Annotated in this window: 52 protein-coding genes (1 of these 52 running past the window's edge); 15 read left to right on the top strand and 37 right to left on the bottom strand. The window is 40.9% G+C overall.

Features of this window, described 5'->3' with window-relative positions; all coding sequences use genetic code 11:
* The 3 genes from C900_RS12290 to C900_RS12280 form a co-directional block, all read right to left on the bottom strand.
* Positions 1 to 637, bottom strand: the 5' portion of a protein-coding gene (locus tag C900_RS12290; protein ID WP_040496657.1) for a M48 family metalloprotease. 803 nt of this gene lie to the left of the window's left edge; only the first 637 of its 1,440 coding nucleotides appear in the window; it begins with the start codon at positions 635 to 637; its stop codon lies off the left edge, out of view.
* Between the two features lie 204 nt (positions 638 to 841).
* Positions 842 to 1,201 carry a response regulator gene (locus tag C900_RS12285; RefSeq protein ID WP_009580220.1) on the bottom strand — a complete coding sequence of 120 codons (360 nt, stop codon included), beginning with the start codon at positions 1,199 to 1,201 and terminating at the stop codon, positions 842 to 844.
* Positions 1,198 to 4,809 carry a chemotaxis protein CheB gene (locus tag C900_RS12280; protein WP_009580219.1) on the bottom strand — a complete coding sequence of 1,204 codons (3,612 nt, stop codon included), beginning with the start codon at positions 4,807 to 4,809 and terminating at the stop codon, positions 1,198 to 1,200. Before C900_RS12280 ends, C900_RS12285 begins: the two co-directional genes overlap by 4 nt.
* Before the next feature lie 425 nt (positions 4,810 to 5,234).
* On the opposite strand from C900_RS12280, the gene C900_RS12270 reads away from it, so the two are divergent.
* The 5 genes from C900_RS12270 (at position 5,235) to C900_RS12250 (ending at position 8,414) form a co-directional block, all read left to right on the top strand.
* Positions 5,235 to 5,552 (top strand): hypothetical protein, encoded by a 318-nt coding sequence (locus C900_RS12270; protein ID WP_009580218.1) that lies wholly within the window; start codon positions 5,235 to 5,237, stop codon positions 5,550 to 5,552.
* Between the two features lie 447 nt (positions 5,553 to 5,999).
* Positions 6,000 to 6,554 (top strand): carboxymuconolactone decarboxylase family protein, encoded by a 555-nt coding sequence (locus C900_RS12265; RefSeq protein ID WP_009580216.1) that lies wholly within the window; start codon positions 6,000 to 6,002, stop codon positions 6,552 to 6,554.
* 30 nt (positions 6,555 to 6,584) lie between these two features.
* Positions 6,585 to 7,034, top strand: a complete 450-nt coding sequence (locus C900_RS12260; RefSeq protein WP_040496679.1) for a YHS domain-containing (seleno)protein — start codon at positions 6,585 to 6,587, stop codon at positions 7,032 to 7,034.
* A gap of 87 nt (positions 7,035 to 7,121) precedes the next feature.
* The gene (locus tag C900_RS12255) at positions 7,122 to 7,538 is read left to right on the top strand and encodes a nuclear transport factor 2 family protein (RefSeq protein WP_040496654.1); all 417 of its coding nucleotides are present in this window, start codon (positions 7,122 to 7,124) and stop codon (positions 7,536 to 7,538) included.
* A 3-nt stretch (positions 7,539 to 7,541) separates the two neighbouring features.
* Positions 7,542 to 8,414: a helix-turn-helix domain-containing protein gene (locus C900_RS12250; protein WP_009580213.1), complete on the top strand. Its 873-nt coding sequence runs from the start codon at positions 7,542 to 7,544 to the stop codon at positions 8,412 to 8,414.
* Between the two features lie 240 nt (positions 8,415 to 8,654).
* On the opposite strand, the gene floA is transcribed toward C900_RS12250, so the two are convergent.
* The 3 genes from floA to C900_RS12235 are packed head-to-tail and all read right to left on the bottom strand — an operon-like array spanning position 8,655 to position 12,309.
* Positions 8,655 to 9,653 (bottom strand): flotillin-like protein FloA, encoded by a 999-nt coding sequence (floA, locus tag C900_RS12245; RefSeq protein WP_009580211.1) that lies wholly within the window; start codon positions 9,651 to 9,653, stop codon positions 8,655 to 8,657.
* A gap of 2 nt (positions 9,654 to 9,655) precedes the next feature.
* Positions 9,656 to 10,126 carry an NfeD family protein gene (locus C900_RS12240; RefSeq protein WP_009580210.1) on the bottom strand — a complete coding sequence of 157 codons (471 nt, stop codon included), beginning with the start codon at positions 10,124 to 10,126 and terminating at the stop codon, positions 9,656 to 9,658.
* Positions 10,127 to 10,164: 38 nt separating this feature from the next.
* A complete protein-coding gene (locus C900_RS12235; RefSeq protein ID WP_009580209.1) occupies positions 10,165 to 12,309 on the bottom strand; it encodes a WG repeat-containing protein in 2,145 nt (714 codons plus the stop codon).
* A 116-nt stretch (positions 12,310 to 12,425) separates the two neighbouring features.
* Here C900_RS12235 and C900_RS12230 point away from each other — a divergent pair, with 116 nt between their 5' ends.
* Positions 12,426 to 13,802, top strand: a complete 1,377-nt coding sequence (locus tag C900_RS12230; protein ID WP_009580208.1) for an MBL fold metallo-hydrolase — start codon at positions 12,426 to 12,428, stop codon at positions 13,800 to 13,802.
* Between the two features lie 551 nt (positions 13,803 to 14,353).
* Here the strand turns inward: C900_RS12230 and C900_RS12225 are convergent.
* From C900_RS12225 to C900_RS12145, 17 genes are all read right to left on the bottom strand, one after another.
* Complete coding sequence (locus C900_RS12225) at positions 14,354 to 15,049, bottom strand: potassium channel family protein (protein WP_040496652.1); 696 nt, start codon at positions 15,047 to 15,049, stop codon at positions 14,354 to 14,356.
* A 14-nt stretch (positions 15,050 to 15,063) separates the two neighbouring features.
* Positions 15,064 to 16,827: a TrkH family potassium uptake protein gene (locus C900_RS12220; RefSeq protein ID WP_083867486.1), complete on the bottom strand. Its 1,764-nt coding sequence runs from the start codon at positions 16,825 to 16,827 to the stop codon at positions 15,064 to 15,066.
* 105 nt (positions 16,828 to 16,932) lie between these two features.
* A complete protein-coding gene (panB, locus tag C900_RS12215; protein ID WP_009580205.1) occupies positions 16,933 to 17,751 on the bottom strand; it encodes a 3-methyl-2-oxobutanoate hydroxymethyltransferase in 819 nt (272 codons plus the stop codon).
* Between the two features lie 167 nt (positions 17,752 to 17,918).
* Positions 17,919 to 19,442, bottom strand: a complete 1,524-nt coding sequence (locus tag C900_RS12210) for a PAS domain-containing sensor histidine kinase (RefSeq protein WP_009580204.1) — start codon at positions 19,440 to 19,442, stop codon at positions 17,919 to 17,921.
* 60 nt (positions 19,443 to 19,502) lie between these two features.
* Positions 19,503 to 20,006, bottom strand: a complete 504-nt coding sequence (locus tag C900_RS12205; RefSeq protein WP_009580203.1) for a phosphoribosyltransferase family protein — start codon at positions 20,004 to 20,006, stop codon at positions 19,503 to 19,505.
* A 6-nt stretch (positions 20,007 to 20,012) separates the two neighbouring features.
* The gene (locus C900_RS12200) at positions 20,013 to 20,489 is read right to left on the bottom strand and encodes an Lrp/AsnC family transcriptional regulator (RefSeq protein ID WP_009580202.1); all 477 of its coding nucleotides are present in this window, start codon (positions 20,487 to 20,489) and stop codon (positions 20,013 to 20,015) included.
* A gap of 638 nt (positions 20,490 to 21,127) precedes the next feature.
* Positions 21,128 to 24,670, bottom strand: a complete 3,543-nt coding sequence (locus tag C900_RS12195; protein ID WP_009580201.1) for a PKD domain-containing protein — start codon at positions 24,668 to 24,670, stop codon at positions 21,128 to 21,130.
* Positions 24,671 to 24,745: 75 nt separating this feature from the next.
* Positions 24,746 to 25,861 (bottom strand): glycosyltransferase family 4 protein, encoded by a 1,116-nt coding sequence (locus tag C900_RS12190; RefSeq protein ID WP_009580200.1) that lies wholly within the window; start codon positions 25,859 to 25,861, stop codon positions 24,746 to 24,748.
* Complete coding sequence (gene asnB / locus C900_RS12185; protein ID WP_009580199.1) at positions 25,854 to 27,716, bottom strand: asparagine synthase (glutamine-hydrolyzing); 1,863 nt, start codon at positions 27,714 to 27,716, stop codon at positions 25,854 to 25,856. Before asnB ends, C900_RS12190 begins: the two co-directional genes overlap by 8 nt.
* 7 nt (positions 27,717 to 27,723) lie before the next feature.
* Complete coding sequence (locus C900_RS28400; protein WP_051052835.1) at positions 27,724 to 28,551, bottom strand: hypothetical protein; 828 nt, start codon at positions 28,549 to 28,551, stop codon at positions 27,724 to 27,726.
* A 1-nt stretch (position 28,552) separates the two neighbouring features.
* Positions 28,553 to 29,287: an FkbM family methyltransferase gene (locus tag C900_RS12175; RefSeq protein WP_009580197.1), complete on the bottom strand. Its 735-nt coding sequence runs from the start codon at positions 29,285 to 29,287 to the stop codon at positions 28,553 to 28,555.
* A gap of 69 nt (positions 29,288 to 29,356) precedes the next feature.
* Positions 29,357 to 30,187: a class I SAM-dependent methyltransferase gene (locus C900_RS12170; protein WP_009580196.1), complete on the bottom strand. Its 831-nt coding sequence runs from the start codon at positions 30,185 to 30,187 to the stop codon at positions 29,357 to 29,359.
* Positions 30,188 to 30,191: 4 nt separating this feature from the next.
* Positions 30,192 to 31,421 (bottom strand): glycosyltransferase, encoded by a 1,230-nt coding sequence (locus C900_RS12165; protein ID WP_009580195.1) that lies wholly within the window; start codon positions 31,419 to 31,421, stop codon positions 30,192 to 30,194.
* Positions 31,418 to 32,638, bottom strand: coding sequence for a glycosyltransferase family 4 protein (locus C900_RS12160; protein WP_009580194.1), 1,221 nt, complete (start codon positions 32,636 to 32,638; stop codon positions 31,418 to 31,420). Before C900_RS12160 ends, C900_RS12165 begins: the two co-directional genes overlap by 4 nt.
* Positions 32,635 to 33,666, bottom strand: a complete 1,032-nt coding sequence (locus C900_RS28395; protein WP_009580193.1) for a glycosyltransferase family 2 protein — start codon at positions 33,664 to 33,666, stop codon at positions 32,635 to 32,637. Before C900_RS28395 ends, C900_RS12160 begins: the two co-directional genes overlap by 4 nt.
* 9 nt (positions 33,667 to 33,675) lie before the next feature.
* Positions 33,676 to 34,707, bottom strand: a complete 1,032-nt coding sequence (locus tag C900_RS12150) for a glycosyltransferase family protein (protein WP_009580192.1) — start codon at positions 34,705 to 34,707, stop codon at positions 33,676 to 33,678.
* A 19-nt stretch (positions 34,708 to 34,726) separates the two neighbouring features.
* On the bottom strand, positions 34,727 to 36,013 hold the full coding sequence (locus C900_RS12145; protein WP_009580191.1) for an oligosaccharide flippase family protein: 1,287 nt from the start codon (positions 36,011 to 36,013) through the stop codon (positions 34,727 to 34,729).
* A gap of 285 nt (positions 36,014 to 36,298) precedes the next feature.
* Here C900_RS12145 and C900_RS12140 point away from each other — a divergent pair, with 285 nt between their 5' ends.
* The gene (locus C900_RS12140) at positions 36,299 to 37,054 is read left to right on the top strand and encodes an FkbM family methyltransferase (RefSeq protein ID WP_009580190.1); all 756 of its coding nucleotides are present in this window, start codon (positions 36,299 to 36,301) and stop codon (positions 37,052 to 37,054) included.
* Here the strand turns inward: C900_RS12140 and C900_RS12135 are convergent.
* The 4 genes from C900_RS12135 to C900_RS12120 form a co-directional block, all read right to left on the bottom strand.
* Complete coding sequence (locus C900_RS12135; protein WP_009580189.1) at positions 37,044 to 37,808, bottom strand: hypothetical protein; 765 nt, start codon at positions 37,806 to 37,808, stop codon at positions 37,044 to 37,046. The two genes, C900_RS12140 and C900_RS12135, sit on opposite strands and share 11 nt — an antisense overlap.
* Positions 37,805 to 38,470: a haloacid dehalogenase-like hydrolase gene (locus tag C900_RS12130; protein WP_009580188.1), complete on the bottom strand. Its 666-nt coding sequence runs from the start codon at positions 38,468 to 38,470 to the stop codon at positions 37,805 to 37,807. The genes C900_RS12135 and C900_RS12130 overlap by 4 nt, the downstream gene beginning before the upstream one ends.
* Positions 38,454 to 39,794 (bottom strand): hypothetical protein, encoded by a 1,341-nt coding sequence (locus tag C900_RS12125; protein ID WP_009580187.1) that lies wholly within the window; start codon positions 39,792 to 39,794, stop codon positions 38,454 to 38,456. The genes C900_RS12130 and C900_RS12125 overlap by 17 nt, the downstream gene beginning before the upstream one ends.
* A 116-nt stretch (positions 39,795 to 39,910) precedes the next feature.
* Positions 39,911 to 41,098, bottom strand: a complete 1,188-nt coding sequence (locus C900_RS12120; RefSeq protein ID WP_009580186.1) for a tetratricopeptide repeat protein — start codon at positions 41,096 to 41,098, stop codon at positions 39,911 to 39,913.
* Between the two features lie 242 nt (positions 41,099 to 41,340).
* Between C900_RS12120 and C900_RS12115 the strand changes: the two genes are divergently transcribed.
* The 3 genes from C900_RS12115 (at position 41,341) to C900_RS12105 (ending at position 46,417) form a co-directional block, all read left to right on the top strand.
* Positions 41,341 to 41,967 (top strand): hypothetical protein, encoded by a 627-nt coding sequence (locus tag C900_RS12115; protein WP_009580185.1) that lies wholly within the window; start codon positions 41,341 to 41,343, stop codon positions 41,965 to 41,967.
* 223 nt (positions 41,968 to 42,190) lie between these two features.
* Positions 42,191 to 45,148: a glycosyltransferase family 117 protein gene (locus C900_RS12110; RefSeq protein WP_009580184.1), complete on the top strand. Its 2,958-nt coding sequence runs from the start codon at positions 42,191 to 42,193 to the stop codon at positions 45,146 to 45,148.
* A 195-nt stretch (positions 45,149 to 45,343) separates the two neighbouring features.
* Entirely contained in the window at positions 45,344 to 46,417 is a 1,074-nt protein-coding gene (locus C900_RS12105; RefSeq protein ID WP_009580183.1) for a sensor histidine kinase, read from the top strand.
* 316 nt (positions 46,418 to 46,733) lie between these two features.
* Here the strand turns inward: C900_RS12105 and C900_RS12100 are convergent, their stop codons facing one another.
* Positions 46,734 to 47,516 (bottom strand): class I SAM-dependent methyltransferase, encoded by a 783-nt coding sequence (locus tag C900_RS12100; RefSeq protein ID WP_009580181.1) that lies wholly within the window; start codon positions 47,514 to 47,516, stop codon positions 46,734 to 46,736.
* 108 nt (positions 47,517 to 47,624) lie between these two features.
* On the opposite strand from C900_RS12100, the gene C900_RS28390 reads away from it, so the two are divergent.
* Positions 47,625 to 48,803: a GWxTD domain-containing protein gene (locus tag C900_RS28390; protein ID WP_009580180.1), complete on the top strand. Its 1,179-nt coding sequence runs from the start codon at positions 47,625 to 47,627 to the stop codon at positions 48,801 to 48,803.
* 16 nt (positions 48,804 to 48,819) lie between these two features.
* The gene (gene rlmB, locus C900_RS12090) at positions 48,820 to 49,563 is read left to right on the top strand and encodes a 23S rRNA (guanosine(2251)-2'-O)-methyltransferase RlmB (RefSeq protein ID WP_009580179.1); all 744 of its coding nucleotides are present in this window, start codon (positions 48,820 to 48,822) and stop codon (positions 49,561 to 49,563) included.
* On the opposite strand, the gene C900_RS12085 is transcribed toward rlmB, so the two are convergent.
* Entirely contained in the window at positions 49,564 to 50,409 is an 846-nt protein-coding gene (locus tag C900_RS12085; RefSeq protein ID WP_040496649.1) for a lysophospholipid acyltransferase family protein, read from the bottom strand.
* Between the two features lie 172 nt (positions 50,410 to 50,581).
* Here C900_RS12085 and C900_RS12080 point away from each other — a divergent pair, with 172 nt between their 5' ends.
* Entirely contained in the window at positions 50,582 to 51,388 is an 807-nt protein-coding gene (locus tag C900_RS12080; protein ID WP_009580176.1) for an SDR family oxidoreductase, read from the top strand.
* A gap of 58 nt (positions 51,389 to 51,446) precedes the next feature.
* Here the strand turns inward: C900_RS12080 and bla are convergent, their stop codons facing one another.
* On the bottom strand, positions 51,447 to 52,160 hold the full coding sequence (gene bla, locus C900_RS12075; RefSeq protein ID WP_009580174.1) for a subclass B1 metallo-beta-lactamase: 714 nt from the start codon (positions 52,158 to 52,160) through the stop codon (positions 51,447 to 51,449).
* 285 nt (positions 52,161 to 52,445) lie between these two features.
* On the opposite strand from bla, the gene C900_RS12070 reads away from it, so the two are divergent.
* Positions 52,446 to 52,949: a hypothetical protein gene (locus C900_RS12070; RefSeq protein ID WP_009580173.1), complete on the top strand. Its 504-nt coding sequence runs from the start codon at positions 52,446 to 52,448 to the stop codon at positions 52,947 to 52,949.
* Positions 52,950 to 53,069: 120 nt separating this feature from the next.
* Here the strand turns inward: C900_RS12070 and C900_RS12065 are convergent, their stop codons facing one another.
* The 5 genes from C900_RS12065 to C900_RS12045 all read right to left on the bottom strand — a co-directional run bounded on the left by C900_RS12065 (position 53,070) and on the right by C900_RS12045 (position 55,402).
* A complete protein-coding gene (locus C900_RS12065) occupies positions 53,070 to 53,345 on the bottom strand; it encodes an acylphosphatase (protein WP_040496648.1) in 276 nt (91 codons plus the stop codon).
* The gene (deoC, locus tag C900_RS12060; RefSeq protein ID WP_009580169.1) at positions 53,342 to 54,001 is read right to left on the bottom strand and encodes a deoxyribose-phosphate aldolase; all 660 of its coding nucleotides are present in this window, start codon (positions 53,999 to 54,001) and stop codon (positions 53,342 to 53,344) included. The genes C900_RS12065 and deoC overlap by 4 nt, the downstream gene beginning before the upstream one ends.
* A 50-nt stretch (positions 54,002 to 54,051) precedes the next feature.
* Positions 54,052 to 54,447 carry a hypothetical protein gene (locus C900_RS12055; protein WP_009580167.1) on the bottom strand — a complete coding sequence of 132 codons (396 nt, stop codon included), beginning with the start codon at positions 54,445 to 54,447 and terminating at the stop codon, positions 54,052 to 54,054.
* 139 nt (positions 54,448 to 54,586) lie between these two features.
* The gene (locus C900_RS12050; RefSeq protein WP_009580165.1) at positions 54,587 to 55,069 is read right to left on the bottom strand and encodes a thermonuclease family protein; all 483 of its coding nucleotides are present in this window, start codon (positions 55,067 to 55,069) and stop codon (positions 54,587 to 54,589) included.
* Between the two features lie 27 nt (positions 55,070 to 55,096).
* Entirely contained in the window at positions 55,097 to 55,402 is a 306-nt protein-coding gene (locus C900_RS12045; RefSeq protein ID WP_009580164.1) for a hypothetical protein, read from the bottom strand.
* A 340-nt stretch (positions 55,403 to 55,742) separates the two neighbouring features.
* Here C900_RS12045 and C900_RS30840 point away from each other — a divergent pair, with 340 nt between their 5' ends.
* Positions 55,743 to 55,874 carry a hypothetical protein gene (locus tag C900_RS30840; protein ID WP_009580163.1) on the top strand — a complete coding sequence of 44 codons (132 nt, stop codon included), beginning with the start codon at positions 55,743 to 55,745 and terminating at the stop codon, positions 55,872 to 55,874.
* Positions 55,875 to 55,977: 103 nt separating this feature from the next.
* Here the strand turns inward: C900_RS30840 and C900_RS12035 are convergent, their stop codons facing one another.
* Positions 55,978 to 56,403: a DUF3997 domain-containing protein gene (locus C900_RS12035; protein WP_040496645.1), complete on the bottom strand. Its 426-nt coding sequence runs from the start codon at positions 56,401 to 56,403 to the stop codon at positions 55,978 to 55,980.
* On the bottom strand, positions 56,400 to 57,671 hold a 1,272-nt coding region (locus C900_RS12030; RefSeq protein ID WP_040496644.1), incomplete at its 5' end, for an RHS repeat-associated core domain-containing protein. The genes C900_RS12035 and C900_RS12030, both read right to left, overlap by 4 nt.

Below are 57,671 nucleotides of genomic sequence, written 5' to 3'. Positions count from 1 at the left end.
GTAAAGTATTGAAGAAGCCAGCCATTTCGTGTGCGTCATAACCTATTTTGGTAGAATACTCCACGCCAAGCTTATCGGATTGCCGTTCAGCATCCCTGCCAAACTTCAGGAATAATAGTCCGACCCCTGTTTGTGCAACATCGGCAAACTGTCGAAATTTTTCAGAAGCTATAGATCCCACTGCCAGTCCCAGTTGGGCAGCCATCGCTTTGCTATATTGTTTTGCAGAATGGCGAGCAGCTATGTGCCCGATCTCATGACCCAATACCCCCGCAAACTCTGCTTCATTGTTGAAATGAGCCATGATGCCTCTTGTAAAATAAACATATCCACCCGGTACAGCAAAGGCATTGATAACGGGTGAGTCAACTATCTTAAATTCATATTCCAGCTCATTTCTATGCGATATTTTCACCATCTCCTGGCCTTTCTGATCAATAAACCGTTGAAGCTGTGGTGACTCATAAAGTCCAAAAAACTGTACAATATCGGGATCTGCCTCTCTGCCCATTGCTATCTCCTGCTGTGTAGAAAGTAGCATAAAGTCCTTTTTACCTGTAACAGGATTGGTAGCGCAAGACTTCAGCAGCAATAATACGAGTACTAAAAGCGGATAAGTTATATAGCGCAAATTCATGGTACATCATTTAATTTACAAGATCGCATGACCTTGTGCGTTGTGGGTTGATAAAACATGAACACGTAGATCATGCCTTATAAAGTGACCCTTCAAATGATATACCATATTGATTAAGAGACAAATAGCGGGTTTTATCAGGAATCAAAGCTTCCATTAGTACACATAATGCGCAATTATTTCAACATCAGCAGATACAAGGTTTTAAGATCCAATTTTTTCGCTGATATAACTCTTGAGGTATTGAACAGAAAAGGGCTTTTTGATATAGCCGTCTGCATTGAGGTCTGAAGCTATGGTTTTGATTTTTTCATTGGCTGAAAATAAAATTATAGGTATTGAAGCCGTATCTGGGCTTTTTTTTAGCTCTGACAGGGCCGCTTCACCTCCTATCTTTGGTATCCACAGATCCATAAGCACCAGATCGGGCTGTTGTTCAGCTATCAAATGTCTGGCGCTGCTAATCTCAGGAGCGGTTTTTATATGATAATTCTTTATCAGAATGAAAGTACAAAGTTCGAGTATGTCCTTATCATCATCACAAATCAAGATTGTCTTCTTCATTTCAAAATAGGTAATTTTACATAAAACTTACTCCCGGGATTTTCATGGTCTGTGACCCCTATTTCGCCCTTGTGTTGGCTGATTATTTGCTTCGAGATATATAACCCAATTCCCAAACCGGAAGTATAGTCGTGGCTTTGGTTTAAGCGATAAAAACGTTCAAATATTTTGGAGCGATATTGTGGCTGAATACCTGGTCCAAAGTCAACAACTTCAAAAACAGCATGTCCGTTTTCCCTGTAAGTGTTGATCAGCACCTTATCTGCACCGTTCGAATATTTGATAGCATTCCCGATCAGATTAACCATCACCTGCTCCAGCCGATTTGCATCTCCTTCAATTTGTGCATTTGCTTTTCCTTCAAAGATTATTTCGTGATTATTGGTCAGCGGGCGGGCATTATCGACCGCCTGTGCCACAAGCTTATCAAAATCGAGTTTCGAGATACTGAATTTAAGCTTGCCGGTTTGTATCCTGGTTACGTCCAGGAGGTCTGAAACAAGGGAGTTGATCCTTTGCAAGCCTGCGGAAGCCTTCTGAGTATACAGCCTGGCCGTTTCGACATCGCTTTCTTTTAATACTTCCTCCAAAAGTTCAATGTATGCCTTTACTGTGGTGAGAGGAGTTTTAAGTTCATGACTTGCAATACTCATAAACTCATCTTTTTTCTCTTCAATCGTCTTCTGCTCGTGAATGTCTGTCGCAGTGCATATCCACACTACGAGATCTCCTTTTTCGTTAATCAGTGGCGAATTCCTTATCAGGTGCCAGCGATAAACACCCTGACTATCACGCAACCTGTATTGCTTACGGTGTTCTTCTTTTGCATTCAGGGCCTCGATCCCACCCACAGCATCAGATTGGATATCATCTTCATGAACATACTCCGAAAGCTCCAGATCTTTAACTTCGCCCTCATAACAAAGGTATGATCTCATCGTCTGGTTGATATAGGAAATAAAGCCTTCAGGATCAACAGTCCATATCTTCTGGGCCATAGACTCCGCCAGAGTGCTGAAAAATTGCGCACTGTTCTCGGCTTTTTTTCTATCCCTGACATGTTCAGTAACGTCAACAGCGTAAATAATTATGTCCGGATCATCTTCGTCTGAATACTTCAAAGGAGCATATGTAAAATTAAAATACCGGGTTTTTTCATTTCCGCTACCATCATAATCCATGGTGACAGTTGCCTCTGTCTCATGAAAAGGTTTACCGCTACTCCGCACTTCGCTGAGCAGGTCAATAAAACCCTGGGCGGCAAGCTCCGGCATAACACTGGTCACCGAATGGCCTTCCAGCTCACGTTTAGGAAATAATGCCTGATATGCCGGATTGACAAATTCAAATATAAAATCCTCTCCCCTCAAAACTGCAATATGATCTGGTGATGTAACAGAGAGCTTTTCCCACATCTGCTTTTGCCTCGAAAGCTTTTGGGTGGTGAGCCTCAGATCAACATATGCATTTTCTAATTCCTCATTGGTAGCCTGAAGCTCTTCATTGGAAGTTTCAAGTTCTTCATTGGATGCCTGGAGTTCTTCATTGGATGATTGCAGCTCCTCGTTAAGCGCCTGAAGCTCTTCGTTTGTAGTTTCCAACTCCTCCACCAATGTATTCATGTGTTGCTTATTGCTGATGAGCTCATATTCCAGTTCCTGGTTACGCTGAGACTCGATCAAAGTCTTGTTATCCGCATCATTTCCAATAAAAAATGGTTCCACAGCATCTAAAGATTCGAATATAACCATAAAATAGGGATGACCCGGTTTTGCATAGATCAATGGTTTTACCATTATCCTTACCAAATGGCTCTCCCCCTTGTCTTCATATCGTCTTATCCCCCCCTGCTCAATTTTCATGGATTTTATTGCCTGCATTACCAGTGCCCGAACCTCAATTTGCAGGTCTTCCACTATTAACCTCAGCAGGTTCATATTTGCCAGGCCTGATTTAATCTTCAGAAAACTATTTGTATCGCCTGAAACTTCCACAATATCAAGGTTCTCGTCTATTACTACATATGGATATTCAAATGTATTGTAGAGTGTTTCCTTGACCATCTCATGGATGGATAGCGACTCATTCTTTAGGTTAAGTTTGGAAGGCACCTTCTTATCCATTACCAATGGCTTGGTAGCCGGAAGTCTCAAAGGTTTTAAAGGGCCTCTGTCTTTCCTGGAGAAGATGCGATACTTGGCATTTAAAGTGCTGAAAATATTCTTATAGTGACCAACGGTTTCTGATTTTCCCAGAAATAAAATACCGCCGGGTAACAGGGAATATTGAAAAATGGGAAAAATATGATTTTGAAGCCGTTGATTAAAATAAATAAAGAGATTGCGACAACTGATCATATCCAGTCGTAAAAAGGGCGGATTGCTGGTTAGGTCATGCTTGGTATAAAGGATCGTTTGCTTCAGGTCACGAGATACCTCGTATTCCTTATCATTCTTATCGAAATATTTTTGTACCAGTTCTTTTGGGATTACCTCGACCTTATCCTTACTATAAATGCCCATTCGCGCCACTTTTAAAGCCCTGATATTAATGTCAGTGGCAAATATCTGTGCCTTAATATCGTAGCGGCCGGTCTCTGCGATTAGCTCATTGATCAGTATAGCAATGCTCACACTTTCTTCACCTGTAGCGCATCCGGGCACCCACACCCTTAGTTTGGAACGCCCCGGCTTCTGTTTAATAAGCTCCTTAAGCTCTAATTTTAGTGCATCAAATGCTTCGGTATCTCTAAAAAAGGATGTGACGCCTATAAGAAGGTATTTAAAGAACTCTTCAAGTTCATCGTCATTATTTCTGATATACTTAAGATATGCCTCAACTGAGTTGAATTTTTTATCGTGCAGCCGTTTTTCCAACCTCCGTATGATGGTAGACTCTTTATAATTGGAAAAGTCTGTGCCCATTTTTGCCTCAAGGAGGTCCAGAATGGTATTGATATCATCGCTGGATCCATAATGTTCTTCATTGTCGTGCACTTTTTCTTCGCTAGAGATAATATCAGCCCGGTTGTAAATCATCGAAACCAAATTTTCACCGATCTCGCGGGGCGATAAAACCAGATCTACCATACCAGTGCTAATGGCAGCATGAGGCATTCCTGTATATTTGCAACTCTCAAGATCCTGGCATAAAGTCAGGCCTCCGGCCTTTCGCAGTTCTATGATACCCTTACTTCCGTCTTTCCCTGTTCCTGACAGAACAACTCCTACGGCCCTTTTACCATATTCCCGGGCCATGGATTTAAAGAGCCTGTCTATATTAGGACGCGGTCCGCCAGCAGACGACTCCATAATTTCGAGGTGCCGCCCTTTCACGATGGCATCACAATTCGGTGGCGTTACATAAATGTGGTTGGGTTCCAGCTCCACCCCATCGGTGATGGCGGTAGCCGGAAGCAGGGTCTTACGGCTGATAATTTCAGCCAGCATACTCTTATATTCAGGGCTAAGATGTTGTGCAACAATTATAGCCGTATTGTCAATATTTTCAGGCAATGAGTCCACCAACTCTTGTAGCGGAGTCAATCCTCCTGCTGAAGCACCGATAGCCACGATGTATTCAACAGAGTTCACTTTACTCAACTTCATCACAATTTTTGTTCTTCTTCTAAACCGTAAACCAAGGGGAATTGTTAGCGAAATATTTAATTAGTGTCTCTAAGAAAACGCCAATGTCTGCGTTGCGCTTGCCCCAAAAATGCTCTCGTACCCCAGTACGCTCCGCTTTTTGGCACTTCGCAAGCCTTGACCTTGACGTTTTCTTAAAGCCACCTAGAGTTTTCTTACAATCACTAATTATCAGTAATAAAGGGAGCAGCAAATGCCTTCATGCGGTCTTTTCAGGTAGACAAAATGATAGCCTCAGGGTGGCTTCAAGCTGCAGAAAACCGTCCCTAACCAACCCGGCAGTGGATACACAACTGACTTTTGACTTCGATCTTCGAGCTATTCTCAATACTCAATACTAAATATAATCTGTATATTTAACGGAAGAAACCAACAATTGACGACCTATGGGAAAAATAGTAGTTGTAGCCTACAGGGCAAAGGAGGGGAAAGAGCAGGCGCTCAAAGAAGTTATTAAAGACCACATTCCCGTGCTGGCAAAAGAAGATCTGATAACCGATCGCGAGCCTATCGTAATGCAAGCCGCTGACGGATCAGTCATTGAGGTGTTTGAGTGGAAATCGGCAGAAGCTATTGAACAGGCCCATGGCAATCCGGCTGTGCAGAAATTATGGGAGCGATTCTATGAGGTTTGTGAGTTTGAAAAACCGGTAAACATTGATGAGTTCCATGAGCTTTTCTCTGAATTTGAGGCAATAAATTGAGCTGTACATGAATGTATGGCCACCGGATGGCCCTGAATCCAACCGATGACCTGAAGAAGTTAAAACCTTCTTCCTAAACCAACTCTTTGATCTTAGCGCGACCCATAACCAGCCTGAGTGAGGTTATTAAGACCTCAACTTATCGCATTGCTTACCTCCTGGGCAAGACCTGGATATTTACCATTGGTTATGTTTAGTGACCGGAATTGATCCAAGGTTACCAATACCAGCTTAATAAAAGATGCTAACCCATTGAGATATGATTTCCTCAATGCGCTTTTTTTTCATATCGCTTCTGTTGCAGAACGGAAAAATCAATTGCTATTCGAGCGAACCAAGGCGAAAAAATCGTCCATCCATTGTCCATAATCATCCATTTCATAGACAGTACAGTAGCCGCAGCTTTGTAAAGTCGATTTTGACATAAAATTTAAATTATTAAAGATCATGCAAAGAATAGCAGCGCTTAACCCTGATACTACCTCAGGAAAATCAAAAGAACTTTTTAATGCTGTAGAGGCAAAACTGGGCATTGTGCCTAATATGATGCGTACCATGGGAAATTCTCCCGCGGTATTGAATGGATACCTTTCCTTCAGTGGAGCGCTGGGAAGCAGCGCCATCGGAGCAAAATTGGGAGAACTGATTGCGCTTACAGTAGCCAACACAAATGGCTGCGAGTATTGTAATGCTGCACACAGCTACATTGGCGAAAAATTAATCAAACTGGACAGCGAATCAATAGCCGCGGCAAGAGAGGGTAAAGCCAGTGATCCTAAAACAGAGGCAGCACTGAAATTTTCAAGAACACTGATTGAAAAGAAGGGAAAGGTAAGCTACGATGATATTCTTGTGGTAAAAGATGCCGGTTTCAGCGATGCCGAAGTAACGGAGATCATTGCTCATACGGCATTGAATATCTTCACTAACTATTTCAATAATGCAACCGGAGTAGTGGTGGATTTTCCTCAGGTTGCCCTGGTAGAAGCTGCTGAAGTTTAAATTTTCGTATGACTACAAAATTCAATGAACATGAAAAAAATAACAATGCATGTTGTGGCTTTACTGATCACACAGATAAGCCTGGCACAGGTAGCCCCGGTAGATGAGAATAATCTGGCTGTTGGCGGATATGATGTAGTAGCTTATTTTTCCGGTAAGGCTACTAAAGGAAAAGCGGCCGTAAGCGTTGTCCATAAAGGCGCCACCTATCACTTTTCATCGAAAGAAAACAAAGCTGCTTTTCGTAAAAATCCGGAAGCCTATTTGCCACAATATGGTGGCTATTGCGCCTGGGGCGTAGCAGAAAAAAGCAGCAAATTCCCAGTAGATCCGGAGACTTTTAAAGTGCTGGATGGAAAACTGTATCTGTTTTTCAATGGCCCGTTTAACGGCAGCACTTTTAACTCACTGGAGCCATGGAATGCCAACGAGGCTGAGCTGTTAACTAAGGCTGACAACAACTGGCCCAAGATACGATGATACAAATCAAACTTGTAAGTACCCGGAAGCACATGTCCGGGTACTTGCAATTTCAAACAAATCATTTAACTAAACTTGCATTACAAAATGAACGAAATAAAATATCCCGTTCCACCATTCACGATTGAAACTGCCAGGCAAAAAGTACAGGCAGCCGAAGATGCATGGAACACAAAAGACGCTGAAAGAGTCAGCCTGGCCTACACAATAGATACGGAATGGCGGAATCGATCCGAATTTCTGAATGGAAGAGAAGAAGTAAGGCAATTTCTGAAAAGGAAATGGGAAAAGGAACTCAATTATAAGTTAAAAAAAGAACTTTGGAGTTTTACGGAAGACCGCATAGCTGTGCGGTTTGAATATGAATGGCGCAGTGAAAAAAATCAATGGTTTCGCAGCTATGGAAATGAAATGTGGGAATTTGACCAATACGGACTAATGAAGAAGCGATACGCTAGCATCAATGATGTATCTATTGAAGACAAAGATCGTAAGTTCAAATAAAATATGGCGTCACCATCAGTACATACACTCATCAATCCGCAAAGTGGCCATCTAGCTTTCAAGATCTTCACATTTGAAGGCGATAGTCAGTATGATCATATTCAACGGTTGAACTACTTTTCCATGATCATAATCACCAGGGGAAGCGCCAAATTGAAGGCAGACTTTACAGATTACAGTGTCAACGCCCCTGCGCTTTTGAGCTTTTCTCCGTATCAGCCCTTTATGCTTACGCAGGAGGAGCCATTAACCGGCATTACCATTAATTTTCACCCCGATTTCTTCTGCATTCACAAGCATCATAAGGAAGTATCATGCAGTGGCGTATTGTTTAATAATATTTATGACCCTCCTTTTATTCAATTGGCGGTCGGTGAGCAGCAAAATCTACTTTCACTGGTCGAACAAATGTGCATTGAAATGCAGCAGGCAGCACTGGCACAGTATGAATTACTTGTATCGTACCTGAAAATATTCCTCATCACCGCTTCTCGACTGAAAGTGTTGCAACATCCGGAAGCACAAACGGCAATAGAAGGGACAGAGCCTTTCATTCTCCAAAACCTGAAAGATGCCATTGAGGAACACTACCGCACCAAGCACTCAGCAAGTGACTACGCCAATCTGTTAAACATATCAGCCAATGCTCTCGCCAAGATTACCAAATCCTACTTTAATAAAACACTGACTGCATTGATCGCGGAACGTATTGTAATAGAGGCCAAAAGAGAACTCTATCTTACCTCAAAGGCGGTAAAACAGATAGCATACGAACTGGGCTTTAACGATGAATACTACTTCAGCCGTTTTTTTAAGAATAATGCCAACGTATCTCCCCAGGTATACCGCGAAACTGTTGGTTTTGCCAAGGGGTAGAAGGGTACTGAGTTCTTCGTATTTCAGGAGATCAGATCATTTTTCTGAAGGCCGCCTAAAATGAAGAAAAGTTGGCAACCGGCAGAAGCAGTAGGCAAGTAACAGACATAAACTTCAGGCTTCCGAATTTGAACTGAAGCATTCATGTCTCACATCTCACATCTCACATCTCACATCTATTACAAAAAAAGGCCATGCCTCGCGGCACAGCCTTTAATTATTACTAAACAAGGGACTCTTTTATTTCTTATCTCCTTTATCCTTACCGGAACTTCTTCCAGAGCTAGGTTTGGAGATAGATTCTCTCATCTCAGTATCTGCTTTTATATTTTCCATTTTGTAGTAGTCCATGATACCAAGATTACCACTTCTAAAAGCCTCCGCCATAGCTTTTGGTACTTCAGCTTCAGCCTCTATCACTTTAGCACGAGCTTCCTGTGCCTTAGCTTTCATCTCCTGCTCATGGGCAACCGCCATGGCTCTTCTTTCTTCTGCTTTTGCCTCAGCGACTTTCAGGTCGGCAGATGCCTGATCCGTTTGTAATTTCGCTCCGATGTTGGTCCCTACATCCACATCAGCAATATCAATGGACAGGATCTCGAAAGCAGTACCGGCATCGAGACCACGCTGCAGTACAAGTTTTGATATCTTATCAGGATTTTCCAATACATTCTTATGCGAATCTGCAGAACCAATGGAAGTAACAATACCTTCGCCAACCCTGGCAAGAATGGTATCTTCACCGGCGCCACCGACAAGCTGTTGGATATTAGCGCGAACTGTCACCCTGGCGATGGCAATCAACTGAATACCGTCAGCGGCCACAGCAGCTACTTTAGGTGTTGTGATCACCTTGGGATTTACCGATATCTGTACAGCTTCAAAAACATCCCTTCCGGCAAGGTCAATGGCGGTAGCCTGTTTAAATGAAAGATTGATGTTGGCTTTATCAGCAGAAATCAGGGCTTTAATTACTGATGGCACATGTCCACCGGCCAGGTAGTGGGTTTCGAGTTCCTTGGTAGTTACTGTAAGACCTGCTTTGGTCGCGGTGATCAGCGAGTTTACAATTACTCCGGGAGGCACTTTTCTTATCCTCATAAACATCAGTTCAAAAAGACCTACTTTTACATTGGAAAAGCGCGCTGTAATCCAAAGCCCGACAGGGATGAAATACAGAAAAATAAAGAACGCTACGATTCCCAGCAAAATAATTAATACGAGACCTATTCCTTCCATGGTTAATTTATTGGTTCTACAAAAATACTGTTATTACTGATTTTAATGATTTTCACTTTCGTGCCGCTGTCGATATAGTTGCCAATCGACCTTACTTCAAATTCTCCCTGTTCAAACTCCGCTTTACCAAATGGCCTCAGGGTAGACATAGCTATTCCTTCATCACCGATCTGCAGCATACTGTTACGGCCTTCATTCACTTTGCTCTGTATGGTATCCTTTAAAGAAAACCTGTCCCAGGCATTTTTTCTAAAGCTATAGTACAGCGCCACCCCAAACAAAATAGCAGTGCCGGCGGCCATCCACCAGCCAACCTCGCTGCCAAAATACACAAAGCTTAAGTATATTCCGAAAATAGTGGCAATTAATCCCAGTATACCGACTATTGTAGTGCCGGGAACAAAAATGATCTCTATCACGATCAGAGCAAGTCCTGCGACAATAAGTATTATCGCGGTAAACCATTCACCCATTATAATTGGAAATACTTAAAGGATAAAACTAATAAAAATTATGGCAGGCTCACGCTTTCCCATTGAGATTTTTTCATAGCCAGATAATTGCCGTTGTTTGGGTCGTAAATCAACTGATCATAGGCAATAGGAATAATGTCCACACCATTGAGGTCGACCAGACCATACTGACCAAAAAGCTTAACAATCGCATAGCCGTTGTTCAGGTCCTGCAGCTCTTCATATTTCACATTGATAATTATCCTCCCTGACTCATTGATCAGCCCTGTTTTATTGCCCTTTTTGGCTATAAAGCGACCATTATCCAGTCTCTCGATAGCATCAAAATCAAAGGGACACGCTGGTTTACCTTCAGGAGTGATCAGTCCGGAACCTTTATCATTAGACACCACCGCCAAGCCGTTCTTAAAAATTGCTTCTTTGTTGTAAAGTGGCTGTATCACCAGGCGCTCAAGTTTATCGATGAACCCCCACCGACCCATCAGCTTTACAGCCGCCAGCCCTTCGCTGAAAGAGCCTGCTTCATCATATCTATTAGCGATCCTCAGCCGGTTTTGAGCATCTATAAAACCATATTTACCATCAATCTTTGCTGCATAAAATCCTTCTGATGGCGCTCTTACCTCTTGATATCTGTCACTCGAAAAAGCCGGCTTCACCATCCTGCCCTGAAAGTCGATCTTCCAAATAGTTCCATCACTCAAGTGCTCCAATAAATAATTTTCCTTGATCTCCAAAGGATTTTCAGTAAAATAGATGGTCCCTTCGTCCAGGCTTTTCAAAGTAGTAAGTCTGCCATCATTGGTAACATAATATTGATCATTGATCACCCTAATCCGGGCTTTCTGCGGTAAAACTATCCAATCACCGGTTTTATCAACAATTCCAAATTCCCGATGGAAACCCACCGCGGACAACCCGTCAACAAATGGAGAGACTTCATCATAAACACAATGGATTACCTCCTCACCGGATCTGTCGATGAAGCCCCAATGCCCCTGGCGCTTCACGGGATAGAGATGACTGGTCCTTTTTCCTATCTCATCATAGTTATAGTGAGATTTCTTTACGCCCAATTCATCGTACATAGACCACATCAGCTTGCCATGGATCATTTCCCGGGTGTAGATCATGCCTTCACTTAAAAATACCGAATCAAACCGGGCAGGCATTAATACATTATATTGATCATCCATTACACCCCACCTTGAATCTATCCGGAAAGCAACAAAACCACTGTCAAACCCCTTGAGCTGATCATAATTTTTTGGGGTCAGGGCCTCAGCCTCAGTATTGATCAACCATGTTTTATCATTGGCTCTCACTTCAGTAAGACCCTTTCCATAAGGAAGCAACGCATCGTAGCGCATTCTTTTTAGCTCCTGGTTGTCGTTGCTGATCACATGCCATTGGTTAAAATCCAGGGCTTTTACACCGTCACCTGATACCTTGAAATCTTTGTATTTAACAGGCTGAAGTATAGCACCATCCAAATTGATCAACCCGCGAAGATGATTTTCATATGTAAGGGCATACCCATGCCTGAAATTACTGATGCTGTCTAATTCAAACCCTAATACCTGTTTCCCTTTATCATTAAAGATGGCAGTTTTGCCCTCACCATTCCTGACAGCAAACCGAAGGCTGCCCAGGAAAGAAATATCAGCGTATTGAGATGGGATAACCGTTTTGTTGTCGAAGTCCACTACTCCATACACATATTTACTCCCTTGCCTGGTAGAGACTATGGCACGCAGGTCTGTCAACCTTATTGAAGCATACTGAAAAGGAAGCACTTCTTTCCCTTCTATCGTTACGACCCCCATTAGATGACGATGGGAGGCCGGGTCTTTTATTCCGGCTATCAGCATATTTTTGGCTCCCGGGTAAAGCTGGCTAAAGCGATTAGCGATAATAATCTCATTTTGCAGGCTAATGACACCCCACTGACTGCCCTGCCTGTATCCTAACACATTATTGAATACTTCAAAGGGTCCTTTGCTCCATCCCAATTCATCGTAGCTGGCAGATATAAGTATATTCCCTTCATTATCTTTCAGCCCCTGCTTACCCTCCCGCTCAAATAATTGATAGTCTGCACTACCTGACGGGAAAGCTGTGAGGTCTGTAAAAAAAGAAGAAGAAAAAAATACAAAAATTAAAAGGTAAAAAATGTCTTTCATCCGCACGTTGGTCTTCAATCGCTAAAATAGCAATTTTTTAGGTGAATATTTAGTCATAATTTTTTTTCGGGCCACTATTGGTTATAAATTTGTCGTAGAAAAGATAATTCGAATCTATGCACATAGAGCAACTCTACACTAACTGCCTGGCCGAAGCCGCCTACTATATTGAATCGGAAGGTGAAGTCGCCATTATTGACCCGCTGCGAGAAACAAAACCTTATCTGCAAATAGCTGCTGAAAGAGGCGCAGAAATCAAATACATTTTCGAAACACATTTTCATGCTGATTTTGTTTCCGGTCACATAGATTTATCTCATCAAACCGGTGCAAAAATTATTTATGGCCCTAATGCCGATACCGACTATGAAATATACCAAGCCAAAGATGGTGAGGTTTTTCAGTTGGGAAAGATCACGCTACAGGCGCTGCATACCCCTGGACACACTCCGGAATCTACCTGCTACCTGCTAAAAGATGAGCAGGGCAAGGACTACGCCATTTTTACGGGAGACACGTTATTTGTGGGAGATGTAGGCAGGCCTGACCTGCTGGATGGTGTGATGACCAAGGAGGAGCTTGCGGGCATGATGTATGATTCGCTGAACAGCAAGATCAAACCGTTGGCTGACAACGTAATTGTATATCCCGCTCATGGACCCGGGTCTGCCTGTGGCAAGAATATAGGAAAAGAAACCTTTTCCACTATCGGAGTTCAAAAAAAGATGAACTATGCTCTTCAGGATATGAGCAAAGAGGAATTCATTGATAAGGTGACTGATGGCATGCTGCCTCCGCCCAAGTACTTTTTCGAGGATGCCCGCATCAACAAGTCGGGATATCAACCTATTGAGACGGTTATCAGCAAAAACAAATCAGCGCTGGATACGGATAAATTTAAGCAGTACCTCAATGACGGAGCCCTGATTTTGGACACCAGAATGCCTGGTGACTTTGAAAAAGGATTTATAAAAGGCTCCATCAATATCGGTCTTAATGGTCAATACGCTGTTTGGGTAGGTACGCTGATCAACATCAATGATCCACTAATACTGGTAACAGAGCCTGGAAAAGAGGAAGAAGCTGTGCTCAGGCTGGCGAGGATCGGCTACGAAAATGTTAAAGGCTTCCTCAAAGGAGGGATTGAGGCATGGGTTGAACCTCTGGAAAGGATACAATCCATCGAACCGGAGAAAGTAGCTTCCCGGATCAAAAAAGGTAGTGTCGTTCTGGATGTTCGCAAGCACGGTGAATTTAATACTGCACACATCAAGGATGCTCTCTTCATTACTTTGGCGGAAATGCCTGATAACCTGTCAGGTTTGGATAAAGAAAAAGACTATCTGGTACACTGCGCCGGTGGCTACCGCTCCATGATAGCGGCCTCGATCATGAAAAAAGAAGGCTTTAAAAATCCGATTAATGTATATGGTGGTTTTGGAGCTATCCAGCAAACTAATATAGGTATTGAAAGCGAAGTTGTCGATGTTTGATGTTTCCTGTTTGGTGTTTGATGTTTGATGTTTGGTGTTTCGAGTTTCCTGTTTGTACGTGAACAGTGAATGGTGAAGTGCCTATGCTTCGGACTTCGGTCTTCGGACTTCCGTCTTCCATACATTCATCGGATGAGACTTGCTTTGAGAAGACACTCATCCGATGATACTTCAAATCTCGGACTTTCAACATCCTGCAAAACCGTACCAGTTCCGGGGCCCCGCTGCGAAGAACAGAAGTAACCCGACAACCCAACTGATAGTATGGCGAAGAAAAAAATCCGCACTCTTTGGATTTCTATAGCTTATGGAACAGGTCTACTCTGGTTAGCTCCCCTTTCTCAGGGGCCCCGGAACGGAATCCGGGGACTAGCATAGGATTTTTTGTGTTGCGACTACTTCCGACTCTCATACCTACCTCTGTGTCTCCTCCCGGAAGGAGAACAGTCTCATCTGTTGAAAAATTGATTACCGATCAATGTTTACTGCACCTACTCAATACTCACGACTACTTACTCAGGGCTCTACTTGCCTGCTGTCGATTGATTTGCTCATACCATGGGTTCCTGGCTAAGGCACTTTTTGATGTCTTTGTTGTTGCCAAATAACACTATGATATCGCCTTCCTTGAAAACGGTTTGCGGGCTTACTACACCCATCACTTGTCTTTTGGAGGAAGATTGACCGATAATATTTTTGGTTTTTTCCATTCTAATAATGGTTAGAATATTAAGATTAAACTCCTGTCTGAGGTTTGCTTCTTCTACTGTTTTACCAAAATACCTTTCAGGGATTTCCGTTTCAACAATGTTATAATCCTCTGATATTTCAAACGAATCTACCACTCCTTTGAGTTGAAGTCTTTTTGCCAGGCGCGAGGCTGACTCTTCTTCCGGTCGAATAATCTCTTCCACACCAATAGCTTCTATGACAGTATGATGCAGGTCGGAAATAGCTCTTCCGATTATCTTTTTAGCTCCCAATTGCTTCAATACAGCAGTCGACAATACAGAAGCACCGAAATCCTCTCCGATTGCCACAATAACGGCATCACTATCTTTTAATGGCAATGTTTCCATTGCAGCTTTATCACCTGAGTCTAGACAGATGGTATGGGTGACCCTATCTTTAAATTCGTTAACTTTTTTCATATCACTGTCAACAGCAATAACTTCAAAACCCATTTCGGTTAGTGCCATGGAAAGAGTTGATCCGAAGTTTCCCAAGCCTATTACTATGTACTTCATTTTAAGCTTATTTTTTAGGTAATAAAAACGTTTTCGGAAGGATACCGATAGCTTTGAGTTCTTGCGCTAACAATTAACGCCACCAGCAACGTCAGGGTACCGACCCTTCCCAAAAACATGGTGACTATAATTACACCTTTGCTTGCCGCACTCAACACACCTGTAATGCCTAAAGAAAGGCCAACAGTGCTAAAAGCCGATACACATTCAAATATGATTGAAAGCAAGGGCAGTTCAGGATTAAACAGCGTTACCAGGAATACAGCTAAACCGATAACCAAAAAGGACAAGAGTATAACAGCAAATGCCTTTCGTACCGACTCGTTGGTTATTTCTCTTTTGAATATTTCAATACGCTCCTTCCTTTTTGAAATACTTAATACGTTTAATACTGCCACAGCAAATGTGCTGGTTTTCAACCCACCACCTGTTGATCCGGGGGAGGCTCCAATCCACATCAGAAAAAAGTAAACTAAAATGGTAGCCACTGACAGTGAGGTCATATCCACAGTGTTAAAACCGGCCGTTCTGGGTGTAACTGTCCCAAAAATAGCTCCTGCGAGCTTGCCATACCATGGTAGCCCTGCCAAAGTATTGTTGAATTCTGCTGCGAAGAAGAAAACAAAGCCTGTAACCAGCAATATTGCAGATGTAGCAAGCACAATTTTAGAGTGTACTGCCAGGTGCCGCCCTCTATGTACATACTGTTGTCCTTTTATCACTTGAAGGTATTTATTTACCACATAATACTTTATAGATTTATAGATATCAAATATTACCGGAAAGCCGATGCCACCAAAGAAAATCAACCCCGCCAGGATCATATGTAAATTGTAGGCCGAACGAATGACCGGCTCGTAAAGACCATTGCTGAGCGTTGAAAAACCTGCGTTGCAAAAGGCGGAAATAGTATGAAAAGCAGAAAACCATATGGCTTTTGATGAGGTTTCAAAAGTATCAGCGATGCTAAAGTATATAAAAACGCCCCCCACCAGCTCTATAAAAATGGTAAAAGCCACTACCTTAACAATAGTATGTAGTATTTGACTGATCTTATTCTCATTGACAAATTCCTGAATGAAAAGTGTGTTTTCATAGCTGGAAGAACTCTTAAAGAAAAATCCGAAAAAAGTAGTGAATGTCATGATACCCAACCCACCTATCTGGATGAGGATAAGGATGATCAATTGACCAAAGTGCGTAAAATGCGTAGCTGTATCTACTACGATAAGCCCAGTAACGCATACCGCACTTGTAGCAGTAAAAAAGGCATCCAGCAGAGACAGGTCTGATGTTGTAGCACGGGGGAGCATCAAAAGCACTGTCCCGATAAGTATTAGTAGTAAAAAACTGCCAATAAAAAGTAATGCCGGGTTAAGATCCAGACGCTGAAACTTTAATGAGGTTTTCGAAAGTTCAATGATGAAAAGAAGAATGATGCTGAACCTCAAAAAAACCACATCGGTAACGATGTTGATAAAAACGATTTTGCTCTCCTCATCTCCGGACATCAGAACGTTAAGTGTCAGGAGCACGATTAGTACGATGAACAAAAAATACTCGGAAATGAGAATTTTCCTTCGTTCAGTTTTTCTGATGAATTTCAGAATAATCCTAACAAAGATTACTGCTAAAAAAACTGTAACACAAAGAAAATACAGAATGTGAATGACTATGACTACATGAAATGGTAGCTCAAACCCCGCTTCAACGATCACTCCCAAAAATGCCAGCAGGCTGAAGATAAACAAGCCCGAACCTAACATCCACCGGATCATTCGATTCAACGGGTCAGTGATTTTATAAATATCAAACTTACTAAAATTTTGACTCAAAACTTCTGTGTGGGCTTATTTGTAGCATGTTAAACAAATGAAGATCTGTTAATATTTTTCCTCTTGATTAGGAAAATCTTTCGCCTTTACATCCTCAATATAGTGGCTGACGGCATCTGTCACCACAGTATACAGATCGGCATATCTGCGGAGAAACCGGGGTTTAAATTCTTTGGTGATCCCCAGCATATCCTGCATTACAAGCACCTGGCCGTCAACATCAGCACCAGCACCTATACCGATAATAGGGATGGATACAGCCTCAGCCACCTTCTTTGCAAGGTCAGCCGGAATTTTCTCCAGTACGATTGAAAAGCAACCACACTCTTCGAGCAATTTCGCATCTTCCAACAGCTTTTGAGCTTCTTCCTCTTCTCTAGCCCTGACTGTATATGTTCCAAATTTGTAGATAGACTGTGGTGTAAGGCCCAGATGCCCCATTACCGGCACACCAGCGCTCAGTATACGTATGACGGATTCTTTAATTTCGCTGCCACCCTCCATTTTTACTGCGTGAGCCCCTGACTCTTTCATTATTCTTATTGCAGACCTTAATGCTTCAGATGAATTACCCTGATAAGAGCCAAATGGTATGTCGACTACTACAAATGCCCGCTCCACCGCCTTCACTACCGAGCTGGCATGGTAAATCATCTGATCCAAAGTGATAGGCAAAGTTGTCTCATTTCCTGCCATTACATTTGAAGCTGAATCACCTACGAGTAGTACATCAATACCTGCACCATCCAGTATTCTGGCCATGGAGTAGTCGTATGCTGTGAGCATCGCAATTTTCTCACCACGGTTCTTCATTTCCTGCAACTGGTGCGTAGTAACCTTTTTTATATCAGATTTGTGAATAGACATGTTGTTTTATCTTTTTCAATGCTACTTAGTGTCTCTAAGAAAACGTCAATGTCTGCGTTACGCTCGCCCCAAAAATGCTCTCGTACCTCAGTACGCTCCGCTTTTTGGCACTTCGCAAGCCTTGACCTTAACGTTTCCTTAAAGCCACTTAGAGTTTGTTACAAACACTATTTAGTATTCGGTATCGTAATGGTGAACTCGGTACCCTCAAGCTCCTCGCTCTGCACATTTATTTCAGCATCGAGCTTTTCAGCGACTTTTCTCACAATATATAAGCCCAATCCTGAGCCTTCGCTTTTCTCAGTGGCTCTGTAAAACATGTCAAAGATATGAGGTAATTTGGATTCTGCTATCCCTTCGCCATTATCTTCAACTTTTAAGACAGCGCTTTCGGCATTTACCGTAGCTTCAATACGGATAAAAGCCCGGTCTTTGTGAAAGTTACGATATTTAATAGCATTGGAGATAAGATTATTCAGGATAATTCGCACCCGGGTTAAATCAGATTTAAATGGCACCGGTTGTAACACCTTAGTAATAACTTCCAGCCCCGTAGTATTGGTGGCATTATAGTAGCTGGAAATACTATTGTTTATTTCGACCATGAGGTTGATAGGTATGTGCGGATCATTTACACGGTCATTCCTGGAGATGCTTAGTAGTTCTACCACCAGATCATCCAGGCGGTTTACACTACCCTCTATTTTTTCTATGCACTCTTCTTTTATTTTAGTATCAGTTTCCAACCTATAGAGGTCTATCAATCCCAAAATTGATCTGAGTGGTGAACGAAGGTCATGAGAGGCATGGTAAACAAAGCTGTCAAGCTCAAAATTCACCTTTTGCAGCTCAAGCAGATTCTCTTTTGTCTGGGTGATATCCTTTAGAACACATTCTATTATCTTTTCATCTTCATAAAGCACTGCACTGAAAGAAACCCATATCAGTTCGTTGGTAAAGGTCCTTATCTGAAGCTCCAGGTTGTCAACCGCACCATGATCCTCCAAAATTTTCAACACTCTTCTTTTTTCCTTTTCTTCGGCAAAAATATCGAACCGGATCTTTCCCTTTTGTGCCCTTGGTACACCTAAAAGATCCCAGAATTTATCATTGGCTTCTACTACCTCTCCTGATAGGGCATGTGTCCGAAACATTGCTACCAGAGAGTTTTCAAAAAGATTCCGGTACTTTTCCTCACTTTTCTTTAACGCATCGGCCGCCTTTTTCTGCTCGGTAATATCAGTATGTGAGCCTGATATTCTTACCGGCTTACCTTTGGCATCATAGATCACTTTTGCTTTTGAGAGTATCCACCGGTAGGTGCCATCTGTATGTTTCAGTCGAAACTTTTCGCGGTAGGTATCAATTCGTCCCTCAATGTAATCCCTAAAAACATTGATAGCACTTTCCTTATCATCCGGATGAAGGAGATGCTCCCATGAAACCAATCCGTTGTGGTCGATAACTTCGTCTTCATCGATACCCAACATTGTTTTCCAGGGCCTGGATACAAATGCCACTTTATTTTCAAAATCCCAATCCCACAAGCCATCGTTGGCACCATTGGCCGCTGCCTCGTACTTGCTGAGCTTATCTCTTAGGGTAGCAATTTCAATTTCTTTTGTAGCAAGAAGTCCCTCTAACTTGTTGATATCCTCCTTCAGGTTGACAGTATTTTCAAATTCCGGCATGCGTTTGCAGAATAAACCTCCTAATATAATGGGATGATTTAACTAAAACAAATGAAATCCTTACTGAAGGTATACTGCTTTTCTGTCATTTTCCAACTGAACCTCAACGTGTTCTTTGATAGTGGTTGCCAACTCGTAGCCGGTATATTGTATTGAGATCGGGAACTGCGTATGGCTCCTATTCACTAATACAGCAGTCTCTATTTTCTTAACCTTTACGTTCAGAAATGGCTTTAAGCTATAAGCCATCGTGCGGCCGGTGTTCATCACATCATCGATAAGTATGATACACTTATTTTTAACTACTGATACGTCACAATCGAGGCTGATCTCGCTTTGCGTTGGGGCAAATTTGTCAAGGCGTACTCCGATCAGGGTCGTTTTAAAAGAGGCTATTTGCTGCAACTCCTCCAGCAGGAGCCTGGCCAATTCGTAACCTTGCTCCTGTATTCCGGCGAGTATGATATCTTTCTCCTGGAAATTATTCTCGTATATTTCGTACGCTATACGTTTAATTTTTTGCCTTACCTGTGCATCAGATAAAATCAGGCCTTTGTTTCCCATAAATTTTTAAGGTATTGGCATTATTTTACTATCCTTAAAGGTAGATAATATCACTAATGATTGCATACTATCCACCACCTCAATGTTGGTAACTTTCTCCAACATCAATTTTTGATATGAAGGTATATCCTGAGAAATTATCTTCAAAATAAAATCACCGGAACCTGTAATATGATGACATTCTATTATTTCTTCAATCTCAGCAATACTTTGAGTAAAAACTTCAATATTGGCTTTGTTGTGGCCCTTCAGGCTAACCATCACAAATGTACTTACACCAAGGCCTACTTTTTCATTATCCAGGGTAGCATGGTAGCTTTTAATAATGCCGGAGATTTCTAACTTTTTCACTCTTTCAAGCGTTGGTGCGGGAGAAAGTCCTATTTCCTGAGCCAGTTGAGCATTCGTTATCTTGGCATTGGCTTGTAATATTTCAAGTATTTTGCGATCTGTCTTATCCAGTTTTATCTTTGACTTCTTCATAGTTGCTCTTAAAATCGTTTTTATGGAATTGTTACGTATCCCATGTAGTTTGAGTTTTCTTCTTTATAACACGCCTTCATCCAATTAGACTTCTTATATCCAAACTTTTTGACAGCGGTAAACCATCAAGTGGCTCTTAATCAACACTTTTTAGTTAGTGTCTCTAAGAAAACGCCGATGTCTGCGTTACGCTTGTCCCAAAAATGCTCACGTACCTCAGTACACTCCGCTTTTTGGGATTCGTTTCTTAAAGCCACTTAGAGTTTTCTTACAAGCAATAGTTAATATAACGTGAGTTTAATATAAAAACGCTTAAAAATAAGAGGCCATTCTGACGGAAGAAGGATCTTCCTAAATTGTGAATAGTACCTCTTGAACTTAGTAAGATCCTTCATTCTTCCCCCGAGGCAAGTTCGGGGCTGGCAGAAGGACCTTTAAAAGAGTTTTTTCTGTTTTCTGATATACATGCCTTTAACCGGCTCTACTATATCGAACCCACATTAATATAAGAACTTTAATTATTAAAATCGGGTGCGAAGATAACTATTAAACACAAAGAAGGACGAAATAAAAATAAAGATATTGTTAATAAATTTGTATTTTCTTTGAACGGTATGATCGGCAGCATGATACGAGCGCTAGTTACCGATCATGACACGAAATACTTCAGATTTACCACCATATTCAATTTTCAGGAAATAGAGGCCATCCTTTACATCTGTGGCATCCAGAACAATATCATTATAGCCGGTGCCCAATTTCTGAAACGCTACATCTTTGACGAGATTACCCTTCGGGCTAAATAATCTGGCCGTGAGTGTTTCGGAAACATTAGAGACTATATTTATGTGGATTTCCCCAGTACCAGGGTTAGGATATGGTTTAAGAATGATGACATCGTCTTCGAAGTTTATACACCTGGAATTATTGGTAGCATCACTTTCTTCGACTCCTTCAATGAGCGCTTCGACAGTGACGCACACAAACTCAAGATCTTTGTTCACAAAAGACAATTGCAAAGGCACATTTACCTGTTCTCCAGGCATAATGGTGGCGCTTACCAGTTCTTTGGCAGCTAGCTGATCTCCAAGGTCGATGGTTACATTCAAATTCTCAATAACAATGGTTCCGTTGTTGATCAGCATCATGATCAACATATTGCTACCATTCTTTTCTGTAATGAACAACCTGCTTAGCTCAAGCTCCAGATCAGGAAAAACAACATTGATAGTACGTGAGGTAGTATCACTACAGCCTAAAGCATCGGTCGCCACCAACTGCACTGTATGTGTACCCTCTTCGGTAAAAGTGTGTACAGGCTGAGTCTCGTTTGAAATTGTTCCGTCATCAAAATCCCACATATAAGTTACTGCATTGGCAGAGTTATTAACAAATGCAACTTCTAAAGGTGGGGCGCCAAACATTATTGGGCTGGTAAAAGATGCCGTTGGAGCCTGCGTGACTTCTATGGACTGTGATGTAGCGTATTCACAACCATTTTGGGTAACAATGGACAGTCCAACTTCGTAAGTGCCAGCCTGGGGAAAGTGAAAATAGGTTGAAGAATCGCTCGCTGATGCCAGACCTGCAAGGTTCCAGCTTCTGGAGGCCACCTCGTCACCAAGGGGATCAGTAGTATCGTAAAGGTGCACTTCCGTGTTTTCGCAGGCATCCTCTATTTCAAAGACCACTTCCGGCACGGGAGTAATGGTAATAGTTTTATAGGTAGTTGCAGTACATAAATTTTCAGAGGTAACAGTTAATCCCACTCCGTAATTCTTGGCAAATTCAAAGGTAACTTCGGGGTTTTGCTCAGCGCTAAACACCCCACCTAAATCCCACGCCCAGGATGTTATGGTTTCACCTGCTACCGGCTGAGAAAGGTCCTGGAACTGCACTGCTTCATTGATACATAACCGGTCGTAGGTAAAATCCACTTCCGGGGCGGCTAATACATTTACAGCCTGAATTAAAGAATCACGGCACCCATTGGTTGACTCTACCACCAATTTCACATCGAAATTTCCTGACCCTGTAAATGTGTGCAAGGGGTTTGGTGCAGCAGAAGTATTGTCGTTAGAGGAGGGATCATCAAAGCTCCAGTTCCAGGCAGTGATGTTGGCATCACCGACAGTTGAAGAATCTGCAAACTGCGTAGGCGAACCTTCACAGGCCAGGTCGTTGGTGAATGAAACAATGGGTAACTCAAAAACGGTGACAAAATTGGTAGTGTCAGTGACGCACCCCGATGAGTTAGTGAGGGTGAGCGTTACATCGTAAGTGCCAGGCTCTGCATATTGAAAAGAAGGATTTGACAGATTGGAAGTAAAGCCATTACCAAAATCCCATTGATGGGATGCTACTTCTCCGGTAGATGTATTATTGAACTGGAAAGATTGCCCCAGGCAGTCGTCATTGACAGTGAAGGAGGGGTTGGCCCCCTCATCCACATTGGCAATATTCTGAATGGCCTCCACCGAGCAACCGGGAATTGTCGCTACCAGCTTAACCTCCTTAGCTCCCCCTGAGGGAAACTCATAATCCAGGTCCTCTGTAGTAGCCACCGACTCTCCGTTGATGAACCATTCGTAGGTGATGTTGCCATCGAAATCGCCAGGGGTGGTGTTTTCGAAGAGGTAGGTATCATTAGTACAAATATTACCCGTAGGAACAGTAAAAGAGGGCACTGGTTCATTATAAATTGTTACTGTTTTAGTCAGGTAATTTGAACACGTTCCATTAAAAATCCTAAGACTTACATCATAAGACCCGGTGGCAGCATAGGTATGGTTTACAATTTCCCCGGTTGCCGTAGCGCCATCGCCAAAATCCCATTCCCACGAGTTAACAGCCACGTCATTGCTCATTGCGGAAAGTTGAGTAGCAGTATTAAAGCAGATATTGTCGACTCCAAAATCTATGGATGGGGGCAAGGTATTACTTACCGTAATCTCTTTTGTAACAGAAGAAGTATTCCCACTAGTGTTTAAACCGGACAAACTAATTTTATAGGTACCTGCACTGGAGTATTGGATGTTCATTGGTTCCTCCTCTGTAGAATAGGGAATATTCGCAGAACAATCTTCTGGAAAAGTAATACGATAAATCCCTGCACCGGTATTGGCTTTAAATCCGTACCATATACTTCCTTCCTTAAAGAGCTCAACCTCCCAATCGCCACTTACACCCATAGGTAGAGTCGTTCCGCTCGGAGTATTCAGAAGACTACTGGAGAAATCAAGGCGATATGCGGGGCCATTTCTGGAGGTAATGAATGCGTGATACTCATCGCCCTCTTTGACGGTCTGAATACCTGCCGGATTGTTAAAAGTCAACCCAGAGCCAGCACCAATTTCCTGTATTGAAGGAGAGCTGGTAAGGTCATTTCCAAAATCTAATCTGAAAATTTTGCCATTGCCTCTCGAGGTCAGAAACCCATAATAGCTGTCACACTCCTCTATAAAGGAAATATTTACTGTTTCATTAAAATCTGTATGGTTTATTGTGGTTATTGTTGGTGTATTTGTGATACTATTGCCAAAATTTAAACGATGAACAGGGTATTGTCCACTCCTGTTATTCACAATAAAAGCCACTATATTTCCTCCTGAATTCTGTATGGTGGCATAGATGGGATATTGATAGCTTGCACTTCCAGTGATGTTTGTTACAGTTGGTGTATTTTGAATGGAGTTTCCAAAGCTAAGGAGAAAGACTTTATTCTGTATAAAGCCAGGCACCAGACCGAACCAATTGTTTCCTTCCTTATATAATTCTATAGAAATGGCGTCTGTCAATGCGCCTGATGGATTACCTAAATTATTATAGGTGGGAGTATTAGCCAAACTGGCACCAAAGTCCAATCTAATTATACCTTTAGTGTTACGGTCGATAACAAAGCCATACCAATATTCCCCGTCCCTGACAACTCGAACCCCAAAGCTTTGCCCAAAGCTTTGAGATGGCAGAAGCTTTGAGTAAGTGGGACTCCCCGTGAGATTATCTCCAACGCAAAAGTCCCATTCATGGCTAAGAAGTCCCGTAGAAGTGTTCTCTAATGGCAGAGGTTCATTGAGACAGATATTCGCTCTAATATCAAAATCAGCCTGGTCACACTGACCTATTGCTTGTGTAATAGCTATCGTCAAACTAATAAATAAAATGGCAACTCTTTGACTCATGATAGTAATTAAAACATTCTGATTAAGAATGTCTACTGTTATTAATGGTATTTTTCTTTAAAGTGTAACTGGCTTTTACAGCAGATCTTGATATAACCTATTTAATTGCATAATAGTTGTTTTGTAAGAAAACTTATTTTCCACTATCTGTTTGCCCCCACTAGCAAATTTTACCCTAAGACCCGGATTTGTAGTCAGTTTTATTATAGCCTCAGCCATTTTATCGATATCTCCAACCGGAACCAGCAAGCCACTGTGCTGATCCTGTATAATTTCAGCAGGACCTCCGCAGTTTGTTGCAATAACAGGAACTCCAAAATATTGTGCTTCCAGGCAAGTACGGGAAAAGGATTCCGACACTGAAAAATTTAAAAAAATATCAGCTTCTGCAAACAAAGATTCAATATCCGAAGAAAACGCTCTAAAAACCACCTTGTCTTTGATATGAAGTTCCTCTGCCAATTTTTCCAAATTACAAAGATATAATTCATTCTTTTTTAACCCCATACACCCCCCGGTAAAAATCAACTTCATTTTAGAGTTTGTCTGAAATGCTTTAGCAAACGCTCTTAAAGCTGCATCATGGCCCTTACCCGGTGTATAATTAGCCAAATACAGAAGAGTTACTTTCTCTTTATCAATCACCCTGCTTCTCTTTAGTGTGGCTTCTTTAAAATTAAAAGCATTGTATATTCTAATTATCTTATTGCTCCTGCCTAATTTTTTTTTCACCGCATCTGAAACACATATAATTCTATCGGCATATGCGTAGATGACCCGAAAAAAAAGTGGATACAATCGTGCAAAGTAAGAATCCGGCATTAGCCTAATGTGATAAACCAAGGGAACCCGCGCTCCAAAGAATTTGGCTCCAACTCCTGCTAGATTAATAATATCATTTACGTGCACAATATCTATTCCATTCGACTTAATGTATCGCTTTAATTTAAGTGAATTTGATACTAAATACGGCAGAAAGAGAAGTGCCTTAGCATTCATTGAAATATCTATGAATTGAAATTCCTGGTATGTGTACCTTTCCCTGATCAAAGAAATGTTTGAAGAGTGCTTTGGTAAAGCAAAATGAAAATCATAGTCATCTCTTAAGCCTTCACAGAAATTTAAGATAGAATTGAACGCACCCGTAAATGCTCTTGAACTGTCAACGATTAAAATCCTGGGCTTAGCCATTCGTTAAGGGCAGATATATTTCGAAATACCACTTCTGAAGTAAAATTACAGACCAAATCTTATTTACATAAGAATGATGTCCTTTTTCAAAGCCTTCAATAAAACGAAGTATTTCGGGAACATTAAAAAAACCGGAAGTGCGCAAGGCCTCCTCAGAAAGAAACTCTTTAATGAGATAATTCAAATCTCCTTTCAACCACGAATTCAACGGGATAGAAAAACCCTGTTTAGGCCTGTCGAAAAGGTGCGCTGGCACACGATCATAAAGGATGCTTTTGAGGATTCTTTTACCCTCACCATTTTTAAATTTGAAGGGCAATGGTACCTGTTGAGCAAATTCAACTACACGATGATCCAATAATGGTACCCTTACCTCCAACGAAGTAGACATACTGGCGCGATCAACCTTGGTTAGGTTGTCATCAGGTAAGTAATATGTCAGGTCAAACAGTGCCAGCTGTTCAGCTTTGGATAGCTTCCCCGGGCCATTCCACCCCCCTCCCCAAAGCGAGATAGCATTCCTATATTTTTTATCCAAAACAGTATGCAACTGAGATTCGCTAAATTGAAGCGCATTTTGGGAAAACAAATGACTGATCTCCTCATTTTTGTTCCGTACATTGAAAATTTCAGCAGTTCTTTTCCACTTCTCGTTTCTCACAACACCTAAGATTCTACTTATCATCTGTGGGTTCATCAATCCTGTCATCCTTTCAAATCTTTTCGCCCAGATGTACCGGTGATAACCCAGGAAACACTCGTCCCCTCCATCTCCTGACAAAATTACCTTCACCTGCCTTCGAGCCACCTCCGAAACTAACATCGTAGGAATGGATGACGAGTCCCCAAAGGGTTCATCATAGAGATCCAAAATATTGACTATTTTGGTTTTTGCTTCATCGGGTGAAAGGATCGTCTCATGATGATCTGTTTTGAGATAACTGGCGATAGCTGCGGCATGTGGCGCCTCATTAAACTTTTCATCACTAAAACCAATGGTGAATGTTTTCAGCGGTTTATCAGAATGAGCCTGCGCCAGTGCCGTGACTATACTGGAGTCAATCCCACCACTCAGAAAAGTTCCCAAAGGCACATCGCTTACCATCTGTTTTTCTACAGCACTATCAAGTAACTGATGTAGTTTTGCTTTTGCCTGCTCCCAAGATAAATCGGCATTGACTCTGACATTCGTGTTTAAGCTCCAATATTTATGTTTTACAAAATTCCCACCGTCTTTTATTGTCAGGTATGTTCCCGGCTCCAACTTAAAAATATTTTCATAGATGGAATTAGGTGCCGGTATAAAAGATAAGTATAGGAATTGATTAATTGCCATAGCATTAACCTTCAATCTTTCCCTGATGAAGCCTATGGAGGTAAGTCCTTTCAATTCAGAAGAGAACACCAAACTGTTGCCATCCCAATAGTAGTAAAGTGGCTTTACTCCCAGGCGATCTCTACAAAGCCAAAGAGCTCTTTCCGTTTTGTCATAAATGGCAAAGGCGAACATCCCATTCAGCTCATCGACAATCTCTATTCCTTTGATGGCAAAGGCCTCAAGCAACACCTCTGTGTCACTAGACGTGGAGGTATTTAAACCATACTTCTGCTGTACTTCCCTGAAGTTATATATCTCTCCATTGTAGACTATAACATACCTTTGACAAGCAGAAGTCATTGGTTGATTGGCAGAATCCGATAGATCAATGATGCTAAGCCTTGTATGTGATAAGCCTACCTTGCCTTCGCAAAAGGTACCACTTGCGTCCGGCCCCCTATGACGTTGACTTTCATTAAAGTATATCAATTCCCCCTTACCCAGCTCTTCCGCAAAAAAACCTGCTATTCCGCACATAAAGCCCCTATTTCAGCCTGACATAACATATCCAGGTATAAAACAATGCCTCCTCATAGAACAATGAATATTTTTCATGGTATTCGGTAAACAATGGCTGAGGACCAGGATATTTTGCTTCATCCCAAGAATCTCCCCATCTTGTCTTCTCCATTTTATACACAGGAGGAAATTCAAAATAGATATCGGCCTTGTCTTCCATCCACTTTCTATCTTCCTCATTAGGAGGAATTTCGCTGGGATGATTAACAAACCTCAAGAACTCAAAGGTTTTGAGTCCTAACAGCTTTTTGATCCTTCTTTTTAGGGTATTTTTTGGCAAAATACCAGCTTTAGCCGGTGAGAAGCCTGTTCCCGCCAGTGCTTTTTTGATAGAGTAACAGTCACCCACAGTTGAAGGATAGTTATCTTCAAATATCAGATGCTTAAACCCTTTACCACTGGCAAACTTTAATCTCTCCAATGCATTTTGGTGGTCATCAAAAAAAAGAACCGTGTTATCTTTCGGGATATCACTCCAATCATATTCAAAAAAATCCTTCTCTGAATATTCTGCATCCTGATCAGTATGATAGCGAAAATGGGGATTTGGGTCGAGGCATATCAACTTTGCCTGAGGTGCTGCCTTTCTGAACAACCAGGTGCCCATGCCACGCCAAACACCGCTTTCAATGATATGCGTTGGTCGTAGCGCTCGTAACATTACCCAACAGGCAAACATATGAGGAGCTTTCATCCCACCCTCATTAACTAGTTCAGGTTTTTGTGAATATACTTTCAGAAAAGACTCCATTTCGTTCACAATGTCGTCATTTGCCAGCCACTTGCTATTCATTTTATAATTCAGATTTAAGAATACCTATTGTATCAGCACTGGTGGACCATAAACGGTAGCCATTTTGCTTTAACAATTTAACAGAACTTTTAAAATCCTCCAGACTCAATACCTTGTGTTCATAAATGATAACTCTCGGTTTAACTCTTTGAAAATCGACTCCCTTTATCACTTCATAATCAAACCCTTCTACATCAATACATAGTAGATCAATAGCTTTTATGGAGTATTTATCTAAAAGATCAGTCATGGTGATGGTTTTTACCTGCTCTTCAATAATATAACTCTCCTTATCCTGTACGGGCAGGTACCGCAGTAAATGTTGCTTATCCAGTGAAGCCAACCCATGTACCCAGGGATCAAGATCATCGGCTTGTTTGACACTGTAAAAAGAGACCGAACCTCTCTCGTGCGTAATTGCTACATTTTCAAAGTGCAGACCGATCCTACCGGAATAGTTGTTTTTCAAGCGCTCAAAAAGGTATGGAACCGGCTCAACTAAGACGCCCTCCCAACTGTACTTGGTTACATACTGGTGAATTGGATCCGACCGTACACCATCATTTGCCCCAATCTGCACAAAATACATATTTTCTCGTACAAATTGAGAAAGCTTTTCATCTATATCCTTTATTAACCTTGGCTTCCATAGCAAGCGAGGAAGATTGTAAAAAAAAGATAGAATTTTAAAAATTAAACTATTCTGAGATAAAATTACCTTTATTTTCTCTTTCATAATGAAATTTATGCGTAGATTTTACACTTTCTTACTTTAGCACTCCTCTTCCAATACTCTCCAAAGGCTTTACTTACAACCAACAATATAGATACCCAGAAATCTATTAATTATAGGATTCAGAGCTAATTTTCTTCTAATCTTATATGGGAAAATGCTCAAAGCGCGTTCCATGAACCCTACTGCCTCTACAGGAATGGTCCATATATTATTCTTAAAACTGAGCATAGCCTTTGTACTGGAGAAACCTGCCTTTTTAAACAATCTATTCAACTCAACTATTGTATATTCTTTCAAATGGAATCCAGTTGCCTCTCTATCAAAATATTTTGAGACATCATGGGGACCCGCTAATTTATTTGGTGTTATACAAAGGTACTTACCGCCCTCACTTAGGGCAGTGTAGATATTCTTTAACTGATCAAACGCATCGTCAGGATGCAGGTGCTCCATTAGTTGATTGCTATAGCAAACATCAATACTGTTTTCCTGTACAGGGATACTAATTCCATCCGATATTACGAGGTTAAAGTTTTTGGGAGTTGCAGCGTTCCGCGCTATTTCTTCCGAGACATCTACCGCATACACATACTTAGCGTATTTGGTAGCTGCAAAAGAAAGGCTACAGTCACCAGAACCTATTTCCATAAATGTCTTTTTATTACTTAAAAGAGGCTTAAGGAGTTTGATCTGCCAATTAACCGCCTGCTGCTGTGCTTCCAAACTGGCTTTTTGAACTATCTGTGGATGATCAGTTACCCGTGTAAAGAGTTCATTATAAACACTACTATATAAATGCATCCGTTCTTTTCTATCCGCTGCACGAAGTTTGCCGGCCAACTCCTTTTCTACCTCATAATGGAAGCGAATGCGTTCCGGTGTGCGTTGATTATCTTTCAATTGCTTATTGTTTTGCGAGTTCTGCTTTCCATCTACTTCCAATAACTTCAACAGAAAAGTCCTTTGCTCGTGATCTTGAACGTTTTCCATAGTAGGAGATAAACTCCCGATCATTTATAAAGCGTAGTATAGTCTCAGCCCATACGCTTACTGCATTTGAGTTTTTCCGCCCGGTTATGAGCGGTAGGAGCATGCCATACTCCCCAACCTCCAACTGTTCCAGCTCGTAGACATCTTTTGCGTTGTTGGGAGCAAGTATTTGCCTGGGCCCGGTCGGACAATCGGCCGCCAGTACAGGCACGGCACATGACATAGCCTCCAGCAATGCCAAAGGATAACCTTCCCATAACGATGGAAATATAAACAAATTTGAGTTATAAATGTATTTGAATGGGTTGTCCTGATACCCCAGGAAGAAGACAGATTCACTGCCGGTAGGCTCAACTGCGTTCCATTGAAAATAAGTTTTAAAACTGAATTTTTCCGCACGATTTTCCATTTCCTGTTTCAGAGGGCCATCCCCAATAATAAACATTCTAATTTGAGGGTCAATACGATGTATTTCGGCATAAACATCAAATAGAGGAAGTTGATTTTTTTGGTTGTGCAGCCTGCCGGACGTCACAATTACTTTATTTGTAGAGAAAAGTTGCTTGTATAAATCTGGTAGCGGCTCGCTCTTTTTTTGATCCACCATTTTTTGGTCGACTGCATTTTCAATAACTACGACTTTGCGTTCGTTGATATTAAATTGTTTTATTAGCTCTTTTCTGATTCCTTCGCTTACAGCTATTATTCTGTCTGCTTTCTTATAGAAGAATGGTATTAAAAATTTCTTACTCAAGGCTTCATAGCGCATATCCTTATCGAAACTTTTGCTTCCCTGAACACATAGCCATACCCAATCTTTATGCTTTGAAAGAATATTTACATGATCTGCTCCTTCCAGCATGCTGATGGTGAGGTCAATTTGCAATTTTTTCTTCAGACTTCTTACTTTAAAGACACGTTGCAGAAATCGATATCCTTTATCAAGTATATTTTTACCAGCAGGTATCTCAAGGTCATAAAGCATGTTTTCACTGGGAAATGCAATACCACCATCTTGATTAAAAACACATTCGTAAACCTCATAATCAGCAGATAGCTCCCTTCCCAAATAATAGAAGGCACGTTGGGCACCTCCAAAATCCAGGTTTGGTATCAGTAATAATATTCTTTTTACCCTCCTCACCACCTTTCGTTTACCACTCTACCATAAAATTTCAAATATTTATCCAGACAGATCTTCATATCGAATTGTTTAACAACATTCAATGCCGCCCTTTGGTGCTGTGCTAATAGATCCCTATCCTGGAGATAAATGTCCATCTTTTCTTTCAGGTCACTAGCTTCTATGGAGTTTTGCTTTATAAGAAGCAATTGACCCGCAGAAAATCCTTCATAATTTAACATACGCTTAACTTCTCCAATATCCGTAGCTATTACTGCTTTGCCACATGAAAGATACTCAACTACAGAATTAGGCAAGCTTTCCGCCCAAAATGTACTGGGAAGGAGCCCGATATCAAAGTTTTTAATAATCTTGATCGGATCATCAGAATGACCGGTAAATATAATGTTGGAATGCTCGGCATACTTGTGCTTCAGCCAGGAAAGATAGTCGCTAGACCCGACCAATATTAATCTATGCTGTTCATAGCCTCCGATTTGCAAAAAAGCTTCAATAGCAATTTGCCAACCTTTTTCCGCAATCCCGCGCGCCACCATTCCAAAAACCAGACCAGAGCGCTGAGTAACGTCAGGAGTATCATCATCTAACCCTTGATCAACCGTAGTGTCAGGAAAACCATTATAGATTTTTGCTACCACTTTATTTCGTAAAAGATTGGGGGAAAGGTCGTTGATAACTTCCAGGTTTTTTTCGGTGAGATAAGCTATACCATTTAACCGTTGAAGTGTTTTAAGCATTTTGTCAGGATAATTCAATAATACCTCACCCTGTTTAGTCATATAACTGTTGTAGAAGTTTTCATAACAACCATGCATAGTATTTACAAGTTTAGGCGTATCCATACCCACTAAAGCGTTGGCAAAAGAATAGTTCGACTTGAACATATGGCTATGCACAATATCAATTTTGTATTTTGATATTATCTTTTTAATGCTCCACCCTACAAATTTTTCCCGCACACCAATATCAATGTTCATAACACGCAGCAGGCGATCAAATTTTCTGATACAGAAGTCCAGAAGAAAGGGTATTTCAGGTGACAGCAATCTGACCTTAGGATAAATTTTGTTGACCAAATCTCTAGAGATGTAATCTTTAAAATTATAAAACACATATACTTTGTACTCTGTATTTTCCGATAAAGCCCGGGCTAATCTTAAAGCAAAAACCTGAGCTCCACCCGGTCTAAAACATTCACTTGCAATTAAGATATTCATTTTTGCGCGTTTAATGGGCCGGTATATGTAAATCTTGCCCAGTGGTTCGGAGCTGAATATTTCCAGAGAAACAATCTCATAATTCTATAATAACCAGGTATGGATTTCCCTCCTAACCCGTCCAATCTAATGAGAAAATAAATCAGTTTGCAATCAAACCTGGAAAACAAATTTAGTGTATCCCCTAATTTCAGGAACTTAATTGCCTCATTATGAAGGTGGGAAAAAAGGGCATTAAAGATATTTGTTATCAATGCATTACCTAGAGCTCTAAATACCAGCAGGTCATTATTATATTTTGATTCTTGCAGCAACCCTGAAGTTTTGCAGATTAGTTTTCGAATGTTATTAAACACAATTTTTTTATTCCCCAAGTCGTCCAAAGAAGATACGCGGCCGTCTTGATGCTGACGATAAAAAACATCAGGCCTGACTTCTAAAAACCTTTTATACGACAACCCCGATAAAACTGCTCTTATAATCAAATCCGGATCTTGTTTGGCAGATAAATTTTCATCAAATCCACCCAACGATCTTAGCGATTGCTTTTTCCATATCGGACCCGATATTGTCCATGGAACCTCTAATCTCAATATTCGGTAAATATCTTTTTCCTCCGTGCCAACATCAGCTAAAATCCGCATATCATCATAAACTTCCTTAAACAACAACGAAGGAAAAACCAGGAAGTCCCATTGTTCTGTGCACTCACTCATGATTTTCATCCGCTGCTCCAGGCACCATTCAGCCAGCAGATCATCCGAATCAAGAAACATTATAAAATCACCCTGAGCTACAGTAATTCCTTCGTTTCTACAGACCGCTGCTCCTTTAGGTGTTCTACTACGGTGTAATAGTCTAAAGCGGCTGTCTTTGTTTACATATTCATTAATAACATTAACTGACCCGTCAGAAGATCCATCATCAACAACAATAGCCTCCCAGTTGTGGTAGGTCTGATTATGAATGGAATCCAATGTTTCCCGAATATATTTTTCCCGGTTAAAGCAGGGAACTACTATTGACACCAGCACCTTCTAAAAAATTTTTCTCTTTACCCAACCTTTTAAATATGGCCATATTTTGCTCCGAAAATCCCGCCATGAAAACTTTGTCATTGATAAAATGCTACCTGGTTCACTAAATTTCTCCCAAACTGCCAACCCTGGTATACCATTAGTGCTGTAGTCATAGCGCAAGTAACCAAAACTTTTATAAAGAAAGTAAAACAGAAATCCAGAAGCAAAGATTGAATAAGAAGGCTTTGGACAACCTGCCCAATGAATAAATGCATAAGGGGAATTTCCACTCAGAACGTCTTGGAGCGATACTCCGAAGGTATCACCTCCCCACCGGTAGTGAGCATCCGGGTACAAACTTTTAAGAGGAATCTTTTTTTTGAAAACCAGATAATTTAAACGGCCCTGATCTCCATAAAAAAGCTCATACAACTGTCTTGGATCAAAATCCTTTTTAAGAATTCTCTCATAAAAGGAAACTTCCTTTTGCCGAAATTCAAAAAAGTCCTCAGGCGTAATGGTCTCTTTAGAGCTTGCTATAAGACCGCTATTAAAAGGATAACTTTTGTACACGTCATGTTCAGGATCAAAATTTTTCAGCCTATCCAGAATACCGATTTGCCCACCAACCTTTATTTTTGAAATCCTGTCATCGTCATATCCATCCGAAGTATCTTCTTTCAATCCATATCCATGGTATGGTAAATTCACATACATAAAAGGCCCTTTTTCTGTTTTGATCCTTTCGATGAGGCCATTAATACTTTTTAAGCAGATGAGATCCGCATCACAATAAAGAAACTTATCAAATGGCCCCTGAAAGATCCAAAATAACCTGTCGTAAGCGCCAAGAGATGACCACCGGATGTCGTCCGGATCATCCATTATTTTTTCTCCCGAAAAAGGATGCTCCTGGCGGTTGAAGCCGGTACCCGGAATGATCATAATGGGAAGCTCAGGATTAAAATACCGAATGCTTTTAATCAATGCCTGTGCCAAATGGTAGTCACCAGGGTAGGTTAAAATATATATTCCGAATTCTCTACTCATTATATGAGAGCGCTAGTTCTCATTGAAACTTAAAAGCCAGGATTGAAGAAATGAAAACAATAGTTATCAATATTATCAATGAAATCTTCAGCAGTGAAGCTCCAACCAATCTAAAGTTATCTACGGTATTCACGATATAGATCAAAGTGTTTATAATTCCGTAGAATATGACTAAATGTATAAAGTTTGAGTCAAAAAATGCATATATAAACATTGTAGATCTTATTACAACAAAAAATATCTGCAAAATAAATTCTTCTCTTTCTTTATTAAGAACCCTACGTAGCCCTGAGAGTGGGGAAGAAATAAGCTGAAAGAAAAATCCAGTAGCAAGAATAGACGCTATCAATCCGGATTCTATCCAATCATCTCCAAAAATGACTTGAAATAATAGATCCCCAAAGATAATGAGTATCAGGAGAAATGGTATTCCTATAAAGAAAAGTCTATAAAAAACCTCCTTTGTCATCTGCTGCAACCTTTTCCTGTTATTGCGTAATTCAAACGCCTTTTGCAAAAAAACAGGCCGTAAGGCATTTCCAATTACATTGAGTGGTAGATTTAATAAGTTCACAGCAAAAAAATAGACTCCAATTTTTGATGGGCTAAAATAAAGACCCAGCACCCAGATAGGGATACTATGAGAAAAACGATTCATAAAATTACCAGGAAAAATATACAGAGGATATTGTTTGTAATCTACCAATACTTGCCCAAGCGATTTTAAACTGAGCCTCTTGAAGTTCCCAAAAATCACCTTTAGCATCTTACTACCGGCAAGAAATGGCAATGAAAATAATTGGCCAGACACAGCACTCCCTACAAAGGCAAGAGCAGATGGATTAAAAAGCCCAAACACCAATGCAAAGAGTCTGCTAATAAAATTTGATAAAAAAATGGCACGAGCATTTTTAGAGAATTTCTTGAACCTTATATTCCATGCCGAAAAAATCTGATGCAAAGCATATAAAATCCCCCCCGGTATAAGAAAAAGGTACCATGATACATTGGTAATATTGAAAAACTGACCAAATATTCTATCCTTAAATAATGCGAGCACCGCAATAAATAAAACAAGGCCAATTAATGTGGAGTAGATAATGGTCTTAGCCAAGGCATAGAAATCCTGCATTTTTTTCGGGACAAGCAAAGCATCTGTTAACGCCAAGCCAACAAACATTACAAAATGATCAAGAAGTAAGTTGTACACAGCGAAATGGCCATATACCTCCGGGCTATAAATGCGTGATAAAACAGGAGTAAAAACTATTTGTAAAACGACTCCTAAACCTGCGCCCGCTGACATTATAAGGGAATTTCTTAGGAAAGTACCTCTAGTCTTGACTGTTTTAACTATGTCGACAAAATTAAGTTTCTTCTTGTCTAGCACTTTTCGTTCATCTATGAATAAGATAATTCACACATTATTTATGTGTGGTTAAATCAATGTGTTTAGTAACCTTATAAAAAGTATTAAATTTGACATGTATATTGATAGCAAACATCTATGATATTATAATCTCTTTGCAAGAAGATCATTGCAAAGCAGAAATTCAAATGGTAGAGTATATTTCGCCCTAAACCCTTAAAAATGAATCTTCGCGCAAAATTTAAGCTTTTATTTGAAAAAACCACCGGGTTAAAAACTTACAGGCAACTTCCGTTTGGCATTGATCCTTTTGAGGATATTCAATTAAAGCTAAAGGCATTTGAATTCTTAAACATAATTGATGTAGGAGCAAATACAGGTCAATCTGCAAAGCAGATGCGAAAGAAGTTTCCGTCTGCAAAGATATATTGCATCGAACCAATAAAGGAAACCTTTTTGGTGCTGAAAGAAACCACGAACACATTAAATATTTCCTGTCATAATATAGCATTAGGTGCTGAAAATAAAGAAATAGATGTGAAAATTGATGCTCTCAATAGAGATTCAAGTATGAACTCCATTATTAATAATAACAACTTACCAGAATCTGAAACCAAGGTTGAACGGGTAAAACTTTGTACGTTAGCGAGTTTTTGTAAGACAAATCATATTGATCGGATCGACTATCTTAAAATTGATACCGAAGGCTACGATCTTGAGGTACTGAAAGGAGCCTCTGAGCTACTAAAAAGTACGGCTATAGCGTTTGTGGAAACCGAGGTAAGTATGAACCCAACAAACAAGTACCATGAAGATTTTATAGCCGTAAAAAAGTACCTTGAAAAGTATGATTACCTGCTTTTCGGTATCTATGAACAAGTTCAGGAATGGCAAAAGGATCTTCCCATATTGAGACGGTGCAACGCTCTTTTTATTGCAGCAGAAGTAGCAAAGAACTCCGGAGTCTTCAAAGGCTGAACCTGGCCTTACTCAAAAGGAAATTAAACGCACAAAAAAGCAGGTAATAGATGCAAAAAGATAGTGGAAGCATATCATTTGCGATAATGGCAACAAAAAAGTTAACAGGCACTATTGTCAGGTAAAAATAGAATGCAAAAGATGAGGATCTTCTATTAGGTATTGTTAGTATATTCTTGCTCTCCATATATATGACTAGTCTGAACAACGAATAATTCAGCACTGCTGCTACAATTAACCTAATGAAAAACTCATCCTCCAGGAAAATAAAAACCGGAGCTGTGAATCTCATCAAGCTGAGAGACAGAAATGTTATCCACTTATATGACGGAGTTGGCAACAAATTATGCATAGAAAACACAACCACCAGCAACGCATAAAAATACCACCATTCATAAATAGCATTAAAGCCACCATAAAATGTAAAAAACAAGAACCAACCGATCCTGCTAAGCACGAAGAAAACCGTATACCAACTTCTAAACTGTATGTCCGATGTCCTTTTTCTATGGTTCTTCTCAAATCTTGAGGGAAACAGATCATTGGCGAAGTAGCCAATTTCATAGATAGAAATAAAAGCTCCATAACAGAGGAGAAAATTGGTGGCTGTTTCAGTAATCGAGAAGCCCTTCCATAGCAACATAATCATTATCACCGGTACCCATTCAAAATAAGGGTGAAAGATGAGCGCTTTTAAGGTATTAAGTCGTGTTTTGACAAAATAAGTGGCCGGAAATAAAAGTAATAATTTCATAGCTCTATAAAATTAGCTTCCAGACCTCTCCATTTTTTCCTGTCTCCGGGATGATTTAAAACCACATAGCGGATATGAGCCTTTTCCAACAATCTTTTATCCGAAAAGTTATCAGTCATAACAGTGATAGAAGAAAACCCGGAAAAGTCGCTTAGAATTTTATCTTTATTGCCACTAAGCTCTCTAAGCACAAATCCAGCACACCTTTCTTTATCATATGCTATTTCAGTGGAGCTATATTCTGCCCCTATTGCTTTACTAATGCCATATACTACTGGATCTATGCTTGAGGAAAGTAATACTATCTTTTCACCGTTTTGTTGTGCCTGCTCAAGCAGTCTATAACAGGGCTCGATTTGTAAATGGCAGAGTTTATTTGTATAAAATTTTTCAGCTTCCTGGTACAAGTCGCTCTTAGCCTCACCTTTAAGTAACCGAAGGGCCATTTTTTTGTGCCAATCCTTTCCGGATAATTTATTGGCAATGATAAGAATATAAAAAAGTGGTGACCACTTCGCCACAAGAAACCGGAAAGCAACTGATCTAACATAGGATTTCCTTTGCTTTAGATAAAAGTCTATAAATCCGAAAGTGGTGTTAATATTGAAGAGGGTGTTACAAATATCTGCAACAAACAATCTTTTGTTAGGATCGATTTTCATTTAATAAATATGCAGGCCTATTAAAAAACCGCTTTCGCTCCTCCAACACCATTATTAATCCTGCAAGATAAAAAGGTAACAGAGGAATCTTGTAACGAACTAATGTACCAAAATTAAAAGTACTTACACCAACTGCAAAGGCAAAAGTGATTGAAAATAAAAAACAAAAGATAATATGAGACCGCCTGAAGTGAACCAACAGATACCGAAGTTCGAAGACAATTACATATATTGTCAAAATCAATACTAATTGGCTTTCAAATGATGATAACAGCATTAAAACATTATTTGCCTCCCAAGGGAAAGGTCTAAACAAACTCACAATGATAGCCTGTGGAGCTAAATTCATCATACCCTGAAAAGTTCCGTCAAGCTCGCCAATATCATACCCGGAGCCCGCATCTCTTCCTGAAAAATATCGTATATCATACGCTGTTATTTTTGCTGTTTCCGCTAAATTTCCCAATGCGTATTTTTCATCACCTTCTGCTACATAAAACACCCCATAATAACCCGACAACACAGCCAGACCCACAACAATCGGAAAGCTTATAACTTTCTTTGCCAGTGACCTGATGCGTTGGAAGTACTCTATATAAAGCCAAATTATTGCTGCTGGTAAGAACACAAGAAGGGTGTATTTTTTAATGGAAAAAAGGACATACCCGGCAACCAACAAAACAAACCCATTCTGTCTTATATTTTTCCTTTTCACAAACAGCTCAAAAACAGCATATGTGATCCAGCCTAATGCACCAATGGTCACGGAATCCTTTAATACACCTGAGCCCCAAAAAAAAAGGGAAGGTATAAAAAAAGAAATAATGGCAAAATGTAAATGTCTCTGTGGATAAAGATCATAAAAGACCATATACAAAGCCCATATTCCGCTAAAACTCAAGGCGGCAATTATGCAGGCCGTAGCAGAATAAGTATGAAATGTAAATAGATCGATAATGGCTACTATTTTCACCATAAAGAAAGATGCAGAATCTTTAAAATACCATATTTGCGATGAGTAGAGATAGGTGGAAGCCTCGTGCTCTCCATTAGAAAAGATGAGCCTTACTCCTTTGATTAAGTTATCCTTAAACGCATCAATGATATGAGCACTACCATGATGAAAATAGTTAAAAGTATCCCCTCCCCCATAATAAAACTGATAGATCAACCCCACTGCGATAGCACCAATGATCTTCACCGTTAAAGCCGGAATAAAATACCGCCTGGTATTATGATCCGTGACCCGGGGCCTGATAATATAGGCCAGAACGTACACAATAAAGAGTACGATGGGGGTTACAACAAAATCCTTTAACTCCATTTTTAAATAAATATGAAATCAGAAATATGAAATGTGAAAAGTGGCCCCAAGTTCATTTTTTACTTTCGATCTCTGTTTTTCTAATTTCATATTTCCTATTTCAGATTTCTGATTTCCTAAAACTCTCTCAGCCGTTCTCTTGCCTTGGCATGCACGGCATCTTTGCGCCTGGCATGCTTTTTCACCAGCTTTAGATACTTCTTTGCTTCTTTTTCATCGCCTTCTTCCTGGTATATCTCCCCCAGGGATAATAGGGAGTATAAATAGTATCCGGTATCCGTGGCTTCTATCTGCTCGGCAAATTCTTTGGCTCTAAGATAGTAATACTTAGCTTTTTCGTTGTCTTTCCTCGTTTCATATATCTGCCCGAGGAAAAAAGCCGCATACCGACCGCTGGTGGCTTCGTAGCCCAGCATGCCGCTATCTATTCTGGCCATGATCTCTTCGGCAACGGGTTTTGTAGAACTGAACTTGCCCGAAGAGTATAGCAAGCGGGCATAATACCGGTGAAAGTAAGGGTTATCAGGGTAAGTTTGATGTAAATATTCACTGATCTGAAGCGCTCTTGGCATATCATCTTCGTAATTGGCCAATATGCGCATCAGGAATACCATAGCCTCCGTGCGAGTATAAAAGGCATTGTACGACACCTCGCGCAATTGCTTGATGCCCAATGCCTTGTCTCCTTTGGGAAAAAAAGCCAGGATCGGCTTCAAAAGCGGATAATTTTCCGGCACCCACACAGAAAAGTAGTTATACAAGCCGTCACCAAAAAGAAGTTCCGGGCTGAGGTCGTCCATGCCCTTGCTCTCTTGCATATATTTCAGTGCATTTTTTCCTGCAAAAGCTGATTTGGTCCAATGTTTACGCTCTTCACTCGAGTACAACCGGCCTTTAAAACCATAAGCCGCTGCAAGAAAAAAAGAAGCTTCTACCTCATGGCGGGGAATTTCGTACAGCCGCTCCGATATGGTGATAACGGTGTCCATATATGCCAGAAAATTTTCATCATGAGCGGTATTGTTCACATTAGGCATGATCTTCCACCACTCACTGAGGCCAAGAAGGAAATAAGGCAGGGGATGCCAGCCGTATTTCTGCTTCAGCCAGCGAAATTGTTGCTCCGCTTTGGCAAATTTAAAATTATACAAGTCATTCATTGCCTGGTTAATATCTATTTGCAACTGCATATCAGAGATCAGTATGATCTGCTCATTGTCATCAGTTTTATCTGAAAACTGTGCTTGCGCAATAGTGCCAACCGTGCCCGCAAGGTATAATATTAATATCAGTAGCCGCTTCATATTTATCCGATAAAGATAATTTATTCTCTCCTTTTAACCTTAGCAAGGTCTAAATCATTCCTTTTAACAATTAAATGGTCGTCTTTCGTTCTGAATGGTCAGACAAAAAATATAGAGTTTGTCTATATTTCAGCCATGAAATAGTCGGCAGTTGGCAAAGAGAATCATGAGTAGTTAGTGCAACCAGCAAAAATGAGATTCTCTAGGCTCAATACTCCATATTAATATCTCAATACTAATATATGCATAACGACAATGGTTCTGTTTTTAACACCAACAAATGGGTGTTTTTCCTGTTTCTCTGTATAGCTACCTTGTTTCTGCTCATTCTAAAGAAGACCTTTATAGAAAACGAAACAGCAGCCTTTGAGGTTCTCGAATCGAGGGGGGAAATGGGTGTTTTCCACATGCTTAATGCCCTGCAATATTTTAGTGTTCCATTGATCTACCTCATCAAATTAACGGTGATCAGCTTCGTGCTATGGATAGGCAGCTTTATGTTCGGATATAAAATAACCTATGGCAATGTATGGCAAGTGGCAGTTGTGTCCGAATCGGTTTTCCTTATCCCCGAGCTTTTGAAGATATTGTGGTTTGTATTTATAGAAACCGACCCAAATCTTTTTGAGATCAGATCATTCTATCCGCTATCGCTGATTAACCTGGTCGATGCATATGAGTTGGACAAAAGATGGTTCTATCCTTTAAAAGCCCTAAATGTTTTCGAAATCATTTATTGGTTCGTGCTTGTTGCCGGTATTCATCATATGGCCGGTAAGCGTAAATCCGTTGCCCGTGCTATCGTTTTTTCCTCCTATGTATTATTCTTCCTGCTCTGGTTGGGATTTTATCTTATTGTGTATAAATAAACTTTTCACCGCTGAAAAGACTTTTACCAGTGGCTATATAAAAAGTAGGATACCCATAAAATATATAGGCATCAATACAGTTTACAATCCGGCTATATATTTGAACGCGGACGCTTTAACAACCGTTTGAATGGCTAATAACCGTTAATTGTATATTATTCATTGAGAATTGTACATAGTTCGTTATTTTCGCCTATTCAAATTGTAAGATTAAAAAACCCCAATGGATTTTAAAAAAGTAAATAATATTGCAGGTTGGATCATTTTTGCTATTTCCACCCTCGTTTACCTGATCACAGTTGAGCGCACAGCCAGTTATTGGGACCCTGGTGAGTTTATTGCGGTATCCTATAAGCTCATGGTACCTCACCCTCCGGGAGCGCCATTATTCCTTTTGATCGGCAGAATATTTTCATTTTTTGCCTTTGGTGATGTTACCCAGGTAGCATACTGGATCAACGTGGCTAGTGTGATCAGTAGTGGCTTCACCATTTTATTCCTATTCTGGAGCATCTCCATGTTGGCCAGAAAAATTATGAAAATAGGTATTCATGATACGATCAGCGTGGAAAAAACAATCGCTATCATAGGAGCGAGCGCTGTGGGCGCTTTGGCATATACATTCTCCGATTCTTTCTGGTTTTCGGCTGTTGAAGCAGAGGTCTATGCTATGTCTTCTTTCTTTACAGCCTTCGTGGTATGGGCTATGCTCAAATGGGAATTGATTGAAGATGAAAGCCGTGCTAACAGATGGCTGATCCTAATAGCCTATATGATGGGATTATCCATTGGTGTTCACCTTCTTAACCTGGTAACCATACCTGCCCTGGGGCTGATCTACTATTTTAAAAAATACAAGCCTACTACCTGGGGTATTGTAGCTGCTTTGGTGATCAGCGGACTAATTATTATTTTAATCAATAATTTCATAATTCCGGGTCTGCCTACTATTGCGGGTAGCTTCGAAATATTCTTTGTTAATAACCTCAACCTGCCTTTTGGTTCGGGAGCCATATTCTTTGGAGCCATCATTATTACCGGCCTTGTCTGGGGCATTCGCTATTCCTTAAAGCATCAAAAGGAGGTGCTCAATACGGCCCTGCTGGGGTTCGCCTTTATTCTTATTGGCTATTCCTCCTATGCCACCATTGTGATACGTTCTAACTTCAATCCTCCAATTGACGAAAATAATCCTGAGGATGTCATGTCTTTTGTAAAATACCTGAAGCGTGAGCAATATGGTAGCCGGCCATTATTTCACGGCCAGTATTTCACTGCCAATGTGATAAAGACAGAAGAGGGCGCTCCTGTGTACGTAAAAGGAAAAGATAAATATGAGATTGTTGACAGGAACCGTTCTTATGTCTATGATCCCAAGCATACTACTTTTTTCCCCCGAATGTACAGCAGCGATCCGAGACATATTGAGCGCTACAGAGAGGTAGCAGAACTTAGAGAAGGCGAAAAGCCAAATTTTTTCCACAATCTGGAGTTCATGTTACAACATCAGATGGGCTGGATGTACATGCGCTATTTCATGTGGAACTTCGCAGGCCGGGAAAGCGATATTCAAGACGCAGGATGGCTTGACCCCATTGAGGCGATGGAGGATGTACCCGAGGAAATTGCTGAGAACAAGGGGCGTAATAATTTCTTTATGATACCTCTTATTCTGGGGATAGTGGGTATGTTCTATCAATATCAAATGCATAGAAGAGGCTTTGCTTTTGTGGCTATGCTATTCTTCCTCACAGGTCTGGCACTGATACTTTATCTCAATTCACCACCTATCGAACCCCGTGAGCGTGATTATATTTATGTGGGATCATACTATGCATTCGCCATCTGGATAGGATTTTCCGTACTGGCATTGATAGACCTGCTGAGCAAGTTTACGGCAAAAAAAACCGCTGCTATTATTTCAACGGTTATATGTCTGTCAGGGCCTGCCCTTATGGCACAACAAGGGTGGGACGACCATAACCGGGATAATCGCTATTTTTCTGTAGATTCTGCAAAAAACTTTTTAGCTTCTACAGCCGAAAATGCCATTCTGTATACCGGTGGGGATAATGATACCTTTCCGCTATGGTATGTACAGGAGGTAGAAGGCTTCAGAACTGACGCCAGAGTAGTGGTGCTGAGCTATTATAACACAGATTGGTACATCTGGCAGAGCATGAGACCTGTTTATGAGTCGGAGGCCTTCCCCTACACACTGACTTTTGAAAACTATAAATCCAATGGCCCTAATGATTACCTGCCTTATGAAGACCTGGGGCTAAGCAGTATTGATGTTAAGCAATATCTCAACCTGCTTAACAAAGGAGATAAGCGACTGCGCAAATATGCCACGGCCAACATTGTTCCAAGCAGAACCTTCACGATAAACGTAGATAAGGAAAAGGTAAGAAGCCTTGGCATCATCCCTGAGGGTATGGACAGCCTGCTCGTTGATAGAATGATATTCAGCCTGAAAAGGGGGAAAAATGCTTTGGAGAAAAAAGATCTGGCTATTCTTGATGTGCTGGCTACGGCAGACTGGGAGCGCCCCATCTACCTGAACAACACCTCAATGCAGCAGATCAATTTTGACCTGAGCCAGTATGCTGTTCAGGAGGGAAATGCCTACCGCATATTACCAGTGAAAAACCCTAATCCTCAGGCAGACTTTGTCAACACTGAGGTGATGTATGATAACCTGATGAATAATTTTTACTATCGCGAACTTGATAACCCTAAGGTTTATTATTCACAGGACTATCGAAATTTCGTACTCAACCATCGCACCAGCTTCAATACGCTGGCTACGTCTCTGATTGAGAAAGGCGAAAAAGAGAGGGCAAGAAAAGCCATTTTCTTCAGTCTGGAAAAAATGCCGGATCAGGTAATCCCATACGATTACACGGCTGCAAGAACTGCTGCCATACTGTTTGCACTTGGTGAAGATGGAAAAGCAAGGGAAATAGCAGAAATACTGGGAGACAGAGCGATAGAGATGGTGAAGTATCTTACTAAAAAAGAAACCGGCATGGGAATGGAACTCCAGCGCAACCTGGTTATTTTAGGTGAACTTCAAAGAACGCTCTACCAGTATGGTGAAGATGAACTGGCAAAAAAATACGAGGAGTCTTATCAACAAATAATAAACGAACTGCAATATAACAGGCAGCGTCTGTAGATAAGAATAATTTCCGATCAAAAATCCCACTGAAGTAGCTCGGTGGGATTTTTTTGTTTAACAATAGTATAACACTTACCTGCAGCTTCTTAAACAAATGATTTTTATCACACTTTTTGATGACCGGATTCGTCAGGAGTAAGCAAAATTTGCGCTATATTATATTACTTTCAAACAAGCTTTAACAATTATGCGATGAATATATCAACCATTGATTGGCTAAAGGAAATCGAAGACATCGCTAACCTTGGGGTTTACGACATGGACCTTACTACCGGTACGTGGACCGGGTCTGACAGCTTGATAAGAATATTTGACCTGCCGGTTAAAGCACAGTATACTGCGGAGGATTTTCAGGCCGCAGTACATCCTGATGATTTTGACGATGTAATGGCCTACTATCATGAGTGTCTAAAGTCAAGGGACTACTTTAACTGCGTGTACAGGGCCATTCGAACTGATGGAAAAGTAATTTATGTGAGTAGCAAAAGCAGGATCTTTCGTGATGACAATCATATAGCTGTAAGGATATTGGGCATTAAACAGGACATTACAAAACAAAAAACCGATGAAATAAGACTGAAGCAACTCAATGAGGCGAACGAACAGAAAAATGAAGTACTCACTATGGTGGCGCATGATCTTAAGTCGCCCATCAACCAAATTAAAGCACTGAGCTCGCTACTGAAGAATGATGCCAGTGATGCTCAAAAACTGCTCCTTGATATTTTAGAGGATGCTTCTGATAATGCTCTGGATATTATTGGTGATCTGATAGAAATAGCTCAACTGGAACAAGATATCAGGCTCAAACTCACGAATATCAATATCAATGACCTTGTGCTTAAATCTGTCTCTTTCTTTGACTATAACGCTCGCCAAAAAAATATCAGGCTGAAAAAATCGCTGTCTGAGGATGCCACCGCACCAATTCACCGTGCAAAATTTAAGAGAGTAATAGATAATCTGCTCTCCAATGCTATTAAGTTTTCACCCGAGGGCGAGACTATTAAAATAAAGACAGAAAAGAAGCAAGGGGTTGTAAAACTTTCTGTAAAGGACAATGGTATTGGAATAGCAGAAAAGAACATACCCAAGTTGTTCAACAAATTCTCCACGCTGAGAAGGCAAGGCACCAAAGGCGAAAAATCAACAGGGCTGGGGTTGAGCATAGTCTATGAAATTGTAAAAAAACATAATGGCGAAATTTTTGTAAAAAGTGAAGTTAACCGGGGCACGACCTTTACTATAAAAATTCCAAGTGTATAAATATTATTCCATTTGCCCAGTCTTCAAAAAAACCGGAAAAACAAACCTGTAAGCAAAAGAATACTCGGCCTTACCTAAGAAATCGCTAATGCCTGTGTTACGCTTGCCAAAAAATGCTCTTCCCGACAACTGTAACAACTATACGGGACTACCGCTTTTTGGGACTTCATCCCGCCCTTTGGCGGTAACGTTTTCTTAAAGCCACTTGGAGTTTCTTCCAGGCCTACCTAATATGTTTATCGCTAAATTCGTTAAAGATTCAGGTGCTTTTGCTCATTTCCATAACCGGATAAAAGCCAGCCACTGGTAGAAAAAATCAATTTAAACCTTTCTCCAGAATACAGAAAAGATCCAGGGCTTCATCAGCATTGTCGACAAGCAGATAGTCGGTATGATGTATGTCATCAACAAGACTGTTATTACTATCCTTCAGCTTGTTTCTGTTCAGGCGATTCAACAAATCGTAGGGGATCCGAAGCAAAGGCGCTGGTAACTTATATTGGAGATTGAATACATCAAAGCGCGTTATCTTCTGTACACTTTTCTTATTCATCTCGTAATACTCCATCACTTTTTCATTGCCTGATACCCCCTTCATTTCAACTTTGGTAAATACCTCCTTAGCCAACTGAGTCAGTTGACCGGCCGTATACTCACGAATATGCCATGGATTTCGGGTAAGTGTTTTCTTAATGTTGGGTGTTGTAAGTAAAGCCTTTCCGCCCGGCTTGAGTACTCTATGTATCTCTTCAAGGAAAAGTCTGTCTTTTTTGATGTGCTCTATCACCTGAAAGCTGATGACGATATCAAACTGACCATCTCCAACCTTATGAAGTGGAGGTATATTATCCTGAATGAAGGTGACGTCACTATACCTCTTTCTGAGTGTGTCCAGTACTTCCTCTATTTTATCAATGGCAGTATAGCTGTGGCATTTGTCTTTCAGGAGCGCAATTCCACGTCCTTCCCCACAACCTATTTCCAGCAGATCGCCCTGTACATACTCTTCAGCCAGGTAATAAGCTTTTAACAACCTTTGATGAATCGGATTGTCTGAAGCTATTTTGTCTGAAGCTATTTCTGTGGTATAAACACCCATTAGTACTTTTACGGCAAAAATAGGGCAAATGAAAACAAATTACCCGCTAATCATTTTTTATTTTATGGTACAAATCCAGTAACTTCCTCTCGAAAAATATTTAATAGGATGAAGAACGCCAGGTACTTTTTTATTGTAATTGCGGTACACCTGACCATTTTTACTCATGGACAGCACAGTTTGAACACTACCAATCTTGCCCATCAGTACAACCCTGAATCAGAAATTGATCTTAATGTACAATCCGTTACCATCAATGATACGGTGCAGGTATACCTCAAGCTGACTATTAACCAGGGAAAACCGCAGCTTTTTGACTACACCCTGAAATTTTTCAGTGCCAGCTCATATAAAGACAAATTAGATGCTATTCCAAAAGAGAAAATTGACAGCACATATATTGGAAAGGATGGCCCAGATTATCTCTTCAACTATTCGTTACCTGCTAATGCAACCTCTAAAATGCTGGTGATACAGGTACTCAGCAAGTTCAGCGGATTTACCTACTACTATGAATTCCGATTCGATAAAAATCCATTAATTCTTAAAAACATACATAATAACATCCAGTTTAATCCATGGATAGCTGCCGGAAAATATTCATTCACTCCACGCGAAGAGGTGTACGGCTATTTTTATGGTCATAAATTCCCTCCGGCGCTGCCACCAATGCCTGTGCGGGAAGAATCCCCTGAGCTGGCCCTCTCTATCGACAGCACTTTTATGGTAAATGACAGTATGGACATAACCCTGCAACAACAGGGATTGTACCTCTTGCAGCTAGACTCTACCAGTGACAAAGGCTTTAGCTTCAGGTTGGAAAATAAATATTACCCGAAACTGGCAAGGTTGGAACATTTGACAGAGCCTCTTATCTACATCACCACCCGGGAAGAAAATCTGAAGCTCAAAGATATCAATGGAGACAAAAGGGAGTTTGATAAATTCTGGCTTGATCTTACCAACTCACCAGAAAGAGCACGAACAATTATTAAAAATTATTTTGATCGGGTGGAGCAGGCGAACAGACTTTTTACAACATATAAAGAAGGCTGGAAAACGGACAGGGGCATGATCTATATCATTTTCGGGCCACCGGATGAAGTAAACAAGAATATTAACGGTGAGAGTTGGACATACCTGGCATCACCGGCATTGCCTAAGCTAAACTTTGAGTTTATACGTACAGAAACTATCTTCGCACCCACTTACGCGCTCATCAGGGACAAGAGCTACGCTAACATTTGGTACCGCGCTATTGATCTTTGGCGTAAAGGAAGGTTTTAATGTTGAATAACAGGTAATGAAAGACAATCAAAAAGATTACATTTTTGGCATTAGGGCCATTATAGAAAGCATCAACTCCGGGAAAGAGATAGACAAGCTGCTTGTACAAAAAGGATTGAACAATGATCTTATCAAAGAGTTGGTAAAAACCGCCAGAATACACCATGTGCCTATATCGCAGGTGCCGATTGAAAAGCTTCAGCGGATCACCCGTAAAAATCACCAGGGTGCAATTGCCTTTCTTTCCGCAGTTAAGTATGCCTCTCTTGACAACATCATAGATCATACCTACCAACAGGGAAAAGAGCCTTTGTTTATCATACTGGACCGGGTAACAGATGTGAGAAATTTTGGGGCCATAGCCCGAACGGCCGAATGCGCAGGTATTGACGGGGTCATTATCCCCAGCAGAGGAAGTGCCGCCATCAATAGCGATGCTATGAAAACCTCGGCCGGTGCACTTAATTACATTCCGGTATGCCGGGTAGACAATCTGAAAAATACCCTGACTTTTTTAAAGGAAAACGGTATACACATCATGGCGTGTACCGAGAAAACCGATACTTCTATTTATGAGGTAAATTTTCGGCAACCATTAGCCATTATACTGGGCTCCGAAGAAGACGGCATATCCCCCGAATACCTGAAAATGTGCGATTCGCGTGGACGGATACCTATGAGCGGACGTATTGATTCGCTAAATGTATCTGTTTCCGCTGCCATAGCCATATTTGAAGCGATACGGCAGCGAGCAGAATAGCTACTCCTCCTTTTTTAGCTTCCACCTTTTATGTGACCACAGGTAGCCTGCAGGGTCTTCCTGTACGGCATCTTCGGTTGCACGCGCGTAGGCCTCAAGTATATCATGGCCATTTTTATTATACGGAGGATCTGCAAGTTTAACCAGTTCTACTGTATATGATCCTCTCTTAACCCGCTTTACCTTAAAGAAGAATACGGGATATTTAGCTGCCTTAGCAATCTGCTCCGCGCCCAGGTAAAAGGCAGTATCCTGATGCAAGAAAGTTGTCCAGTATTTTGGAGACTTGCTTCTTGGTGACTGGTCGGCCACAATGCCCAATGCTTTTAACCTGTCAGGATTTTTGACAATTTCCCTCAAAATCCGGCTTTTTTCTATGGGTTGGCCTCCAAAACGTCCGCGCGTCTTGACCATCAGATCGTTAAATGATCTATTTGTAAGCCGCTGATATACTGCGTCAACAGGAAATGGCAATACTATGCACCCTGTCAGCAACGCCCACTCCCAATTAAACTGATGAGAAGCCACAACCAATATCGACTGACGGGCATCGGCATAACGTTGTACATCCGGTACATTCAAAAACTTTACTCTACTGGTAAGTTCTTCTCTGGTAATAGTGATGGCCTTCAGTGTTTCTACAGTGAAGTCCATAAAACGCTTATAGAACTCTTTAGCAATAGCCCTTACCTCATCATTGCTTTTCCCGGGGAACGACCTCCCGATATTACCAACAACAACTCGCTTTCTATATCCTGCCAGGTAAAAAATCACAAAGAACATGACATCGGAGATGATGTAAAGCATGTTCATCGGGAGTCGGGAAAGAAGTTTAAGTATAAACATAATTCAGGGTGGCCAAAATTAGTCATTTATTCAAAAGATGGGACATTTAACTAACTATTCTATTATTTTAGCCCGTATAAATAGTCATGACCCTTGAGTAGTCGGGGAATCTTCAGCAATGTGCTGTCTTAGAGCTATCTCAATACTCAATACTAATCTCTATACTAAAATTATGAAAGATAAAGTAGTTGTAATTACCGGAGGATCGTCTGGGATAGGTAAAGCGTTGGCTGAAGTATTCGGTTCGCGAGGATCGAAGATTTTAATTACAGGACGAAAAAAAGGGCCGCTGGATGAAGCAGTGGCTGAACTGAAAGCAAAAGATATTGAAATCACCGGATTTCAAAGTGATGTTAGTAAGGAAGAAGATAATGAAAGTATGGCAAAGGAGGCTATACGGCAGTTCGGCAAAATAGATATCCTGATCAACAATGCCGGTATTTCAATGAGAGCCTTGTTTGAAGATGTGGACCTGGAGGTTGTGAAACAGGTGATGGATATTAATTTTTACGGTGCTCTTTATGCTACCAAATATTGCCTGCCATCCATTATGGATAACAAGGGTTCCGTCATCGGCATTTCTTCCATTGCAGGTTTCAGAGGATTGCCGGGGAGAACAGGTTATTCCGCATCAAAATTTGCACTTCAGGGTTTTCTTGAAGTATTAAGAACTGAAATGCTCAAAAAAGGTGTTCATGTGCTCACCGCCTGCCCGGGATTTACGGCTTCAAATATAAGAAAATCGTCTCTCACCGCTGATGGTTCTCAGCAGGGTGAATCACCAAGGCAGGAGAACAAAATGATGACTGCCGAAGAGTGTGCGCTGCACATCTACAAGGCTACAAAAAAACGTAAGAAGTACCTGGTGCTGACTGGTCAGGGAAAAATGACTGTTTTCCTGAATAAATGGTTTCCGGGGTTTATGGATAAAATTGTATATAACGTAATGGCTAAGGAGGAGAATTCGCCCCTTAGATGAATACAATTTACAATTTACGATTTATGATTTATGATCTAGTCCCCGCCCGGGTGTCAGCTCACTTTTTATTCAAAAGCTTCAGTGTGTTTTCTATGGCCCCTGAGTTTGTACTCCCATGGCCGGGTATTACTGTTTTAATATCAGGATAACGGTTTTGCACTGCTTGCAAACTTGCAGGCCAGGACCCAAGGTCTGCATCTGCTATATTGCCAAGCGATTTGGCCTCCGCACTTTTCACAAAACATCCGCCATGCAGCAAATTATAGTCTGGGATGTATACCACTGAATTATCTACTGTATGACCCGGACCGGGATAGAATAATTCGATTTTGTGATGCCCGATTTTAATGATTTGCTCTTTCTCAAAAGTTTCCTTTGGGGGCTGGTAGCCCCAGCGTAAGGCATACACTGCCGTCAGCTTACTTCCTATTGTTCTGATGTTGCGTTCATGGATTACTCCAATACCTCCGATCCTGTCTTCATGTGCATGAGTAATAACAACAAGAGCTAGAGGCTTTTGAAGATTCTCATCTATCCAGTCCAGAAGTTGGATGGTCTGGTCATTACCCCAGGGGGTGTCAATCATCAGCACGCTATCCCCGGCATCTACCAACAGGCCGTTGGCTGATATTTTCTGCCCCTGATAATCAGAATAAGAGAGATAGAGATACAAGTTATCACCTATCTTGGCTATATCTATCTCATAATTTCCATCTTGCCCGCTTACATTGGCGCTCAGCCAAACCAGCAGTGACATCAGAATATACCTCATATAAGTAGTGTTTGTAAGAAAACTCTAAGTGCTTTAAGAAAACGTTCCTGCTAAAGAGCGGGATGAAGTTCCAAAAAGCGGAGTCCCGTACAGTTGTTACAGTTGTCGGGATGAGCATTTTTGGAACGAGCGTAACGCGGACATTGGCGTTTTCTTAGTGCACTAAGTAGTAAATTTATGCATGAAGATACTCTATATTTACAGATGTAGCAAAGCAGTTTTTTTGAAATTTGATTTCTGTCATAAAGAAAGAAAACATTATATTTGGTGAGTCAAATAACCAATATGATCCAGAAGTATTTTCCACTAGATAAGAACTACATTTTAGAAAGGGCTCAGCTTGACACAGCGCAAGAGTTAACCATTTATTTAGTTGATTTTGCCAAGAAATTTTACCTGGAACAATACAATCCACTCGGTATTGAAGATGATACTATAAGGGCCATTAAAAGTCATCAGACTGCGTATACTGACCGCCTGGAAGAATTCTATAGAAACCTGGCGGGAGTTTACCGGTATAAATTCGGACAAAACCAGCTTGAACTTTTATTTGACGGGCAGGATCACTACCAAAAATATACTTCTGACTGGAGCAGTACCTACAAAGAGTGGCTCGTTGATTTTTGTCTAAAGCCTAATTTTCTGAAAGCAGTACTGGAGCTTACAGTATTCTACCCGGAAGGGCGTAAATCTGAATTGGCTGAAAACAGAATGAAAGCCTTCATCCACCAGCATTTCGAATTAAAGATCTATAAATATAAAGGCATTGTAAAAATGCGTATTGCGTAGGCTGTTGTTTAGATGTGAGATTTTAGATATGAGACTTGAGGCTTGAGACCGCGAGTTGGAAAATCGAAGGCTGAAGTCGACAGACTATGAATGGTAAACTCAGAACTATGAACTGTCAAATCACCTCCACACCTCGAAATCATCAAATCCTTTAGTTTCATTTGCCTTTTCCACTGCCACCTTGTCTACTTTAGCTGTGGATGGTCCTGATTTGCACCATTCTACCAGTGCATTGAGCTGATCCTCAGATCCTTCCGCTTCAACATAGACGCTTCCGTCCGGTTGATTTTTTACTCCTCCTGTAATACCTAATTCCTTTGCCTTCTTTTGTGTACTGGCCCGGTAAAAAACTCCCTGCACCCGACCATTTATTGTGATGTTGTAATGCATTTTCATCCTTTGGCGATTTCCGACATAATTTCAATTCCGGACGAAGTACCGATACGGTCGGCTCCTGCATTTATTAACTCAACAGCCTGCTGATATGTTTTGATACCTCCGGAGGCTTTTATTCCTACATTTGAAGGCAGGACTTCCCGCATCAGTCTGATATCTTCTACCTCTGCACCTTTACCTGCAAAACCAGTCGATGTTTTTACATAATCGACACCAGCATCTGCACACATCAGACAAGCCTTTTTAATTTCTTCCTTTGACAAATGTGCCGTTTCAATAATAACTTTCAGAAGCTTGTATTCGTCATGAATGAGCTTGCTACACTTGGCCAATTCAATTTTGGTCCACGGTAAGCCCGTTTTAAAAGAGGAAACATTCATGACAATATCCAGTTCATCAGCTCCATCGCGTATGGCTAATTCTATCTCATGGATCTTAGTTTCTGTCATGTTATAACCCAACGGAAAACCTATTACAGTCACCAGTTGGATATCACGTTTGCCAATTTCACGGCTGGCTCTTTTCACCCAAAAGGGGGGCACACAAATACCCAAAAAACTATTATCTGCAGCCTGCCGAACCAATAGATCTACGTCATTAGCTGTAATAGCAGGTTTCAGATTAGTTTGTTCAATGAAGCGATTGATATTTTTCATTGAACCGAAGATAAAGATTAAAATATGAAAGCGAAATCAGATGAAGAACATTAATGCACGATCCCGCATTCATGACAAAACTTTCGTTTGCCGGGAGGCCGTTTCTTTGGCTTTTTCTTATGACCAAAATACATCGGATCAGAATATTGGGGCTTTTCCATCTGGCGCTGCATCTTCTTATACGCTTTGGCATTGGCCTCCATACGTTTTTGAAATTCTTCCTTTTTCTTATCCAGGTTCTTGTTATAACGGGCGCGAAATGACTGCTTTTTACTCCTTTTTGTCTTGGCAGGAGCCATCGCCTTTTCAGGTACATGTGGCTCAAATGCGTTGGACCTGTCTACCTGCTCAGCCTTTGATGTTTTTTTCTTCTTTTTTTCCTTCTGGGCATTGGCATTAAAAGTAACGCCACAGCAGCAGAGTAAGATAATTATAATTAATCTCATAGGAGTCTATCATTTAATAGAAAATCTGAAATCTGAAATCTGAAATCTGAAATCTGAAATCTTTACGAATTTACCGGGCAATTATCAATAATAACTGAAATTATCTGATTTTATTGTATTTGAAAGGAAGTCATAATGGTCAGCGTCCCTTCGGGGCCATCATGGTTTGCTGGCGCTTGTATACCCATGGTGGTGTAGGGTCTTCGGTCTGCCAAAGACCAAGCTTGTTGGCTTTTGCCTCTTCCTGAAACGAAACAACAGTCTTATCGGCTGATGGATGAGCCCAGGCCAGGCCACTCTTTACCAGTTCATGGTTGAGGTTTGTTCCACCATTAAGCAACACCGTAGCAAGTTTATTACCCCAACGATCTTTGCCATGAAGTACTATAGTAACCTTCTTCTTCAGTACCATCTTTTCAGTAAATGCTTTTGCATGATCAGCAGCAGGCTGCCCCGGCTCAGGACAATCAACCCCATTGAGCAGTAATAACACAACTTCTTTGTCACTGTTGTGTACCTCGATTGTATTGCCATCCACTACCTTGATCACTTTTGCGGAAAAAGTACCAGATGTTGATCCATCGCCAAACAGGAGCAATATGGTAAATAGAAGACTGAACATAGCTTGTTATTTATATACCTCTAACTACTAAGAGGTAACAGTATAACAACAAGATGCTGCAGAAGGTTTGAGTAATTTATGAGCTACAGAAGGGTATTGTATATAATGCCCATCGGCCTTCACTGCTTTCGCAGACAGGTTGAGGTGGTTGTATTCTATACTCTCTATTTCCTTATCCAGGTCTTTGGTCATGTTACCATTGGCATCATACGTATAGTCCGGTCCTGTAGTGTTTTTATCTGCAAAGCCTTCCCACCCCGCGGCATCGGCTACGGCTGTCAACTGATTGCCGTTAGTGTAGGTGTATTGCAGTGCATCGATGTGCGGAGTCAACGTTATGCGCCTGGCGTTTCAGCGACAGGATGTTTCCATTGAGGTGTCTGTCCCAATACTGGGACGGACTTTTTGGAATTTCAATGGGATTTTGCAGTAAAAAGTTTAAAGAGTTCTTCCAAAAAAAAACGTAGCCTCTTTATAATCAAAACAGCCTCGCACCCCTGCAAGGCTTTTTCTGTAGTCGTTGTAGCATCGAAGTACTTCCGCGATAGATAGTTTTTCGTTCTATTATACCGGGTCACAGACCCTCTTTACCCATTGGAAGACACAAGTCACAGACTTGCGCCAGGTTTGGGATGAAGATCTGCAAGATATTAACTCTCAAGATGCTACTATCATGGAAAAGGTTAAACTGATCGAAGGGCTTTCCGATGAAGAAAAGCAAACCATCTTTACTATCCTCGATGCGTTTGTAGGTAAGAAAAAACTTAAGGACACCCTTTCGAATGTCCTTAAAGATGTGGCCTGATTATTTAGACATATTCTAAATTTCAAAAATTTCAAATGTTACTGATCAGGTACTTTTGTATCATATCAGTTGCATTCATAAATCACAAAGAGTGACCTTGTAATCACTCTAAATTTTCAAACACCTTCGTAAAGGTAAGACTTTGCGGCACCCTTAATTCCTCTCTCTTCCTTTCAAACTCTTCTTTCGTCATAGGCCCAATGCGATTATATTCTGCAACTTCATCAACTGGTTCAGTGATGGGAATGATATAATACTGCTTAATTGATTTATCTGGCATGCTAGGCCACTCCCGCGGATGTCGCTTAACAATAATATAGTTTTTATCACTACCCAAAGCATACACTGTTTGAGGTATAACTTCAACAAACAGATTATCGTTTTTTATCATTAATGACATATCCTCAAACTCCTCTAGTGATATAAGAAAGTAGTTCAATTCAATTCTCTCTTCATACTTATGCCTTTCACAAGACAAGATGACTAAAGGGAGGAATACAACCAAGCAAACTATTTTAATTTTCTTCACGGCAATCTTTTATAATTTATAGGTTCGGTGAAAATGTAAGTCTGATAAGTATTACCCATTGGACCATAAGCTGATCTAGGCCATGATGGAGCAATGTGATACATTAAGGAATTGAAGCTAGTTCGATTGGTCAAGGTATACCTTAACTCCGTGCCATTGTTTATTAACTCAATGGATTGCACTCTAAAAGTTCCAATAAATTGTTCGACAGGATCTGAGCCAGCATTAATAATTCCAATTGGGAAAGTGAAACTTGCAGCAACACCTGTCAAAGGCTTATTTACCATATCGCGACCTGTTCGAGCTTCCTTATACCACAAATCTCTGGCTTGATTCACGCCTGGAGAATCACGCATGGCATTTGCAATTCCATCATTAGAAAAAGTCGTATGCTCGGGACCTTTCCCATACAAATAATCCATCAACATTCCCAATACTGTAATTGCATTCCGTGCATTGCTTTCATTACAATCTTCGCCCGGAGGACACCCCCCTCCATTCTGAGCATCATACACCCTAAACTCAGAATTGATATAATGCTCGGCATCAACAATTCCATTGGTGTAATAGTCTATCCACTGGCCTTGCTTACCGTTTTTAGTAACTATTAAACCACCATCGCCATTATAAAAGTCCTGACCTTTCTGGTAGCCTCCTGTTTGCTCTGAGATATACTGTTCTTTCCTGTAGGAATCACTGCCATAGGCCAGTGACCAGTCATTCCGATAGATGCCCTGGCTCCAACCAAAAGCCCTGCTTGGAATATATCCCCCACCTCCATTAAACACCCTATACCCACCATTCACAAACTCATCATCTCTACTCAGATCCGCATAAGAACCCCCACTGGGATCGGAGTAGTAAATCGGGTTATTACCGGAGAACGAATACGGGCTTTCATTCAGATAGCTGCTCGCATAAGGATCAACACCTGTCATCCTACCTGTAGCTGGCGAGTAGTGACGAAGGGGCATCTCGTAGTAGCCTGTAAAATCATTGTACTCACTGCTGCTGTTAAACAAATAATTATTCTTATCACCGTAAGCCCTCCTGTTGGAGTTAAACGTCAGGCCATAAGGATAGTAGCTGTCCTGTTGCACCACAGCGCTCTCATTGAGCGTCACTTTCATATCATCAAAGAACACCGGCAATGGGCTGTCACTCTCATTGCTCAGGTAAATATAAACAAAACCCGGCTTTTCTGCCACAACACCCTCAAGGGAGATGCGCCTGTGGTAGAAGGATTGAGATGTTATCTGTGCGTGACC

The sequence above is a fragment of the Fulvivirga imtechensis AK7 genome, from assembly GCF_000331535.1.
Lineage (GTDB): Bacteria > Bacteroidota > Bacteroidia > Cytophagales > Cyclobacteriaceae > Fulvivirga > Fulvivirga imtechensis.
The sequence above is the reverse complement of the archived record's forward strand: the minus strand, read 5'-3'. Positions and strand labels throughout refer to the sequence as shown.

Coding starts and splice junctions, on each gene's coding strand:
- C900_RS12285 (WP_009580220.1), bottom strand. CDS start 1,201: ATGAAGAAGACAATCTTGATTTGTGATGATGATAAGGACATACTCGAA.
- C900_RS12280 (WP_009580219.1), bottom strand. CDS start 4,809: ATGAAGTTGAGTAAAGTGAACTCTGTTGAATACATCGTGGCTATCGGT.
- C900_RS12270 (WP_009580218.1), top strand. CDS start 5,235: ATGGGAAAAATAGTAGTTGTAGCCTACAGGGCAAAGGAGGGGAAAGAG.
- C900_RS12265 (WP_009580216.1), top strand. CDS start 6,000: ATGCAAAGAATAGCAGCGCTTAACCCTGATACTACCTCAGGAAAATCA.
- C900_RS12260 (WP_040496679.1), top strand. CDS start 6,585: ATGAAAAAAATAACAATGCATGTTGTGGCTTTACTGATCACACAGATA.
- C900_RS12255 (WP_040496654.1), top strand. CDS start 7,122: ATGAACGAAATAAAATATCCCGTTCCACCATTCACGATTGAAACTGCC.
- C900_RS12250 (WP_009580213.1), top strand. CDS start 7,542: ATGGCGTCACCATCAGTACATACACTCATCAATCCGCAAAGTGGCCAT.
- floA (WP_009580211.1), bottom strand. CDS start 9,653: ATGGAAGGAATAGGTCTCGTATTAATTATTTTGCTGGGAATCGTAGCG.
- C900_RS12240 (WP_009580210.1), bottom strand. CDS start 10,126: ATGGGTGAATGGTTTACCGCGATAATACTTATTGTCGCAGGACTTGCT.
- C900_RS12235 (WP_009580209.1), bottom strand. CDS start 12,309: ATGAAAGACATTTTTTACCTTTTAATTTTTGTATTTTTTTCTTCTTCT.
- C900_RS12230 (WP_009580208.1), top strand. CDS start 12,426: ATGCACATAGAGCAACTCTACACTAACTGCCTGGCCGAAGCCGCCTAC.
- C900_RS12225 (WP_040496652.1), bottom strand. CDS start 15,049: ATGAAGTACATAGTAATAGGCTTGGGAAACTTCGGATCAACTCTTTCC.
- C900_RS12220 (WP_083867486.1), bottom strand. CDS start 16,827: ATGATCCGGTGGATGTTAGGTTCGGGCTTGTTTATCTTCAGCCTGCTG.
- panB (WP_009580205.1), bottom strand. CDS start 17,751: ATGTCTATTCACAAATCTGATATAAAAAAGGTTACTACGCACCAGTTG.
- C900_RS12210 (WP_009580204.1), bottom strand. CDS start 19,442: ATGCCGGAATTTGAAAATACTGTCAACCTGAAGGAGGATATCAACAAG.
- C900_RS12205 (WP_009580203.1), bottom strand. CDS start 20,006: ATGGGAAACAAAGGCCTGATTTTATCTGATGCACAGGTAAGGCAAAAA.
- C900_RS12200 (WP_009580202.1), bottom strand. CDS start 20,489: ATGAAGAAGTCAAAGATAAAACTGGATAAGACAGATCGCAAAATACTT.
- C900_RS12195 (WP_009580201.1), bottom strand. CDS start 24,670: ATGAGTCAAAGAGTTGCCATTTTATTTATTAGTTTGACGATAGCTATT.
- C900_RS12190 (WP_009580200.1), bottom strand. CDS start 25,861: ATGGCTAAGCCCAGGATTTTAATCGTTGACAGTTCAAGAGCATTTACG.
- asnB (WP_009580199.1), bottom strand. CDS start 27,716: ATGTGCGGAATAGCAGGTTTTTTTGCGGAAGAGCTGGGTAAGGGGGAA.
- C900_RS28400 (WP_051052835.1), bottom strand. CDS start 28,551: ATGAATAGCAAGTGGCTGGCAAATGACGACATTGTGAACGAAATGGAG.
- C900_RS12175 (WP_009580197.1), bottom strand. CDS start 29,287: ATGAAAGAGAAAATAAAGGTAATTTTATCTCAGAATAGTTTAATTTTT.
- C900_RS12160 (WP_009580194.1), bottom strand. CDS start 32,638: ATGAATATCTTAATTGCAAGTGAATGTTTTAGACCGGGTGGAGCTCAG.
- C900_RS12150 (WP_009580192.1), bottom strand. CDS start 34,707: ATGAGTAGAGAATTCGGAATATATATTTTAACCTACCCTGGTGACTAC.
- C900_RS12145 (WP_009580191.1), bottom strand. CDS start 36,013: ATGTCAGCGGGCGCAGGTTTAGGAGTCGTTTTACAAATAGTTTTTACT.
- C900_RS12140 (WP_009580190.1), top strand. CDS start 36,299: ATGAATCTTCGCGCAAAATTTAAGCTTTTATTTGAAAAAACCACCGGG.
- C900_RS12135 (WP_009580189.1), bottom strand. CDS start 37,808: ATGAAATTATTACTTTTATTTCCGGCCACTTATTTTGTCAAAACACGA.
- C900_RS12130 (WP_009580188.1), bottom strand. CDS start 38,470: ATGAAAATCGATCCTAACAAAAGATTGTTTGTTGCAGATATTTGTAAC.
- C900_RS12125 (WP_009580187.1), bottom strand. CDS start 39,794: ATGGAGTTAAAGGATTTTGTTGTAACCCCCATCGTACTCTTTATTGTG.
- C900_RS12120 (WP_009580186.1), bottom strand. CDS start 41,098: ATGAAGCGGCTACTGATATTAATATTATACCTTGCGGGCACGGTTGGC.
- C900_RS12115 (WP_009580185.1), top strand. CDS start 41,341: ATGCATAACGACAATGGTTCTGTTTTTAACACCAACAAATGGGTGTTT.
- C900_RS12110 (WP_009580184.1), top strand. CDS start 42,191: ATGGATTTTAAAAAAGTAAATAATATTGCAGGTTGGATCATTTTTGCT.
- C900_RS12105 (WP_009580183.1), top strand. CDS start 45,344: ATGAATATATCAACCATTGATTGGCTAAAGGAAATCGAAGACATCGCT.
- C900_RS12100 (WP_009580181.1), bottom strand. CDS start 47,516: ATGGGTGTTTATACCACAGAAATAGCTTCAGACAAAATAGCTTCAGAC.
- C900_RS28390 (WP_009580180.1), top strand. CDS start 47,625: ATGAAGAACGCCAGGTACTTTTTTATTGTAATTGCGGTACACCTGACC.
- rlmB (WP_009580179.1), top strand. CDS start 48,820: ATGAAAGACAATCAAAAAGATTACATTTTTGGCATTAGGGCCATTATA.
- C900_RS12085 (WP_040496649.1), bottom strand. CDS start 50,409: ATGTTTATACTTAAACTTCTTTCCCGACTCCCGATGAACATGCTTTAC.
- C900_RS12080 (WP_009580176.1), top strand. CDS start 50,582: ATGAAAGATAAAGTAGTTGTAATTACCGGAGGATCGTCTGGGATAGGT.
- bla (WP_009580174.1), bottom strand. CDS start 52,160: ATGAGGTATATTCTGATGTCACTGCTGGTTTGGCTGAGCGCCAATGTA.
- C900_RS12070 (WP_009580173.1), top strand. CDS start 52,446: ATGATCCAGAAGTATTTTCCACTAGATAAGAACTACATTTTAGAAAGG.
- C900_RS12065 (WP_040496648.1), bottom strand. CDS start 53,345: ATGAAAATGCATTACAACATCACAATAAATGGTCGGGTGCAGGGAGTT.
- deoC (WP_009580169.1), bottom strand. CDS start 54,001: ATGAAAAATATCAATCGCTTCATTGAACAAACTAATCTGAAACCTGCT.
- C900_RS12055 (WP_009580167.1), bottom strand. CDS start 54,447: ATGAGATTAATTATAATTATCTTACTCTGCTGCTGTGGCGTTACTTTT.
- C900_RS12050 (WP_009580165.1), bottom strand. CDS start 55,069: ATGTTCAGTCTTCTATTTACCATATTGCTCCTGTTTGGCGATGGATCA.
- C900_RS30840 (WP_009580163.1), top strand. CDS start 55,743: ATGGAAAAGGTTAAACTGATCGAAGGGCTTTCCGATGAAGAAAAGCAA.